Annotated in this window: 55 protein-coding genes, 1 tRNA gene and 2 pseudogenes (1 of these 58 running past the window's edge); 31 read left to right on the top strand and 27 right to left on the bottom strand. The window is 40.8% G+C overall.

The window, feature by feature from the left end; genetic code table 11:
- Positions 1-172 carry the final stretch of a Dam family site-specific DNA-(adenine-N6)-methyltransferase gene (locus BKL49_RS03475; RefSeq protein ID WP_077423237.1) on the top strand. Its footprint begins 680 nt before the window's first position, so 172 of the gene's 852 nt are visible here — the last part of the coding sequence; the start codon falls outside the window, past its left edge; it ends in the stop codon at positions 170-172.
- Here BKL49_RS03475 and BKL49_RS03470 read toward each other — a convergent pair.
- Positions 162-491, bottom strand: a complete 330-nt coding sequence (locus BKL49_RS03470) for a DciA family protein (protein ID WP_077423236.1) — start codon at positions 489-491, stop codon at positions 162-164. The two genes, BKL49_RS03475 and BKL49_RS03470, sit on opposite strands and share 11 nt — an antisense overlap.
- Positions 492-567: 76 nt before the next feature.
- Here BKL49_RS03470 and secM point away from each other — a divergent pair, with 76 nt between their 5' ends.
- The 3 genes from secM to mutT all read left to right on the top strand — a co-directional run bounded on the left by secM (position 568) and on the right by mutT (position 4366).
- On the top strand, positions 568-867 hold the full coding sequence (secM, locus tag BKL49_RS03465; protein WP_077423235.1) for a secA translation cis-regulator SecM: 300 nt from the start codon (positions 568-570) through the stop codon (positions 865-867).
- 138 nt (positions 868-1005) lie between these two features.
- Complete coding sequence (gene secA / locus BKL49_RS03460; RefSeq protein WP_077423234.1) at positions 1006-3702, top strand: preprotein translocase subunit SecA; 2697 nt, start codon at positions 1006-1008, stop codon at positions 3700-3702.
- A gap of 262 nt (positions 3703-3964) precedes the next feature.
- Positions 3965-4366, top strand: coding sequence for an 8-oxo-dGTP diphosphatase MutT (mutT, locus tag BKL49_RS03455; RefSeq protein WP_077423233.1), 402 nt, complete (start codon positions 3965-3967; stop codon positions 4364-4366).
- Position 4367: 1 nt separating this feature from the next.
- On the opposite strand, the gene holA is transcribed toward mutT, so the two are convergent.
- The 7 genes from holA to BKL49_RS03420 form a co-directional block, all read right to left on the bottom strand.
- On the bottom strand, positions 4368-5402 hold the full coding sequence (holA, locus tag BKL49_RS03450; RefSeq protein WP_077423232.1) for a DNA polymerase III subunit delta: 1035 nt from the start codon (positions 5400-5402) through the stop codon (positions 4368-4370).
- The gene (locus BKL49_RS03445; RefSeq protein ID WP_077423231.1) at positions 5402-5905 is read right to left on the bottom strand and encodes an LPS-assembly lipoprotein LptE; all 504 of its coding nucleotides are present in this window, start codon (positions 5903-5905) and stop codon (positions 5402-5404) included. Before BKL49_RS03445 ends, holA begins: the two co-directional genes overlap by 1 nt.
- Before the next feature lie 254 nt (positions 5906-6159).
- Positions 6160-8745, bottom strand: a complete 2586-nt coding sequence (leuS, locus tag BKL49_RS03440; RefSeq protein WP_077423230.1) for a leucine--tRNA ligase — start codon at positions 8743-8745, stop codon at positions 6160-6162.
- Between the two features lie 127 nt (positions 8746-8872).
- Positions 8873-9160, bottom strand: a complete 288-nt coding sequence (gene yggU, locus BKL49_RS03435) for a DUF167 family protein YggU (RefSeq protein ID WP_077423229.1) — start codon at positions 9158-9160, stop codon at positions 8873-8875.
- 64 nt (positions 9161-9224) lie between these two features.
- Complete coding sequence (locus BKL49_RS03430; protein ID WP_077423228.1) at positions 9225-9770, bottom strand: YggT family protein; 546 nt, start codon at positions 9768-9770, stop codon at positions 9225-9227.
- Entirely contained in the window at positions 9770-10717 is a 948-nt protein-coding gene (corA, locus tag BKL49_RS03425) for a magnesium/cobalt transporter CorA (protein ID WP_077423227.1), read from the bottom strand. The genes BKL49_RS03430 and corA overlap by 1 nt, the downstream gene beginning before the upstream one ends.
- Before the next feature lie 327 nt (positions 10718-11044).
- Positions 11045-11644, bottom strand: a complete 600-nt coding sequence (locus BKL49_RS03420; protein WP_077423226.1) for a YajG family lipoprotein — start codon at positions 11642-11644, stop codon at positions 11045-11047.
- A 96-nt stretch (positions 11645-11740) separates the two neighbouring features.
- Between BKL49_RS03420 and BKL49_RS03415 the strand changes: the two genes are divergently transcribed.
- The 12 genes from BKL49_RS03415 (at position 11741) to mnmA (ending at position 21608) form a co-directional block, all read left to right on the top strand.
- Complete coding sequence (locus tag BKL49_RS03415; RefSeq protein WP_077423225.1) at positions 11741-12052, top strand: BolA family protein; 312 nt, start codon at positions 11741-11743, stop codon at positions 12050-12052.
- Between the two features lie 325 nt (positions 12053-12377).
- The gene (locus BKL49_RS03410) at positions 12378-13721 is read left to right on the top strand and encodes a Na(+)-translocating NADH-quinone reductase subunit A (RefSeq protein ID WP_077423224.1); all 1344 of its coding nucleotides are present in this window, start codon (positions 12378-12380) and stop codon (positions 13719-13721) included.
- Between the two features lie 2 nt (positions 13722-13723).
- The gene (locus tag BKL49_RS03405) at positions 13724-14959 is read left to right on the top strand and encodes an NADH:ubiquinone reductase (Na(+)-transporting) subunit B (RefSeq protein WP_077423223.1); all 1236 of its coding nucleotides are present in this window, start codon (positions 13724-13726) and stop codon (positions 14957-14959) included.
- The gene (locus BKL49_RS03400; protein WP_077423222.1) at positions 14952-15686 is read left to right on the top strand and encodes a Na(+)-translocating NADH-quinone reductase subunit C; all 735 of its coding nucleotides are present in this window, start codon (positions 14952-14954) and stop codon (positions 15684-15686) included. Before BKL49_RS03405 ends, BKL49_RS03400 begins: the two co-directional genes overlap by 8 nt.
- Positions 15686-16312, top strand: coding sequence for an NADH:ubiquinone reductase (Na(+)-transporting) subunit D (locus BKL49_RS03395; RefSeq protein WP_077423221.1), 627 nt, complete (start codon positions 15686-15688; stop codon positions 16310-16312). The genes BKL49_RS03400 and BKL49_RS03395 overlap by 1 nt, the downstream gene beginning before the upstream one ends.
- Before the next feature lie 3 nt (positions 16313-16315).
- A complete protein-coding gene (gene nqrE / locus BKL49_RS03390) occupies positions 16316-16912 on the top strand; it encodes an NADH:ubiquinone reductase (Na(+)-transporting) subunit E (protein ID WP_005631374.1) in 597 nt (198 codons plus the stop codon).
- 12 nt (positions 16913-16924) lie between these two features.
- On the top strand, positions 16925-18160 hold the full coding sequence (gene nqrF / locus BKL49_RS03385; protein WP_077423220.1) for an NADH:ubiquinone reductase (Na(+)-transporting) subunit F: 1236 nt from the start codon (positions 16925-16927) through the stop codon (positions 18158-18160).
- A gap of 150 nt (positions 18161-18310) precedes the next feature.
- On the top strand, positions 18311-19345 hold the full coding sequence (locus BKL49_RS03380; protein ID WP_077423219.1) for an FAD:protein FMN transferase: 1035 nt from the start codon (positions 18311-18313) through the stop codon (positions 19343-19345).
- An 8-nt stretch (positions 19346-19353) separates the two neighbouring features.
- Positions 19354-19614: a (Na+)-NQR maturation NqrM gene (gene nqrM / locus BKL49_RS03375; protein WP_077423218.1), complete on the top strand. Its 261-nt coding sequence runs from the start codon at positions 19354-19356 to the stop codon at positions 19612-19614.
- A gap of 36 nt (positions 19615-19650) precedes the next feature.
- The gene (locus BKL49_RS03370; protein ID WP_077423217.1) at positions 19651-20067 is read left to right on the top strand and encodes a nucleotidyltransferase substrate binding protein; all 417 of its coding nucleotides are present in this window, start codon (positions 19651-19653) and stop codon (positions 20065-20067) included.
- Positions 20049-20363, top strand: a complete 315-nt coding sequence (locus tag BKL49_RS03365) for a nucleotidyltransferase domain-containing protein (RefSeq protein ID WP_077423216.1) — start codon at positions 20049-20051, stop codon at positions 20361-20363. The genes BKL49_RS03370 and BKL49_RS03365 overlap by 19 nt, the downstream gene beginning before the upstream one ends.
- Positions 20364-20453: 90 nt before the next feature.
- Positions 20454-21608 carry a tRNA 2-thiouridine(34) synthase MnmA gene (gene mnmA / locus BKL49_RS03360; protein WP_143530799.1) on the top strand — a complete coding sequence of 385 codons (1155 nt, stop codon included), beginning with the start codon at positions 20454-20456 and terminating at the stop codon, positions 21606-21608.
- A 174-nt stretch (positions 21609-21782) separates the two neighbouring features.
- On the opposite strand, the gene BKL49_RS03355 is transcribed toward mnmA, so the two are convergent.
- Positions 21783-23714, bottom strand: coding sequence for a TonB-dependent receptor plug domain-containing protein (locus BKL49_RS03355; protein ID WP_077423214.1), 1932 nt, complete (start codon positions 23712-23714; stop codon positions 21783-21785).
- 197 nt (positions 23715-23911) lie between these two features.
- Between BKL49_RS03355 and glyQ the strand changes: the two genes are divergently transcribed.
- The 8 genes and pseudogenes from glyQ (at position 23912) to BKL49_RS03315 (ending at position 34492) form a co-directional block, all read left to right on the top strand.
- The gene (glyQ, locus tag BKL49_RS03350) at positions 23912-24820 is read left to right on the top strand and encodes a glycine--tRNA ligase subunit alpha (RefSeq protein ID WP_077423213.1); all 909 of its coding nucleotides are present in this window, start codon (positions 23912-23914) and stop codon (positions 24818-24820) included.
- 50 nt (positions 24821-24870) lie between these two features.
- On the top strand, positions 24871-25518 hold the full coding sequence (locus BKL49_RS03345) for an FABP family protein (protein WP_077423212.1): 648 nt from the start codon (positions 24871-24873) through the stop codon (positions 25516-25518).
- Between the two features lie 258 nt (positions 25519-25776).
- Positions 25777-27516, top strand: a complete 1740-nt coding sequence (locus BKL49_RS03340) for an AIPR family protein (RefSeq protein ID WP_077423211.1) — start codon at positions 25777-25779, stop codon at positions 27514-27516.
- The gene (gene glyS / locus BKL49_RS03335) at positions 27513-29582 is read left to right on the top strand and encodes a glycine--tRNA ligase subunit beta (RefSeq protein ID WP_077423210.1); all 2070 of its coding nucleotides are present in this window, start codon (positions 27513-27515) and stop codon (positions 29580-29582) included. The genes BKL49_RS03340 and glyS overlap by 4 nt, the downstream gene beginning before the upstream one ends.
- A gap of 93 nt (positions 29583-29675) precedes the next feature.
- A tRNA-Ile gene (locus BKL49_RS03330) sits at positions 29676-29752 on the top strand.
- Between the two features lie 257 nt (positions 29753-30009).
- Positions 30010-31230, top strand: coding sequence for an integrase arm-type DNA-binding domain-containing protein (locus BKL49_RS03325; RefSeq protein ID WP_077423209.1), 1221 nt, complete (start codon positions 30010-30012; stop codon positions 31228-31230).
- A 149-nt stretch (positions 31231-31379) separates the two neighbouring features.
- Positions 31380-32270, top strand: a pseudogene (locus tag BKL49_RS03320) (DUF927 domain-containing protein); the annotation flags it as partial.
- 392 nt (positions 32271-32662) lie between these two features.
- Positions 32663-34492 carry a monovalent cation:proton antiporter-2 (CPA2) family protein gene (locus tag BKL49_RS03315; protein ID WP_077423208.1) on the top strand — a complete coding sequence of 610 codons (1830 nt, stop codon included), beginning with the start codon at positions 32663-32665 and terminating at the stop codon, positions 34490-34492.
- A 7-nt stretch (positions 34493-34499) separates the two neighbouring features.
- Here BKL49_RS03315 and BKL49_RS03310 read toward each other — a convergent pair whose 3' ends face one another.
- The 3 genes from BKL49_RS03310 to BKL49_RS03300 all read right to left on the bottom strand — a co-directional run bounded on the left by BKL49_RS03310 (position 34500) and on the right by BKL49_RS03300 (position 37095).
- Positions 34500-35483, bottom strand: coding sequence for a glycosyltransferase family 2 protein (locus BKL49_RS03310; protein WP_077423207.1), 984 nt, complete (start codon positions 35481-35483; stop codon positions 34500-34502).
- Between the two features lie 272 nt (positions 35484-35755).
- Positions 35756-36346: an XTP/dITP diphosphatase gene (locus BKL49_RS03305; RefSeq protein WP_077423206.1), complete on the bottom strand. Its 591-nt coding sequence runs from the start codon at positions 36344-36346 to the stop codon at positions 35756-35758.
- Between the two features lie 2 nt (positions 36347-36348).
- Positions 36349-37095, bottom strand: coding sequence for a 3-deoxy-D-manno-octulosonic acid kinase (locus BKL49_RS03300; RefSeq protein WP_077423205.1), 747 nt, complete (start codon positions 37093-37095; stop codon positions 36349-36351).
- A gap of 77 nt (positions 37096-37172) precedes the next feature.
- On the opposite strand from BKL49_RS03300, the gene BKL49_RS03295 reads away from it, so the two are divergent.
- Positions 37173-38219, top strand: a complete 1047-nt coding sequence (locus BKL49_RS03295; RefSeq protein WP_077423204.1) for a glycosyltransferase family 9 protein — start codon at positions 37173-37175, stop codon at positions 38217-38219.
- Between the two features lie 59 nt (positions 38220-38278).
- Here BKL49_RS03295 and BKL49_RS03290 read toward each other — a convergent pair whose 3' ends face one another.
- Complete coding sequence (locus tag BKL49_RS03290) at positions 38279-38623, bottom strand: carboxymuconolactone decarboxylase family protein (protein WP_077423203.1); 345 nt, start codon at positions 38621-38623, stop codon at positions 38279-38281.
- Between the two features lie 115 nt (positions 38624-38738).
- Between BKL49_RS03290 and BKL49_RS03285 the strand changes: the two genes are divergently transcribed.
- Together BKL49_RS03285 and BKL49_RS03280 are read left to right on the top strand one after the other, a co-directional pair.
- Positions 38739-39635 carry a cupin domain-containing protein gene (locus tag BKL49_RS03285; protein ID WP_077423202.1) on the top strand — a complete coding sequence of 299 codons (897 nt, stop codon included), beginning with the start codon at positions 38739-38741 and terminating at the stop codon, positions 39633-39635.
- Positions 39636-39709: 74 nt separating this feature from the next.
- Positions 39710-41554, top strand: a complete 1845-nt coding sequence (locus tag BKL49_RS03280) for an ABC transporter ATP-binding protein (RefSeq protein ID WP_077423201.1) — start codon at positions 39710-39712, stop codon at positions 41552-41554.
- 176 nt (positions 41555-41730) lie between these two features.
- On the opposite strand, the gene BKL49_RS03275 is transcribed toward BKL49_RS03280, so the two are convergent.
- The 3 genes from BKL49_RS03275 to BKL49_RS03265 all read right to left on the bottom strand — a co-directional run bounded on the left by BKL49_RS03275 (position 41731) and on the right by BKL49_RS03265 (position 44728).
- Complete coding sequence (locus BKL49_RS03275; RefSeq protein WP_077423200.1) at positions 41731-43116, bottom strand: DASS family sodium-coupled anion symporter; 1386 nt, start codon at positions 43114-43116, stop codon at positions 41731-41733.
- 153 nt (positions 43117-43269) lie between these two features.
- Positions 43270-43770, bottom strand: coding sequence for a ribonuclease E activity regulator RraA (gene rraA, locus BKL49_RS03270; RefSeq protein WP_077423199.1), 501 nt, complete (start codon positions 43768-43770; stop codon positions 43270-43272).
- Positions 43771-43816: 46 nt separating this feature from the next.
- A complete protein-coding gene (locus tag BKL49_RS03265; RefSeq protein ID WP_077423198.1) occupies positions 43817-44728 on the bottom strand; it encodes a 1,4-dihydroxy-2-naphthoate polyprenyltransferase in 912 nt (303 codons plus the stop codon).
- Positions 44729-44789: 61 nt separating this feature from the next.
- Between BKL49_RS03265 and tsaA the strand changes: the two genes are divergently transcribed.
- Positions 44790-45515, top strand: a complete 726-nt coding sequence (gene tsaA, locus BKL49_RS03260; RefSeq protein WP_077423197.1) for a tRNA (N6-threonylcarbamoyladenosine(37)-N6)-methyltransferase TrmO — start codon at positions 44790-44792, stop codon at positions 45513-45515.
- Between the two features lie 11 nt (positions 45516-45526).
- Here tsaA and BKL49_RS03255 read toward each other — a convergent pair whose 3' ends face one another.
- Positions 45527-46576 carry an AI-2E family transporter gene (locus BKL49_RS03255; protein WP_077423196.1) on the bottom strand — a complete coding sequence of 350 codons (1050 nt, stop codon included), beginning with the start codon at positions 46574-46576 and terminating at the stop codon, positions 45527-45529.
- A gap of 79 nt (positions 46577-46655) precedes the next feature.
- On the opposite strand from BKL49_RS03255, the gene arsC reads away from it, so the two are divergent.
- The 3 genes from arsC to BKL49_RS03240 all read left to right on the top strand — a co-directional run bounded on the left by arsC (position 46656) and on the right by BKL49_RS03240 (position 47644).
- A complete protein-coding gene (gene arsC, locus BKL49_RS03250; RefSeq protein ID WP_077423195.1) occupies positions 46656-47006 on the top strand; it encodes an arsenate reductase (glutaredoxin) in 351 nt (116 codons plus the stop codon).
- Between the two features lie 72 nt (positions 47007-47078).
- A complete protein-coding gene (locus BKL49_RS03245; protein ID WP_077423194.1) occupies positions 47079-47324 on the top strand; it encodes an alternative ribosome-rescue factor A in 246 nt (81 codons plus the stop codon).
- A gap of 23 nt (positions 47325-47347) precedes the next feature.
- The gene (locus BKL49_RS03240) at positions 47348-47644 is read left to right on the top strand and encodes a DUF5377 family protein (RefSeq protein ID WP_077423193.1); all 297 of its coding nucleotides are present in this window, start codon (positions 47348-47350) and stop codon (positions 47642-47644) included.
- Between the two features lie 175 nt (positions 47645-47819).
- Here the strand turns inward: BKL49_RS03240 and BKL49_RS03235 are convergent, their stop codons facing one another.
- The 10 genes and pseudogenes from BKL49_RS03235 to BKL49_RS12290 form a co-directional block, all read right to left on the bottom strand.
- Positions 47820-48680, bottom strand: a complete 861-nt coding sequence (locus tag BKL49_RS03235) for a hypothetical protein (RefSeq protein WP_077423192.1) — start codon at positions 48678-48680, stop codon at positions 47820-47822.
- An 8-nt stretch (positions 48681-48688) separates the two neighbouring features.
- A complete protein-coding gene (locus BKL49_RS03230) occupies positions 48689-48895 on the bottom strand; it encodes a hypothetical protein (RefSeq protein WP_077423191.1) in 207 nt (68 codons plus the stop codon).
- Positions 48896-48962: 67 nt separating this feature from the next.
- Complete coding sequence (locus tag BKL49_RS03225) at positions 48963-49823, bottom strand: hypothetical protein (RefSeq protein WP_077423190.1); 861 nt, start codon at positions 49821-49823, stop codon at positions 48963-48965.
- 8 nt (positions 49824-49831) lie between these two features.
- Positions 49832-50038, bottom strand: a complete 207-nt coding sequence (locus tag BKL49_RS03220; protein ID WP_077423189.1) for a hypothetical protein — start codon at positions 50036-50038, stop codon at positions 49832-49834.
- Between the two features lie 71 nt (positions 50039-50109).
- Positions 50110-50973 carry a hypothetical protein gene (locus tag BKL49_RS03215; protein WP_077423188.1) on the bottom strand — a complete coding sequence of 288 codons (864 nt, stop codon included), beginning with the start codon at positions 50971-50973 and terminating at the stop codon, positions 50110-50112.
- Positions 50974-51259: 286 nt separating this feature from the next.
- Positions 51260-52120 carry a hypothetical protein gene (locus BKL49_RS03210; protein ID WP_077423187.1) on the bottom strand — a complete coding sequence of 287 codons (861 nt, stop codon included), beginning with the start codon at positions 52118-52120 and terminating at the stop codon, positions 51260-51262.
- Positions 52121-52405: 285 nt separating this feature from the next.
- On the bottom strand, positions 52406-53266 hold the full coding sequence (locus tag BKL49_RS03205; protein WP_077423186.1) for a hypothetical protein: 861 nt from the start codon (positions 53264-53266) through the stop codon (positions 52406-52408).
- A 280-nt stretch (positions 53267-53546) separates the two neighbouring features.
- A complete protein-coding gene (locus BKL49_RS03200; protein WP_077423185.1) occupies positions 53547-54401 on the bottom strand; it encodes a hypothetical protein in 855 nt (284 codons plus the stop codon).
- Between the two features lie 10 nt (positions 54402-54411).
- Complete coding sequence (locus tag BKL49_RS03195; RefSeq protein WP_077423184.1) at positions 54412-57288, bottom strand: toxin VasX; 2877 nt, start codon at positions 57286-57288, stop codon at positions 54412-54414.
- A 6-nt stretch (positions 57289-57294) separates the two neighbouring features.
- A pseudogene (locus BKL49_RS12290) lies at positions 57295-57671 on the bottom strand (DUF4123 domain-containing protein); the annotation flags it as partial.

Here is a 57671-nt window from a genome sequence, read left to right as displayed (position 1 = left end):
GACACAAAAAGAAAGACAAATTTCAGTACTCATTTCCAACCACGATACCAAATTCACGCGGGAAATTTATAAAGGGGCAAAATTCAAACGGGTGAAAGTGCAACGTTCCATTAGTCAAAACTCGGAAAAACGTGTGAAGGTGAAAGAGTTGATTGCCATTTTTAAGGCGTGATTTTTCTAAATTCCGGATTAATTTTTACCTCTAATTTTTCGACTTGCGGATAATCTTCTTGGAGGATTTTCAATAATTCGGCTTGGCGAAATAAAATCCCCTGCCGCACAATAGCATTTGCCACTTCAATAAATAACACATTGTTATTCACCGAGCCGAGATGGAACAAGCCTTGAAATTCCGGTGGGAAAGTGCGGTTAAATTTTTGATTTAATTCGTGAATGGCAAGTCCTTTTTTCATCATTTTGGCAAAAGAAGATTGTTCCATCACTTCCGCAATATTCATCGCTTTTTCATAACGCTCCGTCTTGTTTTCCATAAAACCGCCCCAATAAATGACATCCCTTTAGATTTTCGCTACAATACACGCAATTTTTACGTAAAACAACGAGATGATGATTTCAGGCAAAAGCAAACCGAATTTTTGGTCGCGATTACTTTTCAGTATGATCGCGATTTTTGCTTTACCTAATGCACAAAGCTTAGAAAATCAATCTACCCCTAATCATTCCTCTCAGGTTGCTATTCAACAAGCGTTGGAAACGGTAAAGGTTGCACAAAAGGCGCAATCTCACAGGTTCCAATCTTCTTCCATTCTTCATTCCGCCGAAAAACGCTTTGAAATTCAACCGCACTTCGTGGCGAATGTGTTGAATCTTCAAGCACCCATTCGTGCCGGCCCTGTGCGCATTTAATTTCTATTTTTAATGTTTTCTCCGTTTTATGGAGGAACTCTACAAAATTGGAGGCGAAAAAATTCCCTCTATTCTTTCAAATCTTCCCTCAATACTGTGGGGAAAAAGAGCAAATTAACTTATTTTAAAAGAGAAATTATGAGCATTTTAACGAAAATTTTTGGTAGCCGTAACGACCGTATTCTGCGTAAACTTAAAAAACAAGTCGCCAAAATCAATAAATTAGAGCCTGAATTTGAAGCATTAACAGACGAACAACTTCGCGCCAAAACCGATGCTTTTCGTGAGCGTCTAAAAGCCGGTGAAACCTTGCAGGATATTTTACCGGAAGCCTTTGCCACCGTGCGTGAAGCCAGTAAACGGGTACTTGGTATGCGCCATTTCGATGTGCAGCTTATCGGCGGTATGGTATTAACCAATCGTTGCATTGCAGAAATGCGTACGGGGGAAGGGAAAACCTTAACTGCCACCTTGCCTTGTTATTTAATCGCCCTTGAAGGCAAAGGGGTTCACGTTGTGACGGTGAATGATTATCTTGCCCGCCGCGATGCGGAAACCAACCGTCCTTTATTTGAATTTTTAGGGATGAGTGTAGGCGTGAATGTTCCGGGCTTACCGCCTGAGGCAAAACGTGCCGCCTATGCCGCCGATATTACTTATGCCACCAATAGCGAACTGGGTTTTGACTATTTGCGGGATAACTTGGCACATTCAAAAGAAGAGCGTTTTCAACGTACTTTAGGCTATGCCTTAGTGGATGAAGTGGATTCCATTTTAATTGATGAAGCCCGAACACCGTTGATTATTTCCGGTCAGGCTGAAGATAGCTCAGGTCTTTATATTGCGGTGAATAAACTTATTCCCAATTTAATTAAGCAAGAAAAAGAAGACACCGAAGAATATCAAGGTGAGGGCGATTTCACGCTGGATCTTAAATCCAAACAAGCGCATTTAACCGAACGCGGTCAAGAAAAAGTTGAAAACTGGTTGGTTGAGCAAGGCTTAATGCCGGAAGGCGATTCTCTCTATTCGCCGGGACGTATTGTGCTATTACACCACGTAATGGCGGCATTACGTGCGCATACGTTGTTTGAACGTGATGTAGATTATATTGTGAAAGATGGCGAGATCGTGATTGTGGACGAACACACTGGCCGTACGATGGCGGGTCGCCGTTGGTCGGATGGTTTACACCAAGCTATTGAAGCCAAAGAAGGGGTAGAAATTAAGAGTGAAAACCAAACGGTTGCCTCTATTTCTTACCAAAATTACTTCCGTCTATATGACAAATTAGCCGGTATGACCGGTACGGCAGACACGGAAGCCTTTGAATTTCAACAAATCTACGGATTGGAAACGGTGGTTATCCCAACCAATCGTCCAATGATTCGTGATGATCGCACGGATTTAATGTTCGAGAATGAAGGATATAAATTCAACGCCATCATTGAAGATATTAAAGATTGCGTTGCACGCCAACAACCTGTGTTGGTGGGAACAATTTCCGTTGAAAAATCGGAAGAATTATCCAAAGCCTTAGATAAAGCGGGGATTAAACATAACGTATTGAACGCGAAATTCCACCAACAAGAAGCGGAAATTGTAGCGGAAGCCGGTTATCCGGGAGCGGTAACGATTGCTACCAATATGGCGGGGCGCGGTACAGATATTATCCTTGGCGGTAACTGGAAAGCCCAAGCGGCAAAATTGGAAAATCCAACGCAAGAACAAATTGATGCCTTAAAAGCAGAATGGGAGAAAAATCACGACATCGTGATGAAAGCAGGCGGTTTACATATTATCGGTACGGAACGTCACGAATCACGCCGTATCGATAACCAGTTGCGTGGTCGTTCCGGTCGTCAGGGTGACCCGGGTTCATCCCGTTTCTACTTGTCTTTGGAAGACGGTTTAATGCGTATTTATCTAAATGAAGGCAAATTAAACCTAATGCGCAAAGCCTTTACCGTACCGGGCGAGGCGATGGAATCCAAAATGTTGGCAAAAGTGATTGCTTCGGCACAAGCGAAAGTGGAAGCCTTCCATTTTGATGGGCGTAAGAACTTGTTGGAATATGATGATGTAGCGAACGATCAACGTCACGCAATTTACGAGCAACGTAATTATTTGTTGGATAATGATGATATTTCCGACACCATCAAAGCCATTCGACACGATGTATTCAATGGTGTGATAGATCAATATATCCCACCGCAATCTTTAGAAGAACAGTGGGATATTAAAGGGCTTGAACAACGCTTGGCACAAGAATTCGGAATGGAATTACCGATTGAACATTGGTTGGAGGAAGACAGTAACCTTCACGAAGAAAACTTGCGTGAACGCATCGTGGAAATTGCCGAGCAAGAATACTTGGAAAAAGAAGCCCTTGCCGGTGAAGAAACAATGCGTAATTTTGAAAAAGGCGTAATGTTACAAACCCTTGATGAACTTTGGAAAGAACATCTGGCGGCGATGGATTATTTGCGCCAAGGGATTCACTTGCGTGGTTATGCGCAAAAAGATCCAAAACAGGAATACAAAAAAGAGTCTTTCCGTATGTTTACGGAAATGTTGGATTCCCTAAAACATCACGTTATCACCACCTTAACCCGTGTTCGTGTACGCACACAGGAAGAAATGGAAGAAGCGGAACGTATGCGTCAGGAAATGGCAGCACGTGAAAGCCAAACTCATCAACCTGTGGGGGAAAATAATGAAGCGGCAAAAGAGGAAGATTATTCCGACCGTCACATTGGACGTAATGAGCCTTGCCCTTGTGGTTCCGGCAAGAAATACAAGCACTGCCACGGTAGTCGTGCGAAGTATCATTAATGGGCGAAAAGTGCGGTTGTTTTTGACCGCACTTTTTTCATCATCTTGGTATTATGTAGCAGCTGCGCAACGGATGTAATGTATGAACGCTGAACTTATTATTTACAGTATGGTTTGGTTTTTCGTATGAACGCTTGCGTGGAACTCTCACTAAAATCATATTACACTACATAATGCCTAATAATCTGGAGATTACAGTACGCAAACCAACTGTCCAGTTGCAATGGCGCTTTTGTGTTTACTCTCATATTTGGATTAAAAAATGGATAAAAAAACGATACAGGTCGCTGCCGGTATTATTCGTAATGAGTTCGGACAGATTTATTTAACACAGCGTTTAGAAGGGCAAGATTTTGCCCAATCTCTTGAATTTCCGGGTGGCAAAGTTGATGCCGGTGAAACGCCGGAACAAGCTCTAAAACGGGAGTTAGAAGAAGAAATTGGCATTGTGGTGCTGAAAGCCGAACTTTATGAACGCTTTTGGTTTGAATATCCCACAAAAATTATTTCTTTTTTCTTTTATCTTGTTGAGGAATGGGTTGGCGAACCTTTTGGTCGGGAAGGTCAAGAGGGCTTTTGGATTGAACAAAACGCCTTAGATGCAGGATTATTTCCACCGGCAAATGCGAAATTGATTCAGCGTTTGATTGCTGAGTCGATTTAATTTATAAACAAATTTTTACGGTTAAATCTGCCAATTTAACCCACACTTCATCACTAAATTCCTGTTTGGCGAGCCGTTCAATGTTCGCCAATTCTTGAATAATGTCATAGAGTTTTTGATAGGTTAATCGTTGCACTGCCGTTATAAAGAGCGGTCGGCGATTTTGCCAAATTTTAAGGCGATCAAATTCGCCCTTAATTTGCCAAAGGGGAAGATTATCTTTGAGTTGAACAGGCTGCTGAGGCTTTGTAAGTTCTAATAACGTCAGCAATTCACGTTGTAAGGTGCGCAGTAAAATGATGGGTTGCACATCCTCCGCCCTCAAGCCGTTTAAAATCCGTTTGGCACGATTGACTTTACCAGCAAGTAAGGCATCAATCCATTGAAATGGCGTAAAAACAGAAGACTGCTCCACCACCGCAATCACCCGATTGTAGTTCAGTTTATGATCGGGATGAAGTAAGTCTAAAAGTTGTAACGCTTGCTTGAGGGCGAGGAGATTATTTTCATAACTATAACAAAGTTGTTGAATCGCTTCTTCATTGGCAATCAAGCCCATTGCCTGTACTCTATTTTTTACCCAACGGGGAAGATTTTCCGATGTAGGGGTTTGACAGTTCACCAACAAGACATTCGGCTCATATTGATTTATCGCAAGAAACCAAGCCTGTTTTTCCATTGGTTTTGTCAATTTAGGCAGCACCAAAATGAGCAAAATATCTTCGTTTAGCACAGCGATTAATTCTTGAAGATTTTTTTGCAAAAGTGCGGTCAAATTTTCCGGTAAATTGAGAATAAGTACCTGCTTATTGAAAAATAATCCCATAGATTGGCTACTTTCAATAAGCTGTCGCCAATCTGTTTGGTGATCAATTTGCACGCTGTTTTTTTCATCAAAACCCTGTTTATTTGCCGCTTGATAAATCATCTCTTCACTTTCACTGAGCAACAGAGGATCTTGCCCCACTAAAAAATAAACGTTGGTTAAACGCTGAGAAAGGTGATGGGAGAGTTGCTCAGGGAAAATACGATTCATTATTTACCTTTTACTTGATGTTGTAATGCCACCATTTTGGTGATTAATTGGCGGGCGGCTTGTTCGCACATATCATTCCAAATCACATCACGTTCGGCAGATTTTGCCAGTGCGGCACGTGAGTTATCAAAGAATGTGCGGTTTACTTTTGCACTGATAGGGTGGGTTTCGCCATTTGCCAAGCGTACACTGGCATCAACTTCTAACATTAATACTTTTTCGGCTTCACGTCCGCGTTTGAAAATAGAGGCGACTTCATCGTTGGTGGTTTGCTTGTTAATCCGCAATACCGGAATGCCCTGTTTGGCACTCACCAGTTTTACGTCATTTGCCAAAAGCTGACGGCGCATTGCCATAGACATTTCGCTATAAGGATCACCGCTTTCAAAAGCAAGGGTGCGTAATTCTTGCGGAATTAATTCACCATTTTGAAAATGCCAGCCGCAAGCGGAAAGTACTGCGATACCGACAATGAATAAGAGTTTTTTGATTGAGTTAAGCATAAAAATCACCTTCAAAATTGACCGCACTTTTCGTTAAAACAGTATTTTGCTTACAAAGAAGCACGGTCATTTTTTTATGGATTATTCGGCATTATGTAGCAAATGCACAAAACCTTATTTCAGGGTTATTGTAGGAACGCACACCGGCGTCCAATTTAAAAATTTCAATGAATTTATTGCGGATGCTGGTGTGGCGTCCCTACTTTTCACTTTTAAATAGTATTTCGCACAACTGCGACGTAATGTCGGGATTATTAAGGTTTTACCACCACATTTAATAATTTACCCGCCACATAAATCACTTTTACGATTTGTTGACCATCGATAAATTTTTTCACGTTTTCATCGGCAAAGGCGATAGCTTTTACGCTGTCTTCATCGGCATTGGCGGCAACGGTGACTTTACCACGCACTTTACCATTTACTTGCACAACGATAAGTTTTTCCTCTTCTACCATTGCAGATTCATCGGCTTTTACCCATTCTGCGGTATCAATCGGGCTTTCGTTGCCTAAGGCGTGCCACAATTCAAAACAAATATGTGGCGTAATTGGATAAAGCATACGAACCACGGCATTCAAGGCTTCTGCCATAACAGCACGATCTTGTTCGCTTTCCATTGGGGCTTTGGTGAGCTTGTTCATCAATTCCATAATTGCCGCAATCGCCGTATTGAAGGTTTGGCGGCGACCAATATCATCACTCACTTTCGCAATGGTTTTGTGAACTTCACGGCGAAGGGCTTTTTGAGCCGCTGAAAGTGCGGTCACATCTAAAGCGGTTTTTGCCGGATGTTGTTGATATTGATAAACCAAATTCCACACACGACCTAAGAAACGTTTTGCCCCTTCCACGCCGGACTCTTGCCATTCAAGGGTCATTTCTGCCGGTGAAGCAAACATCATAAATAAACGAACCGTATCCGCCCCATATTTTTCCACCATTTCTTGCGGGTCGATACCGTTGTTTTTGGATTTTGACATTTTCGTCATACCGGTATGAACCAATTCACGCCCTTCCGGATCGGTGGCTTTAATGATGCGACCTTTTTCATCACGTTCAAGGGTTACTTGTGTTGGGCTAACCCAAATTCGCTCGTTGGTTGGGCTGGTGTAATAAAAGGCATCGGCAAGCACCATACCTTGGCAAAGCAATTTGGTTGCCGGCTCATCACTGGTTACAAAGCCTGCATCACGCAAGAGTTTGTGGAAGAAGCGGAAGTATAACAAGTGCATTGTAGCGTGTTCGATACCGCCGATATATTGATCCACCGGTAGCCAATAATTTGCTTCTTCTTTGTCCAACATTGCTTTATCAAATTGTGGCGAAGTGTAACGGGCGTAGTACCAAGAAGATTCCATAAAGGTATCGAAAGTATCGGTTTCTTTGAGTGCCGGCGCACCGTTAAAGGTGGTTTTCGCCCAATTCGGATCGGCTTTGATCGGGCTTTTCACCCCGTCCATTACCACATTTTCAGGCAAAATAATCGGTAAATCTTCTAAAGGTGCCGGCACCACATCACCGTTTTCAAGGGTGAGCATTGGGATTGGTGCGCCCCAATAGCGTTGACGGGAAACGCCCCAATCACGCAAGCGATAATTAACTTGGCGTTTACCCACGCCTAATTTTTCCAATTTATCGGCAATGCCTTTAAATGCCGCTTCAAATGCCATTCCATCAAATTCGGCAGAATGAATTAATGTGCCGTGTTCGGTAAAGGCTTGTTTGGTTAAATCAATGTCTTGACCGGCAAGCGGTGCAATCACTTGTTTTATCGGCAAACCGTATTTTTGGGCAAATTCATAGTCGCGTTGATCGTGTGCAGGCACAGCCATTACCGCACCGGTACCATAATGCATTAACACGAAGTTCGCCACCCAAATAGGCAATTTTTCACCGGTTAATGGGTGAATGGCAAACAAGCCTGTTGGCATTCCTTTTTTCTCCATTGTGGCGAGATCCGCCTCTGCCACTTTGGTATTTTTCGCTTCTTGAATAAACGCCGCCAATTCAGGATTCTGTTCAGCCGCCATTGTTGCCAATGGATGAGCCGCCGCAATACCCAAATAGCTTACACCATAGAAAGTATCCGGACGGGTGGTGTAAACCGATAATTTGTCGTTGGTGTCTGCCACATCAAAGGTGATTTCAACCCCTTCCGAGCGACCGATCCAGTTGCGTTGCATCGTTTTTACCATATCCGGCCACTGTGGAAGGTTATCCAAACCGTTTAGTAATTGTTCCGCATAATCGGTAATTTTAATGAACCATTGTGGAATTTCCCGTTGTTCCACCGGTGTATCACAACGCCAGCAACAACCCTCGTGTACTTGTTCGTTGGCGAGTACGGTTTCATCATTCGGACACCAGTTCACCGTGGAGGTTTTTTTATACACCAAGCCTTTTTTATATAGCTCGGTAAAGAACCATTGTTCCCATTTGTAATATTCGGGGCGGCAGGTGGTTACTTCGCGATCCCAATCATAGCTAAAGCCCAATACTTTGAGCTGATTTTTCATATATTCAATGTTTTCGTAAGTCCATTTTGCCGGTGCGGTATTATTTTTTACTGCCGCCCCTTCTGCCGGCAAACCAAATGCATCCCACCCCATTGGTTGTAACACGTTTTTTCCCAACATACGTTGATAGCGTGAAACCACATCACCGATAGTGTAGTTACGCACGTGTCCCATATGCAATCGTCCGGACGGATATGGCAACATTGAAAGGCAGTAATATTTCTCTTTAGATTCGTCTTTGATGGCTTTAAAAACTTTATTTTCAGCCCAGTATTGTTGAACCTTTGGTTCGATGATATCGGGACGATATTGTTCTTGCATAAAATCACCTTAAATTTTGACCGCACTTTAGCGGAATTTTTACATTAGAAAATGCGGCATAGAATACCGTAAAACGGCAAAAATTGATAGGGAAGGGAACGAAAGTGCGGTGATTTTTTTGCTTGTTTTACAACAGATTTTCAATTTCTTTCGAGATCAATTTTGGATTCGGAATCCAAATTTGTTTATGCCGATTTAACTCCCCTTTTTCAAGCACAATACTGCTTTTCGGTACTTTAAATGCTTTACTTAAAAATTTAAGTAAATGGGCATTCGCCTGCCCGTCTATTGGTGGTGCGGTGATGGTGATTTTAAGTTCGTTGTCGTGAAGGCCTGCGATATGATCTTTACTTGCCTTAGGCTGTAAAAAGACTTTAAGCCGAATCCCCTCTGATGTTTGTTCAATTGCCGTCATCATTTCTCCCTAAAATAAAAGCCACGCAGAACGTGGCGAAAATATTATCTTTTTTGACCGCACTTTAGCCTGCAATCATCCAAAGTGCCTGCAACATATCTATCATAAAGTTATTGATAAACAATAAGATAAAAACAATCACCATAGGGGAAAAATCAATCATCCCGATGGTTGGCAAAATTTTTCGTACCGGACGAAGTAAAGGTTCGGAAAGTTGATAAAGCGCGTAAATAATCGGGCTGTTGCCACGGTTAAACCAGCTTGCAATCGCACCGGCAAATAACACGTAGAAAATCGCCACGCCGATATTTTTTAGAATACTCAATACCCCCAAAACCAACATCACCTCTACACTCAAGCCAAAGTAAAGCACGGCTTTTAATGCACCTAATACAAAGATCAGTAAGAAAGCGGAAGTATCAATATTTTTGATAATCGGGGCAATTTTACGCAATGGTTTTAACACCGGTTCGGTGATCTTCACAACAAATTGTGAAAGTGGATTGTAATAATCTACCCGTGCAAATTGTAGCCACGCACGCAACACAAGCACCAATGAGTAAAGATTGATAAGTGAACCGATAAAAAGTGCGGTTTGAGATAACGCCATTATAGCCATCCTTTTCGTTTGAAATAAATGTAAGGGGTGAGTGCTGCCGCAATCATCAAGCCGATTGCCATTGGGTAGCCATATTTAAAATGCAACTCCGGCATAAATTCAAAGTTCATTCCATAAGTGGATGCCACCAAGGTTGCCGGTAGAAACATTACAGAAACCACAGAGAAAAATTTCATAATTTTATTCTGCTCAATATTGATATAACCCATTGCCGCCTGCATTAGAAAATTCACTTTTTGGAACAAGGATTCATTATGCGGTTGCAAAGATTCAATATCCCGCAAAATTTCCCGTGCTTGTTCCAACTGGTTTGCCGGCAGGCGGGTTTTACGCACAAGGAAACCTAAAGCACGTTGGGTATCCATCAAACATAGGCGAACTTTAGAACTGGTATCTTCTTGTTCCGTCAAGGTACTTAATGCTTCATTAAAGGCTTCATCCTGCGTACCGTTTAAGATTACACGACTTAATTCTTCCAAATCCGCATACACATTTTCGATCACATCGGCAAGTTGCTCAATTTTGGTTTCAAATAAGTCTAAGAGAACTTCGTAGGCATTACATTCCAACAGGCGTTGGCTGCGGGAACGCATACGATATAAACGGAAAGCAGGCAATTCCCGATCACGCAGGGTAAATAAACGGCCATCACGAATGGTAAATGCCACACTGGCGAGATCGGCAAAATTTTGTTCATCTTCGCAATAAAAGAAAGAGTGAAGGTGCAGGCCGTCTTCATCTTCAAAAAAACGGGCGGAAGCCTCAATATCTTCCAATTCCAAAAAAGAAGCGAGGCTTTGTCCTAAGCCCTCTTGTAACATTTCACGTTCTTCTCCGGTGGGTTCTAACAAATCGAGCCAAATGGCGGAGTTGAGATTTTTGTTTTCGTCATCAAGACGTGTCAGGCGTGCATCATTAATGGCAAATGCGTTTATCATTGGTCATACTCCTTTGGGGATTATGAAGATCCAACCATGAACAAAAAAAGAGCGAACGAAATCGGCACAAAAGTGCGGTCGGTTTTTTACCTGTTTTTATGGGATTCGTTCAATAAGGATGCCGAAGAAAGGTAAGGATTTACCAGCGAACTCTCGCTGATAAGTGGGCGAGAGTCTAGTGTGATATTCGGTATCGACTATGACTGTCCAAAGTGTGTGTCCTTCTCGTTAAAAATCGCGCGAATGTTACGCTTGAAAGGGCATTTCGTCAAGTTTTATCGCGACAAAAAGGGGGCAAAACTGCCCCACCGGAAAGCCGGAAAACGATTAGCGACTATATTGATTAACCGCTTGCGCCACTTCTTGATCTTGGTAAATGTTATTGACAATATCTTTAAAGGTTTCATCCATCACTTTTTGGATTTCGTCATTATCCGCACCGAATACGCCCGATTGTGAGCGGGTGGCGTTAAAGACTTTGTTATAGCTGCCGGAAGCCCCTTGCACCACAACATTCACTTGAATTTTACCGGTGAGGTTGTAGCGTAAATTGCCTTGTTCAACATTGGTGAAAAAATCTTTAATTTGAACGGTAACACCTGCATTAGAATTGTTTGTTTGCCCGATACGAAAACCTTTGCTGACCAAATTTTGTTGCATCACTTGTTGCAATAATTGGGTCACGGAAGGCGAGACATTCAGTTTGATTAATTCCCCATTTTTTACATAAGAAGAAATTTCCGGCTGTGTCCGCATATCATTTGCCGTCACATAAACGACTGCGGTTTGATTCACATTCATTGAGGCAGTGGGTGCCGGCGGGGTAAATGTTAGGGTATTGGATTGGGTTTGACAGCCTGCCAGAAAAAGGGTTGCAGCGATAATACCGGCGACTGTTGATGTTTTGATTTTGTTGATGAATTTCATAATTTCCTTCATTTTTTTATCGTGGTGAACTGTGCTATTCTTGCAAACTTAATGGCTGATGTATAGCCTTTCTACAAAATTTATTGGAGATGAAGAATGTCAAAACAACAGGAATTGCTCGATAAAATTCACGCCGAATTTCAACCACACTTTGCCGTAGTGGAAAATGAAAGCCATATGCATAGCTCGGGCAGAGGGGCGGATTCTCATTTTAAATTGGTGATTGTGAGTGATGTTTTTAATGGAATGGGCAAAGTGCAACGCCATCAAAAATTGTATCAATTATTTGCCGATGATTTAAAAAATGGAATTCACGCCTTGGCACTTCACCTTTACACAAAAGAGGAATGGCAAAAGCAGGGGGAATCTTTTCCACTTTCCCCCAATTGTTTAGGCGTTGGACAATAATATCTTCAACATACTTATCACAATTTTTGTTCATTTTGGCAAAACTTCACAAAATTTTCACAAAAAGTGTAGGGTTAACTAGAATGAAAAGCCAATTTTCGCTAGAATAAGGCACTTTGAATTTTGTATTTCTAATTTTTTGGCAGGCATCTGATACTTACCTTTTGTCTGTCGGGAGATTAAACAGATTTGAGTTTTTAAATTATGTGTCAGTTGCTAATGCTTTAACTTTTAAAGTGTTCTCTGTCACGCTCAAACACGAGATTGCATTTAAGCCTGCTTATTTGCAATCGTATTTTTAACCTTGAAAAGTAGTGCAAAGAGTATGATTACAATAAAAAAAGGCTTGGATCTTCCTATTGCAGGAAAACCGGCACAAGTAATCCACAACGCTAATGTTGTGAATCAAGTTGCGATTCTTGGTGAGGAGTATGTGGGGATGCGTCCTTCTATGAAGGTTCGCGAAGGTGATGTTGTTAAGAAAGGTCAAGTGCTTTTTGAAGACAAGAAAAACCCGGGTGTGGTTTTCACAGCCCCTGCAAACGGTACTATCACGGCGATTAATCGTGGCGAAAAACGTGTATTACAATCTGTGGTGATTAATGTAGAGGGTGAGGAACAAATCACTTTCGCAAAATATAATGCAGATGTACTTAATACACTTTCTTCCGAACAAGTAAAACAAAACCTTGTAGAATCAGGCTTATGGACTGCATTGCGTACACGTCCGTTCAGTAAGATTCCTGCAATTGAAAGCGAACCTTCTTCCATTTTTGTCAATGCAATGGATACTAATCCATTAGCGGCCGATCCTGAAGTGGTATTAAAAGAACATTGGCAGGATTTCACGCACGGTTTAACCGTATTAAGTCGTTTATTCCCGGCAAAACCTTTACATTTATGTAAAGCCGGCGATACCAATATCCCAACCGTAGATTTATCAAATCTTCAAATTCACGATTTTGGCGGTGTACATCCGGCAGGACTTGTGGGAACGCATATTCACTTTATTGATCCTGTCGGCGCACAAAAAACCGTATGGCATATCAATTATCAAGATGTGATTGCGATCGGTAAATTATTCACAACCGGTGAGCTTTATGTTGAACGTGTGATTTCACTTGCCGGCCCGCAGGTGAAAAATCCTCGTTTAGTACGTACGGTAATTGGGGCAAACCTTTCTCAATTAACCAAAGATGAATTAAGTGCAGGCGAAAATCGTGTTATTTCCGGTTCCGTACTTTGTGGTAACACAGCAAAAGATGCTCACGACTATTTAGGTCGTTATGCCTTGCAAGTGTCTGTGATTGCAGAAGGTAATGAAAAAGAATTCTTCGGATGGATTACACCGCAACCGAATAAATATTCGATTACCCGAACCGTATTAGGTCACTTCGGTAAAAAATTATTCAACTTTACGACCGCTGAAAACGGTGGCGAACGTGCGATGGTACCAATTGGCAACTATGAACGCGTTATGCCGTTGGATATTTTACCGACATTATTGTTACGTGATTTAATTTCGGGCGATACCGATGGCGCTCAAGCATTAGGATGTTTAGAGTTAGATGAAGAAGATCTCGCGCTTTGTTCATTCGTTTGCCCGGGCAAATATGAATACGGTTCAATCTTGCGTCAAGTGTTGGATAAGATTGAGAAGGAAGGTTAAAAATGGGTTTAAAAAATCTTTTTGAAAAAATGGAACCTGCGTTTTTACCGGGCGGTAAATACAGCAAGCTTTACCCGATCTTTGAATCGATTTATACCTTGCTTTATACACCGGGTACGGTAACGCACAAAAATACGCACGTTCGTGATGCGTTAGATTCAAAACGTATGATGATCACGGTTTTCCTTGCATTGTTCCCTGCTATTTTCTATGGAATGTACAATGTCGGGAATCAAGCAATCCCTGCGTTAAATCAGTTAGGTAACTTAGAACAGTTAATTGCTAACGATTGGCACTATGCACTGGCGAATGGTTTAGGCTTAGATTTAAGCGTAAATGCCGGTTGGGGTAGCAAAATGACACTCGGTGCAATTTTCTTCCTCCCAATTTACTTAGTGGTATTCACCGTTTGTACCATTTGGGAATTATTGTTCTCCGTTGTACGTGGTCACGAAGTGAATGAAGGGATGTTCGTTTCTACCATTCTTTTCGCTTTAATTGTTCCACCTACATTACCGTTATGGCAAGCCGCTTTGGGTATCAGCTTCGGTATTGTGGTAGCAAAAGAAATCTTTGGTGGTGTGGGTCGTAACTTTATGAACCCGGCACTCGCAGGTCGTGCATTCTTGTTCTTCGCTTATCCTGCTCAAATTTCCGGTGACTTGGTGTGGACGGCGGCAGACGGCTTTTCCGGCGCAACCGCTCTTTCGCAATGGTCACAAGGTGGTCAAGGTGCATTACAGCACGCAGTAAGCGGCACACCAATTACTTGGATGGATGCCTTTATTGGTAATATTCCGGGGTCAATGGGTGAAGTTTCTACCTTAGCGATTCTAATCGGCGGTGCAATCATTGTGTTCACCCGCATTGCAGCTTGGCGTATTATTGCCGGTGTAATGATTGGGATGATCGCAACTTCAACCCTATTCAATCTTATCGGTTCTGAAACAAATCAAATGTTCTCAATGCCTTGGCATTGGCATCTTGTTTTGGGTGGCTTTGCATTGGGTATGGTGTTTATGGCAACCGATCCTGTATCTGCCTCTTTCACCAATACCGGTAAATGGTGGTATGGTGCATTAATTGGTGTGATGGCGGTATTAATTCGTACCGTAAATCCTGCCTACCCTGAAGGGATGATGTTGGCTATTTTATTTGCAAACCTATTTGCACCGATTTTTGACTACATCGTCGTTCAAGCAAATATCAAACGTCGGAGAGCGAGAACAAATGGCTAAGTTTAATAAAGACAGTGTTGGCGGCACAATTCTTGTTGTGTTGCTATTGAGTTTAGTTTGTTCCGTGATTGTAGCCGGTTCTGCAGTAATGCTAAAACCTGCACAAGAAGAGCAAAAATTACTCGATAAACAAAAAAATATCTTAAATGTCGCAGGTCTTTTACAGGAAAATACCAATGTAAAAGAAACCTATGCGAAGTTTATTGAACCACGTTTTGTTGATTTAAACAGCGGTGAATATGTTGAAAAAGCAGATGATAGCCTTCAAGCCATTCCTGCCGATCAAGATAAAGCACGTATCCGCGCCCGCACCCAAACCGCCGAAGTTTATCTTGTAAAAGATGAGCAAGGTCAAACCCAACAGGTAATTTTACCGATTTACGGTACCGGTTTATGGTCTGTAATGTATGGCTTGGTTTCCGTTCAACCGGATGGTAATACCATTAACGGTATCACTTATTACCAACACGGTGAAACCCCGGGGTTAGGTGGTGAGATTGAAAATCCGAACTGGGCAGGTTTATTCAAAGGTAAAAAATTATTTGATGCACAACACAAACCGGCAATTCATATTATGAAAGGTCAGGCACCGAAAGATGATCACAGTATTGATGGTTTATCCGGCGCAACCTTAACCGGTAACGGTGTTCAAGGGACTTTTGATTACTGGTTCAGTGATAACGGCTTTAGTAAATATCTTGAAAAACTTCAAGCAGGAGCAAACTAATGTCTGGAAAAACAAATTTTAAAGATCTGTTGTTAGCCCCTGTGGTGAAAAACAACCCAATCGCATTACAAATCCTTGGTATTTGTTCTGCCTTGGCGGTAACAACAAAATTAGAAACCGCATTTGTTATGGCAATTGCCGTAACAATGGTAACGGGATTATCAAACCTTTTCGTTTCGTTAATCCGTAATTATATTCCAAACAGCATTCGTATCATTGTGCAACTTGCCATTATTGCTTCCTTAGTAATTGTGGTTGACCAAATCCTCAAAGCCTATGCTTATGGCTTATCCAAACAACTTTCGGTATTCGTTGGTTTGATTATTACTAACTGTATCGTAATGGGACGTGCGGAAGCCTTTGCAATGAAATCGCCACCGCTTGAAAGTTTGGTGGACGGTATCGGTAACGGTTTAGGTTATGGTGCAATGTTAATTATTGTTGCTTTTTTCCGTGAACTTATCGGTTCAGGCAAACTATTCGGTATCACTATTTTGGAAACCATTCAAAATGGTGGTTGGTACCAAGCAAACGGTTTATTCCTACTTGCACCAAGTGCATTCTTCATCATTGGATTTGTTATTTGGGGATTAAGAACTTGGAAACCGGAGCAACAGGAGAAATAATCAATGGAACATTATATTAGCCTATTTGTGAAGGCCGTCTTCATTGAAAATATGGCACTTTCCTTCTTCTTGGGAATGTGTACTTTCTTGGCGGTATCAAAAAAAGTTTCCACTGCATTCGGTTTAGGGATTGCCGTCACTTTCGTGTTAGGGATCGCAGTACCGGTTAACCAATTAATTTATGCAAATGTCTTAAAAGAAAATGCATTAATTGAAGGTGTGGATTTATCCTTCTTAAACTTCATCACCTTTATCGGGGTCATTGCCGGTTTAGTCCAAATCCTTGAGATGGTATTGGACAAATTTATGCCGTCACTGTACAACGCATTGGGGATTTTCTTACCTCTTATTGCGGTAAACTGTGCGATCTTTGGTGGGGTGTCGTTTATGGTTCAACGTGATTACAACTTCCCTGAATCAATCGTATATGGTTTTGGTTCGGGTCTTGGTTGGATGCTTGCCATCGTTGCCCTTGCCGGTTTAACCGAAAAAATGAAATATGCAGATATTCCGGCAGGTTTGAAAGGGTTAGGTATCACCTTCATTTCCGTTGGCCTAATGGCGTTGGGCTTTATGTCCTTCTCCGGTATTCAATTATAAGGAGTGTAATCAATGAGCGATTCAGTAATTCTTGCACTCGGTATTGCCGCATTTACGGTTATCGTATTAGTGTTAGTGGCAATCATCTTATTTGCGAAATCAAAACTGGTGGATTCCGGTGATATTACAATTGGTATCAACGATGATCCTGAAAAAGCAATTACCTTGCCCGCTGGTGGTAAATTATTAGGCGCATTAGCAAGCAAAGGTATCTTTGTTTCCTCTGCTTGTGGCGGCGGCGGTTCTTGCGGTCAGTGTGTGGTGAAAGTAAAAAGTGGTGGCGGTGAAATTCTTCCAACCGAACTTTCTCACATCAATAAACGTGAAGCCAAAGAAGGCTACCGTTTAGCTTGCCAAGTGAATGTAAAAGGCAATATGGAAGTGGAACTTCCGGAAGAAATCTTTGGTGTGAAAAAATGGGAATGTACCGTTATTTCTAACGATAACAAAGCAACCTTCATCAAAGAGCTTAAATTGGCGATTCCTGAAGGGGAAGAAGTGCCATTCCGTGCCGGTGGTTATATTCAAATTGAAGCCGAGCCACACGTGGTAAACTACAAAGACTTCGATATTCCGGCAGAATACCACGAAGATTGGGACAAATACGACTTATGGCGTTATGTGTCAAAAGTGGATGAGCATATTATCCGTGCCTATTCAATGGCGTCCTATCCGGAAGAAAAAGGCATTATTATGCTTAACGTGCGTATTGCAACCCCTCCACCACGTCAGCCTGATGCGCCTCCGGGTCAAATGTCCTCTTACATTTGGTCATTAAAACCGGGTGATAAAGTGACTATTTCCGGCCCATTCGGTGAATTCTTCGCCAAAGACACCGATGCAGAGATGGTCTTTATCGGGGGCGGTGCGGGTATGGCACCAATGCGTTCGCATATCTTTGACCAATTAAAACGTTTACATTCTAAACGTAAAATTTCATTCTGGTATGGCGCACGTTCTAAACGTGAAATGTTCTATGTGGAAGACTTTGATCAGCTCCAAGCGGAAAATCCAAACTTCACGTGGCACGTTGCCTTGTCTGATCCGTTACCGGAAGATAACTGGGATGGTTACACCGGCTTTATTCACAATGTGCTTTATGAAAACTATCTGAAAAATCACGAAGCGCCTGAAGATTGTGAATATTATATGTGTGGGCCACCGGTGATGAACGCCGCAGTCATCAAAATGTTGAAAGACTTAGGCGTTGAAGATGAAAACATCTTATTAGATGATTTCGGTGGTTGATTTTAGTTAATCAAAACATCATAAAAATTGACCGCACTTTATTGGAAGTGCGGTCAAAATTTAGCGAATTTTAAGCATTTATTTTGTAACGATTACAGGCAAGCCGATTGAAAAGTCGGTTTGCCTGTAATTTGTCTATTAGGAAAAGGTATGAAAAAAATATTAAGTGGATTCATTGCCCTACTCTTCGTCTTCACCCTTTCGGCTTGTAACAAGGAGCCGGAGGTGATAACCCTGAGTGGCAAAACAATGGGAACGACCTACCACGTAAAATATATTAATGATGGCTCGGTAAACGAAAAAACACAAAAGGTCTATGATGAAATTGAGCTTGTTTTGAAAGATGTAAACACAAAAATGTCCACTTACATCAAAGATTCCGAGCTAAGCCGTTTTAATCAAAATACCCAAATCAATACGCCTATTAAGATTTCTCAAGACTTAGCCAAAGTGCTTGCTGAAGCGATTCGCCTAAATAAAATAACGGAAGGTTCCCTTGATATAACCGTTGGCCCTGTTGTCAATTTATGGGGATTCGGGCCGGAAAAACGACCGGAACGCCAACCCACAGCAGAGCAACTGGCAGAGCGTCAAGCGTGGGTAGGGATTGATAAAATTACCCTTGATTTGAACGGAAAAGTCCCAACATTGAGCAAATCTGTTCCGCAAGTTTATATTGATCTTTCTTCCATCGCAAAAGGCTTTGGGGTTGATCAAGTTGCCGACAAACTCGAACAATTAAACATTCAGCGATATATGGTTGAGATTGGCGGGGAAATTCGGGCTAAAGGAAAAAATATTAAAGGAAAACCGTGGCAAATTGCCATTGAAAAACCCACAATGACAAATGAAAGAGCGGTCAATAATGTGATTGGTTTAAATGATATGGCAATGGCGACTTCAGGGGATTATCGTATTTATTTTGAAGAAAACGGTAAGCGTTTTGCTCACGAAATTGATCCGAAAACCGGCTACCCGATTCAACATCATTTAGCCTCAATTACTGTGTTAGCTCCTACTTCAATGACGGCAGACGGGTTATCCACAGGCTTGTTCGTACTTGGTGAAGAAAAAGCCTTAGAGGTGGCAGAAAAAAACGATTTGGCGATTTACCTCATCATTAAAACAGCAGATGGCTTTGAAACCAAAATGTCATCCGCATTCAAAAAATTAACGGAAACATAGGAATAATTATGCAAACTTTATTTTTTACCCTTATTGCGTTTATCGGCATTATTTTATTAATGTCCATTGGTTTCATTATTAAAAAACAAAGCCTAAAAGGCAGTTGTGGAGGCTTATCCACCCTTGGTATTGCAAAAGCCTGCGATTGCGATCAACCTTGTGATACGCTCCAGTCAAAACTGGATGCCGGTGATGAACAAGCGAAAGCCGAATATGAGCAAAAATTCGCGAAGAAAAATGACGATTCATCATTTTATGAAGTGAAATAAACCCATTCAGCTCATCAATATCGAAAAGGAATATCAATGCCACAAGAAGTCCGTTGGAAGCAATGTTTTCAGAACTATCAAAAATCGGTCACCTATTTATCTACGGAGATAGAACAGTATGGCGATACGGACATTAACGTGATTAAAAAGGGCATTATCCAAAGCTTTGAAATTTGTCACGAATTGGCTTGGAAACTTATGCAGGATATTCTGAGAGAAGAAGGTGAAACCGAAATATTGGGTTCTAAATCGGCAACACGCCTTGCGTTTAATCGAGGGCTTATCACGCACGGTGAAATTTGGTTAGAAATGATTAAAAGCCGTAATCTGACCGTGCATACTTACGATGAAGGGATGATCAACGAAGAATTTCAAAAAATTAAACGCCAATATTTGCCTTTATTCATTGCTTTTGAACAAAGAGTGAACACATTATGTGCCGGTTTGGCTTAAATGAAACACAACAGCAAGTGATTAAAAATATCCTTGCCCGTTATCCTGAAGTGGAACAAGCCATTATTTATGGTTCTCGAGCAAAAGGTTCATTTCGAGAAGGTTCGGATATCGATCTCACCTTAAAGGGGGAATTTATCACACAAACCATTCTTGGAAACATTTGGAACGATCTTGATGATTCCGATTCCCCCTATCTGTTTGATTTATCTATTTATCGGCATTTAACCAATCAACAGCTGATTAAAAGTATTGATCGAACGGGGAAAATTTTTTATCAACGTGAAAACAACTAATGTAACAAAATAAATTTCTTTACCGCCCACAATTGTGGGTATTTTTCAACCACCAATGTGCTTCGCCTTAACCGAAGTTACGGGAGACTTATGTTAATTTCAAACACTTACAATCAACATTTTGCCAAACTTAGTGCAGAACAACTTGCCGAAAATGCCACAAAAAAAGTTATCTGTGGTATGTCCGGTGGGGTAGATTCCTCCGTTTCCGCCTTTATTCTTCAGCAGCAAGGCTACCAAGTAGAAGGCTTGTTTATGAAAAATTGGGAAGAAGATGATGACACGGATTATTGTACTGCTGCCGCCGATTTAGCCGATGCTCAAGCGGTTTGTGACAAACTTGGCATAAAACTACATAAAATCAATTTTGCGGCAGAATATTGGGATAATGTATTTGAACATTTCTTAACAGAATATAAAGCCGGTCGCACACCAAATCCCGATATTCTTTGCAACAAAGAAATCAAATTTAAAGCCTTTTTAGAATATGCCGCCGAAGATCTTGGCGCAAATTATATTGCAACAGGGCATTATGTACGCCGTGCCGGCGAAGATAACAGTGCAAAATTATTACGTGGTTTAGATGCCAATAAGGATCAAAGCTATTTTTTATATACCCTTAGCCATAAACAGGTGGGACAAAGTTTGTTCCCTGTGGGTGAAATTGAAAAACCGATTGTGCGTGCAATTGCGGAAGAACTCGGTTTAATTACCGCAAAGAAAAAGGATTCCACCGGAATTTGCTTTATCGGCGAACGTAAATTTAAAGATTTTCTTGCCCGCTATTTACCGGCACAACCGGGGGATATTCGCACCGTAAATGGCGAAATTATTGGGCGTCACGATGGTTTGATGTATCACACATTAGGACAACGCAAAGGGTTAGGCATTGGCGGCTTAAAAAATGCCAGTGATGAGGCTTGGTATGTGGTGGATAAAGATGTTGAAAAGAATGAATTAATCGTTGCCCAAGGACACGAACACCCACGCTTATTTTCCAAAGGATTAATTGCCAAACAGCTCCATTGGGTTGATCGTAAAACGCTTCGCGAACCACTACGCTGTACAGTGAAAACACGTTATCGCCAAACAGACATTCCTTGCGTTATCGAACCGATTGATGAGGAAACGATCCGCGTTGTTTTTGATGAACCACAAGCCGCCGTCACGCCGGGGCAATCTGCGGTATTTTATTTGGACGAAGTGTGCTTAGGCGGCGGTATTATCGAAGAACGCTTTAATTAATGTGTTTTTTATAAAGAAAAGTGCGATCAAAAAAACGGATTGTTTTCAATATAACCTTAATGTTACTGAATGATTTTTAATAAAATGTAGGGACGCTAGGCTAGTGTCCCTACTGATCACGTTACACCACATTTTTATTCAAAAACTACGAATAAATTGACCGCACTTTGTTGTTTAGAACGCTCCTTTTAACCCCACATACAGATTGCGACCGTCTTGACCGTATCCAATAATATTTTCGTATTTTTTATCAAACACATTATTGAGGTTTGCATAAAGGGTTAAGTTCGGGATAAGTTCATAATTCACCCCTAAATTCACCAAGGTATAGGACGGTAGTTTTACCGCTCGGGTGGCATAAGGGAATGAATTTTCATAGTAGTTATCCATTCTTTGGCTGACATAAGCAATATTGACATTTGACCCAAGTTTGTCAGTGATTTGATAAGCCAATCCTGCATTTGCCGTATGTTTAGGACGGCGAATTAACGCCTCACCTTTGCTGTCTTTCGTTTGCGTATAAGTGTAATTGGTGTAGGCGGTTAAATCTTTTGTGAGCTTACCATTGTAGGCAATTTCAATACCTTTTATTTTGGTTTTCCCTTCAAGATTGATAGCCTGTGTAATGGTATTTGGCCAAGTGCCGGTAGAGCGTGAAGAAATAAAATTTTCCACATTGCGGGCAAAATAGGTGACATCAAGACTGTGAGCTTTATCTGCCGTTTCTATTAACAACCCAATATCACCGCCACGGCTTTTCTCGGGTTTCAAATTCGGGTTGCCGATATATTGACCGTTATAGCCATAATATTCCGTGATGGTCGGATTTTGAACGGCACTGCCAAAACTTGCGTGGGCTTTCACATTTGGCGAGAAACGATAGGCACCGGCAAGGCGTGCAGTGAAAGCATTCTCATATTCTGAGCTATTAATATAACGTCCACTGAGGGATAAACTATGATCCTGCTCGCTGAGTAAACGATATTCCGCGGCGAGACTTTTTCCCGTGAGTTTTTTCTCATTTGTGAGGAAATAACCGGAATCATAGGTTGTTTTTTGATATTCCCCTAATAAGCTCAAACCTTGCGTGATCGCACCTTCACGATCAAAATTAATATCCAACTGATAATTGGCGTTCAGTTTTTTGGCATCATAATAGCTTGTCATTCCACGGGTATCACTGTCGGTTTTAATGTGGCTGAGACTTGCTTTGTGCTTAAATAAATCTTGTGCATTCCCCCAATAACCGCCCAATTTAAACAAGATTTCACGTATGCGGGTATAATGCCCGCTTTCATCATTCAGGCTATTATCAAAATAGGCGGTTTGAGAGGAATGGGAGGTTAAAAATTCAATACCTTTTTTATTGTCATCATAGCCCAAACGCAGGGAAGCATTATCACGATGGAATCGATCCTTTTCCTTTGCATTGCCAACCGAAATAGGCGTGCCGTCTTGCGCGGTGTAAGAAAACGGTTTATGGCTTAGTGCCGAAATACCGCTTGTGCGATGACTGTCGCCGTGTAAATCATAATAGAAACCTTGGTGATAGCCGGAAACGGTTACCGAACCGTCTCTTGTGCGATGTGAACCACCGCCAAAATCAAAATCGATATTAAATGGCTTTTCTTTATATAATCCGCTTTTCGTGGTGATATAAATCACGCCACCCATTGCGTCACTGCCCCACAATGCGGATTGTTCGCCACGTAAAACTTCAATACGTTCAATATTACTTAAACTTAGCCCGCCAAAATCAAAACCATAACCACTGACAGGATTGACTTTTACACCATCAATAATCACCGCCGTGTGATTGGCATCCGCACCACGTAAATAAACATTGCTTAATGTGCCTCGCCCACCGGAAAAACTCATCGCCACGCCCGGCACGGTTTTTAATACATCACTTACATAGGTGGCATTTCGTTGCGAAAAATCTTTTTCGGTGAGAACCGTAACCGAAGAAGCCGTTTTATCTTGATTGAGTGGTGTGGCATAAGCGGAATAAACGGTGATCGGCTCAAGCTCGGTGTTGGCATTTTCGGCAAAAACAAAAGTGGGTGAACCCATCAAAAGTGCGGTCGTAATTAGATTTTTTTTCATTGTTATGTTCCTTAGGGATTGAAAGGCAGGTATTTTGGCATAACACCATATTTCTGGCTAATTGAGATTTTTCATCAGGAATATAAATTTTCTTCATAAAAAAATACCCGTAATTTTAACCGCACTTTTCGCCTTTATCCGCCCTTTGCTTTCAAGTATAATGTCGCCATTTTTCATCATTTTACAGATTCAAGATTATGAGCAATCAATTCAACGTAAAAACATTTCAAGGTATGATTCTCGCCCTGCAAGATTATTGGGCAAAACAAGGTTGCACCATTGTTCAGCCTTTTGATATGGAAGTGGGTGCAGGCACATCACATCCAATGACCGCTTTGCGTGCCTTAGGACCGGAGCCGATGGCATTTGCCTATGTTCAACCTTCACGCCGCCCCACCGATGGACGTTATGGCGAAAACCCAAACCGTTTACAACATTACTATCAATTCCAAGTGGTGATTAAACCTTCACCGGATAACATTCAAGAACTTTATTTAGGCTCCCTTGAAATGCTCGGTTTCGATCCCACCCAAAACGATATTCGCTTTGTGGAAGACAACTGGGAAAATCCAACCCTTGGCGCGTGGGGATTAGGTTGGGAAGTATGGCTAAACGGAATGGAGGTCACCCAATTCACCTATTTCCAACAAGTAGGCGGTTTAGAATGTAAACCGGTCACAGGCGAAGTGACTTACGGTTTAGAACGCTTGGCGATGTATATTCAAGGTGTGGACAGTGTGTATGATTTAGTGTGGTCTGACGGTCCACTCGGCAAAACTACCTATGGCGATGTATTCCATCAAAACGAAGTAGAACAATCTACCTATAATTTTGAATATGCCAACACGGATTTCCTATTCTATTGTTTCGACCAATATGAAAAAGAAGCACAAGAACTATTGGTATTAGAAAAACCGCTACCCCTGCCGGCTTACGAACGCATTTTAAAAGCGGCGCACAGTTTCAATCTATTAGACGCACGCAAAGCCATTTCTGTGACCGAACGCCAACGTTATATTCTACGTATTCGCGCCTTAACAAAAGGCGTAGCAGAAGCCTATTATGCCAGCCGTGAAGCCTTAGGTTTCCCAGGTTGCAAAAAATAATGCGAAAAACGACCGCACTTTTATGATTTAAATAATGTAAGGAAAGCATAATGAGCGATTTTCAATATCCAAAAGATATTTATACCGAAGCGGAAGCCGATGTGAACACCCTCTCCAATCTTGGGCCACTTACCGCTTTAGCCGGTGTTTGGGAAGGCAAGAGAGGCTTGGATATTAACCCGAAAGCAGAAGGGGCGGTAAAAGATCCTTATATTGAACACATTGAATTACAACCTATTGACGCGCAAGCCAACGGCCCTCAACTTTTTTACGGTTTACGCTACCACACCCGTATTGTGCAGCCTAACGAAGTGGAAACGTTCCACGATCAAGTGGGCTACTGGCTGTGGGAACCGGCAACGGGTAACATTCTCTTTACTTTAAGCATTCCACGCGGACAAACATTGATGGCGGTGGGAAATGCCGCACCGGATGCGAAAAAATTTACCGTGAAAGCCGTAAGAGGTTCATTAACCAACGGAATTGTATCCAATCCATTCATTGAACAATCATTCACCACGGAAAGTTACGAAATAACCGTGACGATCAATGAAGACGGCACGTGGTCTTACGATCAAACCACCTTAATGACCATTCCGGGCTATGACAAACCTTTTGAACACCGCGACCGCAACCGCTTAACAAAAATTGCAGAACCCACACCAAATCCGACCGCACTTGCGGCTATTGCCAAATAAAGCAGTATTAGAACAACAGCTACATTTAGCGGTAGAAAGAGCAGTTTTGGATAAAATAATCGTAGGGTGTGTGAAACAACGTTTCACGCACGATTAAATATCCTGTCATTGTGCGTGAATTGTGCCAATTCACACACTCTGTGCTTACTGAAACAACGGCATTTGCCGGTAGAGAAAGCTAAGAAAAGATTCGCCGCTAGGATATAGTCTATGCTATAAATTTATTATTAACAAAAGTTATTTGAAATAGGTGATTATATGAAAGATAAAATATTAGAAGGATTTCTTGATGATTTTAGTCGGAAATATTCCTTGGAGAACTTAGATGAAGATAATAGATTTGAGCAATTTGTAAATTTTAATCTAGTTTCCAAACTATATCCTAAAGATATTAATATTGATGAGTTATCTGTGGGAGGTTCTAATGATACTGCCATTGATGGAATTGCTATTATAGTTAATGGAAGTATCATCAATGATGAGAAAGATATAGATTTTTTTATTAAAAATAATGGATTCTTAGATGTATCATTTGTTTTTATTCAAAGTAAAAACTCTCCAAAATTTAAAGGAGATGCTGTAGGTAATTTTATTTTTGGTGTCAAATCTTTTTTTGAAGATCAACCTATTATACCTGAAAATGATAAAATAAAATTACTTAGAAAGATAAAAGAGAAGATATATAAACATTCTATAGATTTTGAACATAACCCTGAAATTAAGCTATATTTTGTTAGTACTGGAGTATGGACTAGTCCAGAAACTATTGTTAGCAGAGCAAATTATGAGTTTGAAGTATTTAAAGAGAAAAACTTATTCTTAAATTCTGAACCTGAAAAGTTTATTGAATTCATAGATGCTGAGCATTTGAAAAATATATATAGAGAAATTAGTAGAAGAAGTGTGAAAGAGGTTTTGTTCAATAATCATGTTGCACTTCCTGATATGACAGAAAAAGTAAATCAATCTTTTATAGGTAGTATTTTACTAAAAAATTTTATCGAATTGATTAAAGATAGCGAAGGGAATATATCAAAAGGACTATTTTTTGATAATGTAAGAGACTATCAAGGTAAAAATAAAGTTAATAAAGAGATTGAAATCACTATACGGAATTCAGATAAACAAAATTTATTACCATTATTAAATAATGGAATTACTATTATATCAAAAAAAGTTGAAAGAACTGGTCAAAAGTTAAAACTTACAGATTTTCAGATTGTTAATGGTTGTCAATCAAGTCATATACTATTTGAAAATAGAGAATATATAAATGACACATCAAATTTAATTGTTAAAATTATTGAAACTACAGATCAAGATACAATTAATGATATTATTATCGCAACAAATAAACAAACAGAAGTTAAAGATGAAGCATTTGAATCATTAAAACCATTTCATAAAGATTTATCTGAATATTATAAAGCAAGAGGAAAATCGACTAAGTTTCCTATTTTTTATGAGAGAAGATCAAAAGAATATGTTAATGATCCTAATATAAAACCATATCAAATTATAACTTTATCATCATTAATAAAATCTTATGTTTCAATGATTGTTGAGCAGCCACAGAGCACACATAGATACTATGGTGAGCTCTTGGATAGTAATAGAGATCATATTTTTAATGCAAACCAGAAGAATATGATCCCATATTATTATTTATCATCTGTAATTCTAAATAGATTAGAGATCATGTTAAAAAATCAGAGTATTTATCCGAGATATAAGATATATAAATATCATGTATTATTCATAGCTTATAAGATAATCTCTCTAGAGAAGGATAGTAATGGTAGATCTTTAAATGTTGAGAATATAATCGACAAAATAGAAGATCTAGAATATCTGAAAAGTATTTTTGTAAAAGCGTGTAAGCTAATAACTAATACAATTACAGAAATGAATTTAAAAAATGATTACTTTATTTCTAGAAATAAAGAATTTACATCAAAGGTAAGACATAACATATCAAAAGGTATTAATCAACAATGACAACCCAAAATTTCCTCGCCGAGATCGGCACAGAAGAGCTGCCACCAAAAGCTCTTAAAACATTAGCGACTGCCTTTGCGGATAATATGCAGGCGGAACTTGAACAAGCAGGACTGGCATTTGGCAGTGTCAAATGGTATGCCGCACCGCGCCGTTTGGCGGTAAAAGTGTTTGAACTTGCCACACAACAACCAAGCAAAGAAATTGAAAAACGCGGGCCGGCGGTGTCAGCCGCCTTTGATGCGGAAGGTAAGCCAACCAAAGCCGCAGAGGGCTGGGCGCGTGGTTGTGGTATTACCGTAGATCAAGCGGAACGCCTTGTCACTGATAAAGGTGAATGGTTGGTTCATCGTGCGAAAATTGAAGGTCAGCCGACTAAAAATTTACTCACCGAGATTGTCGCAAATGCCTTGGCAAAATTACCGATTCCAAAACCAATGCGTTGGGCGGATAAAACCGTGCAATTTATTCGTCCGGTTCATACCGTCACAATGTTGTTGGGTAATGAACTTATTGAGGGTGAGATTTTAGGTGTGGCAAGTGGTCGCACTATTCGTGGTCACCGTTTCTTGGGCGAAGCCGAATTTGAAATTCAACACGCCGAGCAATATCCGCAATTATTGCGAGAAAAAGGCTCAGTGGTCGCTGATTTTAATGAGCGCAAAGCGGAAATTTTGGCAAAATCACAAGAAAAAGCGACCGCACTTGGTGGCGTGGCGGATATTGAGGAAAGCTTGCTTGAAGAAGTCACCTCGTTGGTGGAATTTCCAAATGTGCTCACAGCAAAATTTGAAGAACGTTTCCTTGCCGTGCCGGCGGAAGCCTTGGTTTATACGATGAAAAGCGACCAAAAATATTTCCCAATTTACGATAAAAACGGAAAATTATTACCGCACTTTATTTTTGTATCCAATATTAATCCTGATGATCCAAGTGCAATTATTGAAGGAAATGAAAAAGTCGTTCGTCCACGTTTAACGGACGCGGAATTTTTCTTCAAAACCGATTTAAAACAAAAATTAGTGGATCGTTTACCACGTTTGGAGACCGTATTATTCCAGCAACAACTTGGTACATTGCGTGATAAAACGGATCGTATTGAGCAACTTGCAGGTGAAATTGCAAAACAAATCGGTGCAGACGAAGCCAAAGCAAAACGTGCCGGCTTGCTTTCAAAATGCGACTTAATGACCAATATGGTGTTTGAGTTTACCGATACGCAAGGTGTAATGGGAATGCACTATGCCCGTCACGATGGTGAAGATGAAGAAGTGGCAGTAGCATTGAATGAGCAATATATGCCACGTTTTGCCGGCGATGAATTACCAAAATCATTGGTAGCAAGTGCGGTCGCCTTGGCGGATAAATTTGATACCTTAACGGGCATTTTTGGTATCGGACAAGCCCCCAAAGGTAGTGCCGACCCATTCGCCCTTCGCCGTGCCGCATTGGGGGCATTACGCATTATCGTTGAGAAAAATCTTCCGCTTGATTTAGACGATTTAGTGCAAAAATCAGCCGCACTTTTCGGCGATAAACTCACGAACAAAAATGTGGTGGCTGATGTGGTGGACTTTATGCTCGGGCGTTTCCGTGCGTGGTATCAAGATGAAGGTATTGCCGTAGATGTGATCCAAGCAGTGCTTGCCCGCCGTCCAACCCGTCCGGCAGATTTTGATGCGCGAGTGCGTGCCGTATCACATTTCCGCACCTTAGATTCGGCGGAAGCCTTAGCCGCAGCAAACAAACGTGTGGCGAATATTTTGGCAAAAGCAGACAGCGTTATTGGTGAAATTAATCTAGCCGCCTGTGTTGAACCGGCAGAAAAAACATTAGCGGAAAGCGTGCTTGCATTACAAACAGAAATTCAACCTCTGATTGCAAAAGGCGAGTACACTGCGGTGTTAGATAAATTAGCTAACTTGCGTACACCGGTGGATAATTTCTTCGATAATGTTATGGTGAACGCTGAAGATCCGGCGTTACGCCAAAACCGTTTAGCGATTTTAAATACGCTACAAGGTTTATTCTTACAAGTTGCGGATATTTCTGTTCTACAATCATAAAAGCAAGTAAGGCGTGGTTATTTTTCCAACGACCACGCCTTTATTTCTAGACTTCATTTGATTATTTCTCTATAATCGACCGCACTTTTCTTTCCCCCCTTAGCTCAGTCGGTTAGAGCAGGCGACTCATAATCGCTTGGTCGCTGGTTCAAGTCCGGCAGGGGGGACCAAACGGGCATTTCTCCTCTTGTTTCTTCTTACGTTTTCATAAACTAAACCCTTATAAATACTGACCTCAACGCCATTCTGCTTTATTTTCTCATACGTTTTCTTACGCGTTTATACGTTTACATCAAGAAATTTTAGGGGTACATTTAGGGGTACGTTTTAAATTCATCAAATTTGCGTACCCTTAAAATGTTCAAGATTCAATCAGTACAAGGCTTGAAAGCATTTTTTACCGCACGATTAAACTACATAAAAGAAAATGGCAAGAATAACTAAACCTTTGACAAATACAGAAGTGGAAAGAGCCAAGCCAAAATCTAAAGACTATAAGTTAATGGACGGGCAAGGATTATTTCTATTGATTAAATCTAAAGGTAGCAAGCTATGGCGTTTTAGATATGTAAAACCATTCTCCACAAAACAAACTGATTTAAGTCTTGGCACTTATCCTGACATTTCTTTATCACAAGCACGCAAGGTTAGGGATGAGTTTTTATCCTTGCTTGCACAAAATATCGATCCGCAACAATACCGGCAACAGCAAAACACGGAGGAGCAGGAACGCTTAATCAATACATTGTTTGCGGTGGCAGAGAAATGGCGGGATAAGAAAGCACCTGAAGTTTTGCCTAAGACAATGGAAAAGAATTGGGGGCGACTAGAAAAACATTTATTCCCTAAATTAGGGCAAATGCCAATATCTTCTATCACGCCTAAGCTACTGATTGAAGCACTAAATCCCCTCAAGGAACGGGGCATAAGCGATACATTGCAAAGGATTATTCGCTTGGTGAATGAGATTTTAAATTTTGCCGTAAATGGTGGATTAATTGAATTTAATAAATGCGTGAATGTGGCATTAAGTTTTAGTACGCCCACCACCGAAAATAACCCCACTATCCGCCCTGAAGCCTTGCCTGAATTTCTTTCTGATTTGCGGGATAGCAATAGTTCTCTGCAGGTGAAAATCTTGATTAAGTGGCAGTTATTAACAATGGTACGCCCTAAAGAAGCTGTAAGTGCGGAATGGGCGGAAATTGATTTCAATCAAAAGCTATGGGCAATTCCCGCCGAAAAAATGAAAGGCGGTAAACGAGGGCATATTGTCCCTTTATCAAGCCAAGCAATAAAACTCTTGGATAAGATGAAAAACCTCACCGGTGGCGGGCAATATGTTTTTCAAAGCGAATTAAAACCAAATCAATCAATGAACCCGCAGACAGCAAATAGGGCCATTAAATTGCTTGCCGGAAGGAAATATACCGGAAAACTTACCGCTCACGGATTAAGAGCGATTGCCAGCACTTATTTAAACGAACAGCTAATCAATTATGATGTGGTGGAGGCTTGCCTATCACACACTATCGCAGACCAAACCCGCAAAGCCTATAACCGTTCCGATTACCTAGAACAGCGAATAGAGGTTATGCAACTATGGGGCGATTATGTAGAACGTTGCTCAATGGTGGTGGATATTTAGAAAAGTGCGGTTGATATTTACTAACATTTTACTACCTCAAAAAATGCCATACATTATTGAACTGTATAAAAACTGAAACAATAAGAACCCATAAAAACTAACAAACCGACTAGGTGGGGCGTAATTAACCACGCTGAAAGATAGTAACCCTTATTGCCTTGCCGTGGGCGGATATTGGCGAGCGTGCAGGGTGGCAACTGCTTAAACAAAAAGGCGTGCGGATAACCAATAGCCAACGGCTCAAACCTTATTTGGCAGATTTTCTACAAGATACCCAAAACAAACCGATTTATCAGATAGTGAACGAAACAGGCTGGCAAGCAGATTTTAACGCATATATCTTGCCAAATGGTGAAGTATTGGGAAAACCCGAGCAGCCGATTTATTTCAACAGTAAATCATCCACCACCGCAGGTTATCAATCAAAAGGCACGTTGCAGGAATGGCAGCAGGAAATCGGGCAATATCTCAAGGGCAACCACTCAATGATGTTGGGCGTGGCTTGCGCGTTGGCTGCCCCTTTGATTGGCTTGATTGGTGCGGAAAGTTTTGGCGTGCATTTATTCGGAAAATCCAGTGCGGGGAAAACGACTATCGCCAATATTGCCAGCTCAATTTATGGTGAACCGGATATTATCCGTTTATCGTGGAACGGCACCAGCCTAGGCTTGATTAACGAAGCGGCCGCACGCAATGACGGCTTTATCCCCCTTGATGAAATCGGACAAGGGGCAAGCAAAAAGCACGTAGAACAGACCGCTTACGCGTTATTTAATGGCGTGGGAAAAATACAAGGGGCAAAAGACGGCGGCAACCGAGAGCTAAACCGCTGGCGGATTTTGGCATTCTCCACCGGAGAGCAGGATTTAGAGCTTTATTTAAAACAAGACAACATCAGAACCAATGCAGGGCAATTAGTGCGCTTGTTAAACATTCCTATCACGCAGGCGAACACGTTTTATCATTTTGGCAACGGCAAAGCCCACGCCGACCATTTAAACGCAATGGCAAAGCGTTATTACGACACAATGGGGAAATCTAATTTACCCAAAAGAGGAAATTTAAGCGGCTCAATTGGGGGGAGTGCTATTGGCTCACACCCTAATTTATGATCCGAATAATTGTTTAAAGAATAGTCGTTTTAATGGATGACTTTTGATTTTAGTAGTATGTTTAGTAGTAGGAAATCAAAGTGGGTCAATTTAGTGTTAATTAAATCAATAAGTTAATTTATCAATTCAAGTCCAGCAGGAACTCAATAAATCTTTCTACTCTCACTAATTCTTTGTCAAAACACAATTATCCTGTTTTGTAACTTCTTATATTTTTTCATCATCATATATCTTCCTTCTTACTTTATTTCTATAAATAACAATCAAAATCAAGTAGAATACTGCGATTTTTTTGTTTTACTTTTTTATTAGGAGTTTCTATGGCTGCAGAAGGAGCAGGCGATTTAATTCGGGTTGTTGCATTGTTAGGTGCGGCGGTAGTGGCAGTACCAATATTTAAACGAATCGGTTTAGGTTCGGTTTTGGGGTATTTAGCCGCCGGACTTGCCATTGGGCCTTATGGTTTGCATCTTATTTCAGATCCCCACGCAATTATTCACCTTGCCGAGTTTGGCGTGGTAATGTTCCTTTTTGTAATTGGGCTTGAAATGAAGCCTTCTCATTTATGGAGTTTGCGCCGCCAAATTTTTGGTTTAGGCAGTATGCAAGTGGTGATTTCAGCCATTATATTAACCTGTGTTTCTGTGCAATTTGGCGTATCTTGGGAAGTCGCCTTTGTGTCTTCCGCAGGTTTTGTTCTGACATCCACCGCAATCGTAATGCAGGTTTTAGGCGAACGCAAAGAACTTTCCACAAAGCGCGGTCAAAAAATCGTCTCAATTTTATTATTTGAAGATCTACTGATTGTACCATTGCTTGCGATTGTTACCTTCCTTTCCCCCTTAGAAGAAACCGAAGCTACAATGCCTTGGTGGCAATCTGCCGGTATTGCGATGTTAGCATTGGCGGCGTTGGTATTTATTGGTCGCTTTATTTTAAACCCGATATTCCGAATTTTAGCCAATTCCAAGGCACGTGAAGTGATGACTGCCGCCGCACTTTTCGTTGTATTAGGGGCGGCATTGCTAATGGAAGAAGCGGGGCTTTCTATGGCGATGGGGGCATTTGTGGCAGGCGTAATGCTTTCTGAATCAGCATTTCGTCATCAGTTGGAAGCCGATATTGAACCTTTCCGTGGATTATTGTTAGGGCTATTTTTCCTTGGTGTGGGAATGGCGCTAGATCTCAAAGTGGTGGCGCAAAACTGGCAAATTATTTTGCTTGGCGTGATTGCATTAATGTTGACGAAAGGTGTTTGTATTTATCTTGTGGCACGTCTTGCCAAAAGTACGCATAAAACCGCTTTAGAACGTGCATTACTTATGGCACAAGGTGGTGAATTCGCTTTCGTATTATTTGCCGCAGCCTTATCTAAAGGGGTAATTGATGAAACGATTAATGCGAATATGACCGCAATCGTTGTGCTTTCAATGGTGCTAACCCCGATTATCCTCGTGATTTACGAAAAATACGGTGCGAAAGAACAGGCTGAGGAAATACAGGCAGATGAAATTGATGAACAACATCCTATTTTGATTATTGGAATGGGGCGTTTTGGACAAATTGTAAACGATTTACTCCGTTTAAGCGGCTATGCGACCACCGTCGTGGATCTCGATCCGGTGATGATTAAAGGCTTCAATGAATATGGGATTAAAACCTATTTTGGTGATGCTTCCCGCCCTGAATTTTTAATTGCGGCAGGGTTAGAAAAAGCAGAATTTCTTGTTGTTGCCATTGACAATAAAGAGCAGGCTTCAGCCATCGTGCATTTTGCCCGTGAAGCCAACCCGAATATTAAAATTATTGCACGTTCTTACGATCGTTTTCATACCTTTGATTTATATAAAGCGGGTGCTGATGAAATTATTCGGGAAACGTTTGATTCTGCGGTGCGCACCGGTAAGCAAACCCTTATTCATCTTGGAATGGAGCCTGAAGTGGCAAAAGAAATTGCAGAATATTACTTTAATGCCGATCGCCACGAAGTGGAGTTAATGTCACAGGTTTATGATCCGCAAATCGGATTATTTAAAAATCCGCTCTTACTGGATATTGCACGAGAATGTGATCAAAAAATGGCGGCAGATATTCAAGAAATTTTGTTACGGACAAAAGATAGGGTAGAACAAGAGCAAGAAAACGTATAAACATTTTTTAAAGCTTAATATCAATGTTGGCGGTTGCCAAAAGATTTATAATTTTACTTGTAAAAAGTGGTTTTACCCGTGCTTTTAATTCATCACTGTATTTTAAGTACTGTTTTTCATAGGCAACTTTTATATGAATCGCATAAACTCTGACAATATCAATATGAGCCTGTTTATATTTTTCAATCAATGATTGATTCGGTGATAGCGCATTTTGTTGATCTGTAATATATTTATCCAACAGTGGTGGATATTTTTCAATAATCATTTCTGCGACTTTGAACAGATCTTCACATAAAGAAGTATCATTTATTGTTGTCATAATGCTATTTTCACGGTGGCGATAACAATAGAACATACGGTTGACCTCAATAATTCGCACATCTGGCTTGCACAATAAGGTATCTAATCTAAACAACCCATCTTCAGCTTTTAACCCTTCAGGAAATTCAATGTCATATTGGCGCAAAAAAGCAGTGCGACAAAAACCAAAATGAACATTCGGTTCCCAAGAATAGTCTAGCATTCGATGTAAATGTGTTACACCATCAAGGATTTCATACATATTGGGATAGGAAAGGCGGGGCGAAAGAATTTTATCGTCAAAATATCGATTTTCAACTTCAATAAAATGACGGCGTCCACCAAAAAACATATCCGCTTGTTCCTGATCCGCTAACTTGATTAAAACTGAAAAATCCCGTTCAATTAAATAATCATCAGAATCAATAAAATAAACATAATCGCCTTTCGCGTTTTTTAAACCAATATTACGTGCTGCGGAAAGCCCTTTATTGTGTTGATGAATTAATGTGATAAATGGGTATCGGTCAAAGTACTCCTGCGCAATCTGACCACTACTGTCTGTTGAACCATCATTGATAATGATGATCTCCTTTTCCACTGATTGACAAACCAAGCTGTCCAAACATTCTCTCAAATATTTTTCTACATTATAAACAGGAACAATAAAGCTAATGCGAGGTAACATAATCTTCTCTTAAAATTGTTAAGTCAAGTGTGAGTTTTTTTGAAAGTAAACGGCAAAAAGTGCGGTCATTTTTTTAGAATTTTACAACATTATGTAGCGGTGCATAATGAATCATTCTTAATGAAAGGTAGTAGGGACGTCACGCTGGCATCCTTAATTTAACCTATATTGAAATTAGTTGTTTTTTTATAAGGACGCCAGCGTGGCGTCCCTACTGTTCAAGCCATTTTCTCTTTGTGCATTTGCTACATAATATTGATTTTTTACGTATTTTAAGCACCAAGTTTTGCTTTCAATACCTTTAACGCCCTCGCACGATGAGAGATTTTTTTCTTTTCCACGGTTTCTAATTCCGCAAAAGTACAGCCTTGTTCGGAGCTAAAAAATAAAGGGTCGTACCCAAAACCATTTTCCCCTTTTTCTTCAAAAGTGATGACACCGTGGCATTCACCTTCTGCGATTATTGGTGAGGGATCGGTCGGTGATTGCAAAAATACGATACAACTGACAAATTTTGCTTGGCGTTCCGATTGTGGCACATTGGCAAGTTCCGCCAATAATTTTTGCCGATTTAAGGCATCATTGCCCTCTTCCCCTGCATAGCGGGCGGAATATAACCCCGGTGCGCCATTGAGGGCTTTTACCACTAAACCCGAATCATCGGCAATGGCAGGAAGCCTCGATTTTTCTGAGGCATAACGGGCTTTTAATAAAGCATTTTCCACAAAGGTTAAGCCGGTTTCTTCCGGACTTTCAATGCCCAGATCCGTTTGGGCGATCACTTCAAAACCCAGCGTTGCCAACACATCCGCCATTTCTTTGACTTTGCCTTTATTGCCGGTGGCAAGGACGATTTTTTGCATTTCTATTTATCCTTTTTGTTGAAATTTTGATGATAACCGGACATTAATTCCGCCCAGTTTTGTTCGGTAAATTGAATCTTCATTCTGCTCACTTCTTTTATAGAAGAGCGGTGTAAACGGTTAAGATTTTCCGTTTTCCAAAAATCACCTAATTTTTCACCACACTTATCGAAATCTAATAACCAGCACTTTTGTCCTTGCACGGTTTGTTGTAGCAAAATATTGTGTGCATTCAAATCCGTATGGCAAATTTGTTGATCGTGTAATTGACGAATTAATCGTCCGATTTGTTGCCAAACTTCCGTTGCTAAAGTTTCCTTTTGTAAAAGTGCGGTCAAATCCTGTGCATTTTCGATTTTTTCCGTCAAAATATCCGCTTGATAGCAAATACCCAACCTACCTGTTATTACACGCGCACCAATGGGTTTCGGCACAGGCAAACCCGCTTTATATAAGCGTTGCAATAAGTGAAATTCGGCAAAACTGCGGGTGTTTTCAAGGTTGGAAAAACGATAGCGATCTTTGTTCACTTTGCCCCACAAGCCACCACGATAATAATGACGCAGAGCGCAATTTACGCCAAACCAATCGTCCGTTTTTAGAAAATAAGTCGTCCCCCGCCCCTTTGCCGAACCGAGAATACGCTGTTGGGCGTGCCAAAATTCAGGGTTAAAAAATTCATTTTGTCTCTCAAAAGTGCGGTCAAAATTGAAGATAAAAAATTGATTCTCTTGCTGATATTCAAGCATTTTGATTAGATGTCCTGATAGAAAATGTGCCCATTCTACTTTAAAATATCACCAAATTAAACGATAAAGGATTTCAAATGCCACTTTTTACCCAAGCCCCAAAATCCCTTTGTATTCTTCGCCTTTCTGCGGTGGGAGATGTATGCCACGCTCTTGCTGTAGTACAACGTATTCAAGCCTATTATCCCGAAACCAAGATCACGTGGATCGTGGGAAAAACAGAGGCCGCATTATTGGCGAATATACCGAATATTACCCTGCTCCCTTACGATAAAAAAAGCGGTTGGAAGGGGGTTTTTGCCTTGTGGCGACAGCTCAAAAATACGCATTTTGATGCACTGTTAAATATGCAAACGGCATTTCGGGCTTCCATTCTCTCATTGGGCATTAAAGCGACCTATAAAATCGGCTTTGGTCAAAAACGATCACGCGAGGGGCAGTGGCTTTTTGTTAATCGCCGAGTGGACGATCCGGACTCGCCACACGTGTTGGACGGTTTTATGGCATTTGCAGAATATATTGGTGTGCCTAAATCTGAACCAACTTGGCAGTTGGCGATTTCAGCGCAGGATCAACAATTTGCCGCACAATTTATTGATCCTTCCCGTAAAAATTTGTTGATCTCCCCTTGTTCCAGTAAAGCGGAAAAAGATTGGTTGGTAGAACGCTATGCCGAAGTGGCAAATATTGCCAATAAACATAATGTGAATGTGATATTTTGTAGCTCGCCGGCAAAACGGGAATTAGAAATGGTGGCAAAAATAACCGCACTTTGTGATTTCACACCGGTGAATGTGGCGGGCAAAACGAATTTAACACAACTTGCCGCACTCATTGGTAAAGTCGATCTTGTGCTTTCGCCGGATTCCGGCCCAGCCCATATTGCGACCACGCAAAATACGCCGGTGATTGGGCTATATGCTTATCACAATCCGCTTCGCACCGCCCCTTATCATAATTTAGCCAATGTGGTTTCCGTGTATGAAGAAAATGTGCAAAAAGAATTTGGCAAGCCTTCCGCTGAATTACCTTGGGCGACAAAATTGAAAGGAAAAAATTTGATGGCGGAAATTCAGGTGGCGGATGTAATCGCACAAATGAAAAACTTGAATTTATGGCAATAAAAAAGGCACTCATTGAGTGCCAATATGAACAAGTTCCTAAATAAAATTCAAATCGCTAATTACTCGCCTTTTTGCACGTGATAGGCTTCCAACGCACGGAGAGAGTAAGTATATGCCGCACCGGCGTTTAATGCGATAGACATTGCCAATGCTGCCGCCACTTCAGCTTCTGTTGCACCGGCTTTCACCGCTTCTTCAGCGTGAACACTGATACAACTTTCGCAACGGGTGGTAACCGCCACCGCCAAAGCAATTAATTCACGGGTTTTCGCATCAAGCACATCGCCTTCTGCCGCTGCCGCACCAAGTGCTTGGTAGGCTTGTAACATTTTCGGGTGTTGTTTACCTAATGCGCCAAAAGATTTTTTAACGTGTGCTGTATGTTCTTTCCAATCTGTAAACATTGTTTTTTCCTCTTAAAATAATTGAAGTTCGTATTTAATTTTCGTGAAGCATTATAGGCAGATTGCGGTATCATACTTGTCAAATTATCTCAACTTTTATGGTTAAAATCTCATTATGGATTATTTGGATAAGCTAACCCGTTTGGCACAAGTACGTGGTGAAATTAATATTCACTGTCTTTTTCAGGGCGAATGGCAAATTGCACACGAAGAACATAATGATAATAAAGGGATTTTTCATTTAATTGAAGAAGGTGAATGTTACCTTACATTCAATGAGAAAACCGTTCATCTGAAAGCAGGCGACATCTTTTTTCTTCCGCAAAATCGACCGCACTTTATGGGATATTCGACAGAACAGAAATCTGCAAGCCCGTTAAATAAAACGTGGCAGGGGGCTTTTCAAGTTCACCAAATTGGGCAGGGAACGCCCCATTTCAAAATGTTTTGCGGAGCATTTTATTATCAAAAAAATGCCTTATTGATGGAATCATTGCCACCCTATTTGCATTTGAATTTATGCGATACCGAAATTCAGCCCTTGATTCGATTATTTTTGCAGGAAGCCGAAAAACAAGAAAGCGGGAATCAATCGGTAATTGATGCCTTGGCGAATGTGTTGTTTATTTATATTTTACGCCATACCATTTCCCTTGGTTTGATCGAACAAGGGGTATTATATGCCCTTCAAGATAAACGCTTAAACGGCGTGTTGGCACAAATATTGCAAACACCGGAGGAAGATTGGTCTATTGAACGCCTTGCCGCAGTAGCAGCGATGTCCCGCGCCAATTTTATTCGGGTATTTCAACAACAACTAGGGATGTCCCCCGGTAAGTTTTTAACCAAAGTGCGGTTAGATTTAGCAGCATTTTTATTGAAGCAGTCGCAACAATCCATACTCGCCATTGCTTTGCAGGTGGGGTATCAATCGGAAGCACATTTCAGCAAAGCCTTTAAAAATGCTTATGGGCTTTCCCCCGGTCAATATCGAAAGTCGCCTACAAATTGAAGAAATTTTACGCTATAATGCGCCCCGTTCTAAAAAGGCAACCTTATGTTGCCTTTTGTTTTTGAGGAAATACGATGTTTAACAAAATTTTTTCGTGGTTTGAAAACCGTCTAAATCCTTATCCGGAAAGCAACCCCATCACACCGGAAAAAGGTTTGTTCCGTTTTATTTGGTCAAGTATTAATGGAATGAAAGGGTGGATTTTTCTGCTTGCTATCTTAACGGTGGGAACCGGCGTGATGGAAGCCCTCTTATTCCAATTTATGGGACTATTGGTGGATTGGTTGGGGGCTTACACACCGACAACCTTATGGCAGGAAAAAGGATATTTATTACTGGGAATGGCGGCATTGCTCGTGCTGAGCATTGTGTGGTCTTTTATTGGTGTGAATGTTCGCCTACAAACCCTACAAGGTGTGTTTCCAATGCGTTTACGTTGGAATTTTCACCGTTTAATGCTGGGGCAAAGTTTAAGTTTCTACCAAGATGAATTTGCCGGCAGAGTTTCCGCCAAAGTAATGCAAACCGCCCTTGCCGTGCGTGATACGGTGATGACCATTGCCGATATGTTGGTTTATGTAGCGGTCTATTTTATTACCTCAGGTTTAGTATTGGCGGCATTAGACGCGTGGTTTTTATTGCCGTTTGCCATTTGGATTGTGTTATTCCTCGCCATTTTGAAATTATTAATTCCCCGTTTGGCAAAAACAGCAGAACGCCAAGCGGATGCCCGCTCATTAATGACAGGGCGTATTACGGATGCCTATTCCAATATTGCCACGGTAAAACTCTTTTCCCACGGTTCACGCGAAGCGGCTTATGCCAAACGTTCAATGGAAGAATTTATGGCCACCGTTCACGCTCAAATGCGTTTGGCAAGTTCTCTAGATACGCTCACTTACGCTTCCAATATTTTTCTAACCTTAACCACTGCCATATTAGGCGTGATTTTATGGCAGCACGGGCAAGTCGGCGTGGGTGCCATCGCCACCGCCACCGCAATGGCATTGCGGGTAAACGGACTTTCACGTTGGATTATGTGGGAGTCGGCTCGCCTATTTGAAAATATCGGCACGGTGAATGACGGAATGAATACCCTCACCAAACCGCATACCATTGTGGACAAACCAAATAGTACGCCATTACAGGTGAAACAAGGGGAAATCAAATTTAACGACATTACCTTCGCCTACGATCCGTCAAGATCCTTATTAAATCACTTTAATCTCACCATCAAACCGGGCGAAAAAGTGGGCTTAATCGGGCGTTCCGGCGCAGGGAAATCCACCATTGTGAATTTATTGCTCCGTTTTTATGAAGCACAACAAGGAACGATTACCATTGACGGACAAAATGTGTTAGACGTGAAACAAGAAAGTTTGCGTAGTCAAATTGGATTAGTAACGCAAGATACTTCGTTACTTCACCGTTCAGTGCGTGAAAATATTATTTATGGTCGTCCAAATGCCACCGAAGAAGAAATGGAACAGGCTGCAGAACGCGCAGAAGCGGCAGATTTCATTCCATTCTTGCAAGATGAACAAGGACGTAAAGGCTATGATGCACACGTGGGTGAACGTGGCGTGAAACTTTCCGGCGGACAACGCCAGCGTATTGCCATTGCCCGTGTAATGCTAAAAGATGCGCCAATTTTACTGCTTGATGAAGCCACCAGTGCATTGGATTCCGAAGTGGAAGTCGCCATTCAAGAAAGTTTGGATAAGATGATGGAAAACAAAACAGTGATTGCCATCGCCCACCGTTTATCCACTATTGCGGCAATGGATCGCCTTATTGTGTTAGACAAAGGTCAAATTGTAGAACAAGGTTCACACGCCGAACTGCTGGAACAAAACGGACTTTATGCAAAACTTTGGAAACACCAAAGCGGTGGCTTTTTAAGTCAGCACGATGATTAAAAAACACAAATAAAAACGACCGCACTTCAGCAAAAAGTGCGGTCGTTTTTTTCAGCATTATGGCGCAAACGCACAAAGAGAAAATGGCTTGAACAGTAGGGACGCCAGCGTGGCGTCCCTACTTTTTCCTAAAAAACATTCATTGTGCAACAACTAATACTGTTTATTACTGGAATTTAACTAAGCCAGAAGAGATAACCAATTGTGGCGATAACAAATACACAGACAATGTTTAGAACAATACCCGCTCTGACCATTTCACTTTGTTTCACCTCACCGCTACCAAATACAATCGCATTTGGCGGCGTTGCAACCGGTAGCATAAATGCACAGGATGCACCGAGACCAATAATTAAAGCAAGCCCGATTTCTGGAATACCTAAAGATTGCGCAATGGAAATAAAGATCGGTACAAGTAATGCCGCACTTGCCGTATTGGAGGTAAATTCCGTTAAGAAAATAATAAAGGCGGCAATTAATAAACCGATCAAATAATAATGCTGACCTTGAACAAGAAATACAATACCGTCCGCAAGAATTTTGCTCGCGCCGGAATCCTTTAAGACAGCACTTAGCGTTAAGCCACCACCAAAGAGCATTAACACGCCCCAATCGGTATTTTCTTGAATTTGTTTCCAGCTTGCCACACCGGTTGAACAAATAATGATCGCTGCAAGTAAAGCAACTACACTATCAAAGCCGGCAATTTTTTTCTGTAACCCAAGTAACTCTGAAATGATCGGATTAATTTTGCTACTGAATACCCAGCAAAGTGCGATAAAGACAAAAATAGCAAGAGTAAGTAAGCGTTGAGGGTTCATTTCGATTTTTTCAAAAGATTGCTCGAAATGTACATTGAGTTTTGGTTTGAAAACAATCCAAAGTGTACCGATCATTAAAGGTAATAAAACGATCATCACCGGCAAGCCATACCACAACCAATCTGAGAAGGTGAGGTGTAAATTACTTGCCACAATCGCATTGGGCGGACTACCTACTAAAGTTCCCATACCGCCAATACTGGCACTATAAGCGATCCCTAATAACACGAAAACATAGGTATTGTGTTCTTTTTCACGATCCATTTGGCTTAAAATCCCCATCGCCAAAGGTAACATCATTGCAGCGGTTGCCGTGTTACTCATCCACATAGAAAGGAAGGCTGTGATCAAGAAAAGATAAATCACCGCAATCAGAAGATTGCCCTTGGCGAGTGCCATAATTTTATTGGCGATCATTCTGTCAAGCTTTTGGATATGCAATGCTGTCGCCAAAGCAAAACCGCCAAAAAATAAGAAAATAGTTGGATCGGCAAAGGCAACTAGCGCCTGTTTGGTGGCAACCAAATCCAACGCAATTGCCAATAATGGCACAAGCAGCGCAGTAATGGTAACGTGCAAGGCTTCGCTTAGCCAAAGTACAGCGATAAAAGCTAATAGGGCGAGCCCTGAATTTTCTTTCGGTGTAAAAGGTAAAAATTTTAATAACACAAAAAATAGTACGATATCTACAAGGAATATCACACCGTTTTTATGACTTTTGAGTGAAGATACTGTGTTCATAAAATCCCCCCACATTCTTATAAACTTAATGAACGGACTAATGTTAAAGGAATGTTACTAACTTGCAATCAACAAAATTCAAAAGTGTGATCAAGTGCAAAAAATTTTGACAAAAAAAGTGCGGTTATTTTTAAGCGCACTTTTAAGGTTGTCTTATTCTTCTTCAAATCCTTCTAAATCAAGGGGTTCTTGGGAAAGAATAATACCGGTGAGATCCGCATAAATATAATCTTCAGGGAAGAAGGTGACACCACCGAAATTAACCGGAACATCGCTTTCTCCGCTATTGTTTTCATCGGCACTCACCGGAATTGGGGCTAATGCTTGAATACCAATATTAATATTTTCCAGTTGTTGAATTTGGCGAACTGCACCATAAACAATAATGCCTGCCCAGTTATTATCGGCGGCAAGTTGAGCGAGTTCTGCATCAATCAAGCCACGGCGTACTGCACCACCGCCATCGACAACCAATACCCGTCCTTCACCCTCTTCTTCTAATACTTCGGCAATCAAGCCATTATTTTCAAAGCATTTTACGGTGGTGACTTTACCAAAAAAATTGTTTACACCGCCGAAACTGGAAAAAATCGGCTCTACCACATCCACTTGATCGGCATAAAGATCGCAAAGTTCTGAAGTATCGATAAACATAAATTTCTCCTGTAAAAATTTGAGCTGAAAGCAAGTATATTCCGATTTAGCCGAGAAGCAAGCCTAAACTAAATAACAGATTGATGAATAAGGAAATCATCGACATTTGTGCCAACATTGGGCGGAGGCTTTCGGGTTGTGTGCTACGGTAAACAAACAGGGCGTGTTTGGCGAGCAACGGAAAGGCGGGTAAGAACAAATAATTTGTCCAAGAACTTGCCGTAGCGAGGGTGAAAATGAGATAACATAAAGCGGCAAGGGTTAATAAAATGCAGTGATAAACCCGCCCTTTTTTTGCACCTAAACGCACGGCTAGGGTGTTTTTTCCCGCTTTGGCATCTTGTTCAATATCCCGTAAGTTATTGATATTTAACACAGCACTCGCCAATAGCCCTGAGCCGATAGCCGGTAACATAATGGTGGTGTCGAGAGAATGGGTTTGTAAATAGTAAGTACCGCCCACGCCTAATAAGCCAAAAAATAACAGCACAGAAATATCACCCAAGCCCATATAACCATAGGGTTTTGCCCCCACGGTGTAAGTGATTGCGGCAATAATGGCTAAAATACCAAGACCGGCAAATGCCAATAAATCTGATAGATTTTCATAGGCAATGCCAATGAGAAAAGCACCGGAAAGAAAACTTGCCAACGCCATTAATATCAAGCCCCATTTCAGCTCTTTTGCCGAAATTGCGCCTTTTTGAATACCACGCAAGGGGCCGATTCGTTCTTGGGTGTCCGAACCTTTTTGATGATCGCCATAATCATTGGCAAAGTTGGAAAGCACTTGTAATAAAATGGTGGTGAGCAAACAAAGAATCATTACCGCCATATTAAATTTTTCGGGATTCGCCCAATAGCCCAATGCCGAGCCGGTAAAAATCGAGGCTAAGGCAAGGGGCAAGGTTTTTGGACGTGCCGTTTCCCACCACATTTTCAGTTTTTCATTTGTCATTTTTTTTGACCGCACTTTTGATTACAATAAGTCGCGTATTCTACACTGAAATAGCCTGTTTATGAATGATTTAACACTAACGCCCATCGCGATTATCCACACCCCTTATAAAGAAAAATTTTCCGTGCCACGCCAACCTAATTTAGTGCAAGACGGCGTGGGAATTGTGGAATTATTACCGCCTTATAATTCCCCCGAAGCGGTGCGGGGATTGGAACAATTTAGTCATCTTTGGTTAATTTTTCAGTTCGATCAAATTCAACAAGGAAAATGGCAGCCCACGGTACGCCCGCCCCGTTTAGGCGGAAATCAGCGGGTGGGGGTGTTTGCTTCGCGTGCCACACATCGTCCTAATCCGTTGGGATTGTCTAAGGTGGCATTGCGGAAAGTGGAATGTATTCACGGCAAGGTGTTTTTACATCTTGGTGCGGTGGATTTGGTGGACGGTACGCCAATTTTTGATATTAAGCCTTATGTGGCTTATGCCGATAGTGAACCCAATGCGAAATCAGGCTTTGCGCAAGAGAAACCGCCGACAAAATTAAAGGTGGAATTTACCTCAAAGGCAGAAAGTGCGGTGAAAAAACTGGAAGAAAAACGACCGCACTTAGCGCGCTTTATTCGTGATGTGATTGAGCAAGATCCGCGTCCGGCTTACCAACAAGGGAAATTCAGCGATCGAATTTACGGTATCAGTTTGTATGACTTTAACGTGAAATGGCGTATTAAGGCAGGCACAGTGGATGTGGTTGAAGTGTTGAATATCGAAAAAAATAAGGCGGGTTAATCCCGCCATTTTTAATCTTCCGGTAATGCATTTAGCACCGCTTTCACCAAGGTTGCGAGCGGAATGGCAAAAAAGACACCCCAGAATCCCCATAATCCACCGAAGATCAGCACCGAAATAATGATGATCAATGGATGTAGATTAACCGCCTCAGAGAATAAATAAGGCACGAGTAAATTTCCGTCTAATAATTGGCTCACCGCAAAAGCGATAATGATATACCAAAATGTTGGGCTGATTCCGAATTGGAAAAGGGCAACCAACGCCACAGGAATGGTGACTAACACCGCACCAATATAAGGCACTAACACGGAAAGCCCCACCGCAAAAGCCAATAACAGCGGATAATTTAAGCCGAAAATGAGAAAAATAACGTAAGTGACGAGGGTGACAATTAAAATCTCCAACAATTTACCGTGAATATAATTGGCGATTTGTTGCTGCATTTCCAACCACACTTTAGACGCTAAGTGACGGTTGCGTGGTAAAAATCGGCTTACCCCCAGTAAAAGTTCCCCTTTGTCTTTCAACATAAAAAACATCATTAACGGCACTAAAAAGGCATAAATGCCGAGGGATACCAAGTTCATAATGGAAGCGAGCGAAAGTTTCACCGCCGATTCACCAAAGCCCAGAATTTTTTCCCGCACGGAATTAAAAATGGCATCGACCATAGAATAATCAATGAGTTCGGGGTAATGTTCCGGTAAAGCAAGCAACCACTCATTGAGTTTATTAAACATTGCCGGCAGATCGCTTAACAATGAAATACTTTGATTCCACAACATCGGCACAAGCACAAGAAAAAAAACCGTTGCCATACCAATAAATCCACCAAAAATAACGATGGTTGCCAACATACGTGGGAATTTTAGCCGATGGGTGAGAAAGTGAATGGGCATTTCCAATAGATATGCCAACACAATGGCAATCAGCAAGGGGGCGATTAAATCACCAAAAAAATAAATGGCAATGAAGCCAAAAAGTAAAATCGCCAACAGCCCCATAGCCTGTGGATCGCTCAAGCGGCGGGCGTACCAGCTTTTCAACATATCTAACATAAATGCATATCCGAATAAGAAATTTTCGCCATTATAAGTTAAAATTCCCCCTAGTTATAGCCAACCGGAGAGAAATTCTATGCCTATCGTGATTTATCACAATCCACGCTGTTCTAAAAGCCGAGAAACCCTTTCATTACTTGAAGCAAAGGGGATTCAGCCGGTGATTGAACTGTATTTACAAAAACATTATGCCATTGCCGAACTTCAACAATTAGCCGATAAATTGGGTGTGGATGATGTGCGACAAATGATGCGAACCAACGATGATTTGTATAAGTCGTTGGAATTAGATAATCCCGCATTAACCAATGAGGATTTATTAAAGGCAATGAGCGAACATTCCGCTTTGATTGAACGCCCTATTGTGGTGAACGGTGAAAAAGCAAAAATCGGGCGACCGCCGGAAGCGGTGTTGGCGATTTTGTAATTTGAGGGTTTATGCGTATAATACGCCGCCGTGAAAATCACTTCACGGCGTTTTTAAGTTTAAGGAAACATAATGGCAAAAAAACAAAAAAGTGCGGTTGAAAATCAAACCGTTTATCAACACACCCGCGGGGTGGTGAAAGACAATGCGGTAATGGCATTATTGCACGATAGATTATTTCGTCAGCGTATTGAGAAAAAGCGCAAAGGAAAAGGCAGTTACCAACGAAAAGCAAAACACGCAGGGAAATTTTTTGAAAAGCCCGATTATAAATTTTTTGATTTCAGAAATTTTATAATCGGGTTTTTCTTAAAGTAAAAATAACAATGAGAGGTAACAATATGTCAAACAAAACAGAAACATTATTCAATACAACGTGGAATGTGCGTATTAGCGATCCCGGTGAAGAAGGGGCGCATAGCCATTTTTTTGAAACCGTTTATTTAACCCTCACTGCTCATTTTGAAGAAAGCGGTATTCGCTATGAATTTGTGCGTAGAGTGGAAGATCAAATCAAAATACAACGTTCATTTACCGAACTCACCGAGCTATTCAAATTTCTTGGTGATTATTTAGATTCGGTTTCCCTCGGTATGCTTGGGGTAAGAATCGGCAATTTAGGTGTGAAAGCGGAATAGTTTTTTGAGGGGGAGTTAATAGGTTTTTATTTTTTTGTCAACTCATTGTTTTATATCAATAAATTTTTGACGATTGTTGGGTGTGGCAAATTAATAGAAAGAGATAATTGCCTTTCTAATTGTGGAAAACAATCAACCGCACTTTAGGTAAAGTGCGGTCAAAAATAGCGGTGTTTTAATAGATTTCGGGGTTGTTGGCAAGCCATTGTTGGATTTTGGCTTCGGTTTTCTTTTCGTTATAGCCGCGGGTTGGGAAAAGGCTGAAATGATAAAACCAATTAATATAATCCGACCATAAACGTTTTTCTTTTTTGAAGTAGTGGGCAAATTCCTGATCGGGGTTAGGGCTTTGCATATAGTCGGCGAGAAAATCTTTGAGAACTTGATCTTGGTAATCACAGGCGGGGCGGTAAATGCCTAAATCAACGCGCACGATATTGTTGGGATCGGTTTCGTGAGGGAGTATAAGGATTAATGCGGCATGCTCCGGATTGGTTAATCGGGATTGGTATGAGTAAGGCTTCAGGGCATTGAGCGGATTGGTTCTTTCATCATAGCGTGTGATATAAAATTTACCGAATTGCCAAAAGTAGGCAATTCGGCGGTTGGTGTCAATACGTAGTGGACGCCAGTTGGGTGAAATAAGTAATAGTAGAATCCATAGTGGTACACTTAATAATACCCAAGCATTTTTCGTATATTGTTTAACATTTTCGGATAGGTGAGACTTATATTCATTGATAGGTTGCCCATCAATCATATACTGAGGATTATCTGAATCTATTAAAAAATTAATAATATAGATTTCTTTTTCTTTTGCATTCCAAGCCCATTCCAGCTTATTGTGTAGTGGTTGGTTTGGATCAATCACATTCCATATCCAAAAAAAAGTGATAACTAAAAACCACATCCATAAAAATTGGCGTAGTTTGGCATCACTATAACGGCAAATTTCAATGACACCGTTTTTTACCCACTTAATATTTCTTGAGATTGTGTCGGGCGTGTAAGATCTATGATGATTAAAATTAAACATATTTCCTCTTAAATCTCATTTTTCCCAAATATTCGCTGAACAATAAAATGTTCTGTTGAACTGCCGAGTTTTGGATATTTCAAAGTTAGTATGCCTTGTGTTGCTAACATCGTTCTTCCCAAATTTCGCCAATCCGCTTTTGGAACGATACCTAAAGGCGGCGTTTCGCTAAAATCAAGTTCAATACAATTTGCCAATAAGCGTTTTTTCTTCACATTTGTATCTTTACTTATGCAAAATCAACCGCACTTTAGGTAAAGTGCGGTCAAAAATAGCGGCGTTTTAATAGATTTCGGGATTGTTGGTAAGCCACTGTTGGATTTTAGCTTCGGTTTTCTTTTCGTTATAGCCACGGGTTGGGAAAAGGCTGAAATGATAAAACCAATTAATATAATCCGACCATAAACGTTTTTCTTTTTTGAAGTAATGAGCAAATTCCTGATCGGGGTTAGGGCTTTGCATATAGTCGGTGAGAAAATCTTTGAGTACCTGATCTTGGTAATCACAGGCGGGGCGGTAAATGCCTAGATCAACGCGCACAATATTGTTGGGATCGGTTTCATGAGGAAGCGTAAGGACTAATGCAGCATGCTCCGGATTGGTTAATCGGGACTGGTATGAGTAAGGTTTCAGGGCATTGAGCGGATTGGTTCTTTCATCATAACGCGTGATATAAAACTTGCCGAATAGCCAAAAGTAGGCAATACGGCGGTTGGTGTCGATACGTAGTGGACGCCAGTTGGGCGAGATAAGCAAAAGTAATAGAAAAATTGGAAATAATATATAGAAAAAACCAACATAAGTGCTTCCTGTGTGACGAGATAGCATATCTTTTCTGTATTCACTATATTGTTCTAATTGTTCTATCTTATTATGAGATTTATACACTTTAGTCAACCTATTGTATTGTTTTTGTAATTGCTCGTCAGGAGCTAATGCCCATTTTATATCTTTATAAATATTATTTTCAGATGTTATGTTATAGGAAGCAATTCCAATAATAGCTATGATCCATAACCAAACAAATTGTTTAAATTTTGCATCACTATACCGACAAACTTCTATAACATCGTTTTTTACCCGTTTAATATTTCTTGAGATTGTATCGGGCGTGTAAGATCTATGATGATTAAAATTAAACATATTTCCTCCTAAATCTCATTTTTCCCAAATATTCGCTGAACGATAAAATATTCCATTGAGCTACCAAGTTTTGGATATTTCAAAGTTAGTATGCCTTGTGTTGCTAACATCGTTCTTCCCAAATTTCGCCAATCCGCTTTTGGAACGATGGCCAAAGGCGGCGTTTCGCTAAAATCAAGTTTAATACAATTTGCCAATAAGCGTTTTTTCTTCACATTTGTATCTTTAAAAACTTATGCAAAATCAACCGCACTTTAGGTAAAGTGCGGTCAAAAATAGCGGTGTTTTAATAGATTTCGGGATTGTTGGCAAGCCATTGTTGGATTTTTGCTTCGGTTTTCTTTTCGTTATAGCCGCGGGTTGGGAAAAGGCTGAAATGATAAAACCAATTAATATAATCCGACCATAAACGTTTTTCTTTTTTGAAGTAATGGGCAAATTCCTGATCGGGGTTAGGGCTTTGCATATAGTCGGTGAGAAAATCTTTGAGTACCTGATCTTGGTAATCACAGGCGGGGCGGAAAATGCCTAAATCAACGCGCACGATATTGTTGGGATCGGTTTCGTGAGGGAGTGTAAGGATTAATGCGGCATGCTCCGGATTGGTTAATCGGGATTGGTATGAGTAAGGCTTCATGGCATTGAGCGGATTGGTTCTTTCATCATAGCGTGTGATATAAAATTTACCGAATTGCCAAAAGTAGGCAATTCGGCGGTTGGTGTCAATACGTAGTGGACGCCAATCTGGTGCTATTAATAATAGAAAAAAGCAAAATGGTATACTTAAAATGCACCATGAATTAAGAATATCTTGCTTTGTATTTAAAGATAATTCATTTTTGTATTCACTTAGTAATTGACCATCTCTGGTGTAGAGTGGGTTGTCGGTGGATTTCCACAAAGAAACTATCTCATTGATTTTATTTTCAGAATTCCATGCCCATTCCATCTTATGATGTAATGGTTGTGAAGGATCAATAATGTTCCACATCCAAAAAAAAGTGATAACTAAAAACCACATCCATAAAAATTGACGTAGTTGGGCATCACTGTAACGGCGTATTTCAATCACCCCCTCTCTAACCTGCCTGATATTTCTTGAGATCGTATCGGGTGTATAGGATTTTGATTGATTATTAAAGTTAAACATAAACTCTCCTAGATCTCATTTTTTCTAAATAGGCGTTGAACAATAAAATAGTCCGTCGAAGAACCCAGTTTCGGGTATGTTAAGGTTAATACTCCTTGCGTAGCGAGAACCATTCTGCCCAAATTTCGCCAATCCGCTTTTGGAACGATACCCTAAGGCGGCGTTTCGCTAAAATTAAGTTCAATACAATTTGCCAATAAGCGTTTTTTTTCACATTTGTATCTTTAAAAAACTTATGTAAAATCAACCGCACTTTAGGTAAAGTGCGGTCAAAAATAGCGGCGTTTTAATAGATCTCGGGATTGTTGGCAAGCCATTGTTGGATTTTGGCTTCAGTTTTCTTTTCGTTGTAGCCGCGGGTTGGGAAAAGGCTGAAATGATAAAACCAATTAATATAATCCGACCATAAGCGTTTTTCTTTTTTGAAGTAGTGGGCAAATTCCTGATCGGGGTTAGGGCTTTGCATATAGTCGGCGAGAAAATCTTTGAGAACTTGATCTTGGTAATCACAGGCGGGGCGGTAAATGCCTAAATCAACGCGCACGATATTGTTGGGATCGGTTTCATGAGGGAGTGTAAGGATTAATGCGGCATGCTCCGGATTGGTTAATCGGGACTGGTATGAGTAAGGCTTCAGGGCATTGAGTGGATTGGCTCTTTCATCATAACGCGTGATATAAAACTTGCCGAATAGCCAAAAGTAGGCAATACGGCGGTTGGTATCGATACGTAGTGGACGCCAGTTTGGAGATATAAGCAAAAGTAATAGAAAAATTGGAAAAAAAATACAGAAAAAGCCTATATAAGTACTTTCTATATGATACTCTAGCATCCCTTTTTTGTATTCTTCATAGCTTCTAAATTTATGGAGTTCGTTATCTTTTTTATACAGCAGATACAGTTCATTGTATTGTATTTCTAGTTGTTTATCTGGATTTATAGCCCATTCGATCTCACTATGTATATTTGCTCTATATTCAGGTTCTAATCCTAAAACACCAAAAATAGCGACGATCCACAGCCAAATAAACTGCTTAAATTTTGCATCACTATACCGACAAACTTCTATAACATCGTTTTTTACCCGTTTAATATTTCTTGAGATTGTATCGGGCGTGTAAGATCTATGATGATTAAAATTAAACATATTTCCTCCTAAATCTCATTTTTCCCAAATATTCGCTGAACGATAAAATGTTCTGTTGAACTGCCGAGTTTTGGATATTTCAAAGTTAGTATGCCTTGCGTTGCTAACACCGTTCTTCCCAAATTTCGCCAATCCGGTTTTGGAACGATACCCTAAGGCGGCGTTTCGCTAAAATCGAGTTCAATACAATTTGCCAATAAGCGTTTTTTTTCACATTTGTATCTTTAAAAACTTATGCAAAATCAACCGCACTTTAGGTAAAGTGCGGTCAAAAATAGCGGCGTTTTAATAGATTTCGGGATTGTTGGTAAGCCACTGTTGGATTTTAGCTTCGGTTTTCTTTTCGTTATAGCCGCGGGTTGGGAAAAGGCTGAAATGATAAAACCAATTAATATAATCCGACCATAAACGTTTTTCTTTTTTGAAGTAATGAGCAAATTCCTGATCGGGGTTAGGGCTTTGCATATAGTCGGCGAGAAAATCTTTGAGAACTTGATCTTGGTAATCACAGGCGGGGCGGTAAATGCCTAGATCAACGCGCACGATATTGTTGGGATTGGTTTCGTGAGGGAGTGTAAGGATTAATGCGGCATGCTCCGGATTGGTTAATCGGGACTGGTATGAGTAAGGTTTCAGGGCATTGAGCGGATTGGCTCTTTCATCATAACGCGTGATATAAAACTTGCCGAATAGCCAAAAGTAGGCAATACGGCGGTTGGTATCGATACGTAGTGGACGCCAGTTTGGAAAGATGATTAATAATAGGAACCAAAATGGTACACTCAAAATTATCCACGCTTTTCTAGCATCTAGCTTTGCATTACTTGATAAATTATTAGTGTACTCACTAAGTAGCGTCCCTCCTCTAGTATATTCAGGTTTTTGAGGATCTCTTAATAGTTCAATTAACTCAATTTGTAGATTTTGCGAGTTCCAAGCCCATTCCATCTTATGATGGAGCGGTTGGCTCGGATCAATCATATTCCATATCCAAAAAAAAGTAATAACTAAAAACCACATCCATAAAAATTGGCGTAGTTTGGCATCGCTATAACGATAAACCTCAATAACACTGCTTTTTACCTGTTTAATATTTCTTGAGATTGTGTCGGGCGTGTAAGATCTATGATGATTAAAATTAAACATATTTCCTCCTAAATCTCATTTTTCCCAAATATTTGCTGAACGATAAAATGTTCCGTTGAGCTGCCGAGTTTTGGATATTTCAAGGTCAGTATGCCTTGTGTTGCTAACACCGTTCTTCCCAAATTTCGCCAATCCGGTTTTGGAATGATACCCAAAGGCGGCGTTTCGCTAAAATCAAGTTCAATACAATCTGCCAGTAAGCGTTTTCTTTCACATTTGTATCTTTCTTATGCAAAATCAACCGCACTTTAGGTAAAGTGCGGTCAAAAATAATGGCGTTTTAATAGATCTCGGGGTTGTTGGCAAGCCATTGTTGGATTTTAGCTTCGGTTTTCTTTTCGTTATAGCCACGGGTTGGGAAAAGGCTGAAATGATAAAACCAATTAATATAATCCGACCATAAACGTTTTTCTTTTTTGAAGTAATGAGCAAATTCCTGATCGGGATTAGGGCTTTGCATATAGTCGGCGAGAAAATCTTTGAGTATCTGATCTTGGTAATCGCAGGCGGGGCGGTAAATGCCTAAATCAATGCGCACGATATTGTTGGGATCGGTTTCATGAGGAAGCGTAAGGACTAATGCCGCATGTTCCGGATTGGTTAATCGGGATTGGTATGAGTAAGGCTTCAAGGCATTGAGTGGATTGGCTCTTTCATCATAACGCGTGATATAAAACTTGCCGAATAGCCAAAAGTAGGCAATACGGCGGTTGGTATCGATACGTAGTGGACGCCAGTTGGGTAAAATAAGTAAAAAGAATAGAAATAGTGGAAATAAGATGGCAAAAGCACCTGTATAGCGACGTGAGCCATGAATTTCTAACATTTCATTTTTGAACTCTTCATATTGAGGATACGACTCACCAATACTGATCATTCTATTTTTATAACTATAATATCGAGGAGTTATTCTAGAATCTGGAGAAATAGTCCATTCAATGTCACTATAAATACTATTTCTATATTCAGGTTGAAATGTCATTACCCCTATAATCGCAATAATCCACAACCAAACAAATTGTTTAAATTTTGCATCACTATATCGACAAACCTCAATAACACCGCTTTTTACCCGTTTAATGTTTCTTGAGATTGTGTCGGGCGTGTAAGAACTATGATGATTAAAATTAAACATTTTTTCCTACCTAAATTTCATTTTTCCCAAATATTCGCTGAACGATAAAATGTTCCGTTGAGCTGCCGAGCTTTGGATATTTCAAGGTCAGTATGCCTTGCGTTGCTAACACCGTTCTTCCCAAATTCCGCCAATCCGGTTTTGGAACGATACCCAAAGGCGGCGTTTCGCTAAAATCGAGTTCAATACAATTTGCCAATAAGCGTTTTTTCTTCACCTTTGCCGAGCCTAAATCCGTATATTGTTCGCCCCGTTCACCGGGCCCACCCCATACGGTTTGTTGTCGCCATTCAATAGTGAGTTTATTGACACTTTCTCCTGCATTAAAAAGCGGGCTATAAACCCGTAATTTTTTATCACCTTGAATATCATTTTGAATTGACATCCCTAAAATTAGGTTATAAAAACCTTCCATTTCTTTCTCATAATAGCTAACTATTTGTTGGTAACCTTTATTTGTAGGAAATGCAAAAATCTTAGATTCATTTAATAATTTATCAAATGAAACTCTTTCTTCTCCCCAATACTCATCCGAATTCCCCCAAAACCCGGAACGTACCCACGCTTCTGCGTCATTATCGGAAAAATAATAATACAACATTGAGGCACTAAAGAGCAGCCAGCCTACCGCCATAAGCACGCCAGACACCGCCATACCTACCCCTAATGAAGCTACTCTGATGGGGGCAAGCCTTCCCACCCACGCCATTTCAGAGAAAAAGAGGGCAGTTTGTGCACCACCCATTAAGATACCCGAAACGGTTGAGGCACGGTCGTGTTTGCTCCAACCTTTTGCGACATCCGCAATAGCCACCACAATGCCCATAAAGTTTGCAATATGCCCGAGGTAAGCAAATCCACGTTTGTAGGCAGTGCCCCGAATGGCTTTATCAACCTGTTGCACAATGAGGTGTTGGTCGCCAAAGAGGGAAGCCAGTAGGCTTTTGTTTGCACTCAGCACGTTTTTAATGCTGTCATGGGCGATGCCGTTTCTTTCATAATAAAACATCGCGAACAAACCGGTGAGTGCATAGGTGCTTTGCGCAACAGAATCCCACCAAGGATTGTTTTGTGAATCCTTTAAATTTTTATATGTATCCAACAAGGATAATCCGGCAAGAAAAATCCCCATTTTATGAGACATATTGACATGTTGTTGTGCCGATTGCGTATTGATTTGCCCTTCCGGCACAATAATGTCAAAGGTAAAACCCAGATTTTTCGTGCTTGATGTGCTGCCCATCGTACGGGGTGGATGAGAGGGAATGAGTGGTTGGATTTGAACTTTATCTTGTAACAAACCTTGGATTTGTTGTTCCAGACGAGCGGTTATGCTTTCCGCCGTATTGGTGAGGGTGACAGTCGTACGAGTGAGACCGAAGGCTTTTAGATAGCTTTCACGTGTAATGCTTTTATCCTTTAAGGTTTTTGATGACCAACGGTAGAATTGTGCACTCATTAATGATTCGTACATGAGTTCAAGTTCTAATCGTTTCAATGCGCGTAATCCATTTGCTTTTGAGTGATTACGGTAAGTTAATTCAACCCGTTGGGCGGTGGCGATAATTTTTCCAATATAACCGCCATAAATACTCTCGGTTGCCAACATTTCCGCTTGATATTTCATGCCTTGGTCTGAAATACCGATTCCCTGCATCGCCAGTTTGACAAGGATTGCCGCCTGCATATTTAGGTCATTTAAGGCTTTTACTTCAACCTCGTTTTGACTTATCCGTTGTATGGCTTTTACCGCACAGTATTCCAATAATTTACAAATCGAATAGTGACCAGCTTGTTCCATCATCGCTTTTTGTACTTTAGCAATGTTATCTACTGTCTGATTCATCGCTTTAAATTCATCAATGGTGTCATAAAAGTTATCTGCGGCATATTTTTTAAGCGTTTCTTCATTTTTTACGTCATAAGGATAATTTTTAAACCAGGTTTTTCTCAATCGGGATTGAAGTTTTAGTACCGCCCTTGCGGTTGAGGTCGGGTAAAGGTATTTTCGGCGGGCACGAATCATATTAATCCAAGTTAATTCATGAAGTGCAGAGACATCCGCCAAATTACCAATAGGGTCGTGTACAGCGACAATGCGTGCGCGTTGTTTTTCTTCTTCCTTTAGAATAGCGATATTGTGTCGTTCGGTAAAACCGATTGATGTCGCTCGGGTGAGGCTATCGGCTTCATCTTTTTGTATTGTTGACGGGGTAAAATCGGCGACATCTGTTGTGAGCTTAGAAAACGGCAGACTAAAAGCCGGTTCATCATTGGCGAGTGAAACTTGTTGCATAATATGCTTGCGTGCTTCTTGATTTGTTTCCAACAGTTCAAAAAATGCGGGCGCCCAACGCCGTTCGCTGTAAGCATAATGAATGCGGGTGACTTGTTTATGAACAAAGGCATAGGGATAAGTTTTGTTGTCTAGAATCCATTCCCCGTGAGGTGTGCCGTCTTTCCATCTATATTTACGGAAATGATAAGTTTGACCTGTTTTTTGAGAAGGGTCTTCAGTTGCACCAATTTTTTTGCGTGCCTCAGCCGACATTTCAGGGGCAACGGCACTATTTCCATCATTATTGCTGATGTAGTATTCAAAAATTTGCCAATGCCCTTCTTGGTGGTCATCACCGTCGGTCGAATTATTTGCCATGCCGAGTTCGGCATAGATATAGAAATAGCCTTGGCGTAAGCGTCTTAATTCATAGTCCGGCGTGCCTATTTTTGTGTCTTGAGGTGCGGCAGGCACTTTTCCGGCTTTGATATTTTCAAGGGCGTTTCGGGTGAGACTAAATCTCACCGGAATAATAGGGGTGAGTGCTTGTTGGCAAGGCATGCCGGTTATACAGTCGTTGTCATATTGTTTGGCAGAGGGCATTGGCATGTTTCATTATTCCTTTTCTTTTATTTCCTTTGTTTTTAAATAAAGTAACTTGGCAAGTTCAACATCGGACATTTTGCCATATTCGGTTGATATTGTGGAAATTAGTGTGTCGGATTTATGTGTTGAGTTGAGTAAATAGCATTCGGCTTTAACAAAGAGTTCTATTGCTCCTTCATTTGTGATACCCAGTTTCATTGCACATTCTATCCAGTGAACTATTTTGTCTTTTGATAAGATAAGGTGTGGAAATTCTTGAGGAATAATCGTTGTTAATAATTTTTCGGCAGATTGATTTTTCGCATACGCTTCCAAAAACGCATTAAATTCATCATCAAAAGCGACCGCACTTGGTTGGGTCTCTTGTGGTAATTCGGCAAGGGAGA

Origin of the sequence: Rodentibacter myodis (assembly GCF_001999305.1) — a bacterium.
Taxonomy (GTDB): Bacteria; Pseudomonadota; Gammaproteobacteria; order Enterobacterales; family Pasteurellaceae; genus Rodentibacter; species Rodentibacter myodis.
Note: the sequence above shows the minus strand (reverse complement) of the source record. Positions and strands in the feature narration are given on the sequence as shown.

What these genes read in the sequence shown, in the direction of transcription:
- BKL49_RS03280 (WP_077423201.1), top strand. Translation starts at nt 39,710, where the DNA reads ATGTTTAACAAAATTTTTTCGTGGTTTGAAAACCGTCTAAATCCTTAT.
- mnmA (WP_143530799.1), top strand. Translation starts at nt 20,454, where the DNA reads ATGTTAATTTCAAACACTTACAATCAACATTTTGCCAAACTTAGTGCA.
- BKL49_RS03255 (WP_077423196.1), bottom strand. Translation starts at nt 46,576, where the DNA reads ATGTTAGATATGTTGAAAAGCTGGTACGCCCGCCGCTTGAGCGATCCA.
- yggU (WP_077423229.1), bottom strand. Translation starts at nt 9,160, where the DNA reads ATGACGGCAATTGAACAAACATCAGAGGGGATTCGGCTTAAAGTCTTT.
- BKL49_RS03225 (WP_077423190.1), bottom strand. Translation starts at nt 49,823, where the DNA reads ATGTTTAATTTTAATCATCATAGATCTTACACGCCCGATACAATCTCA.
- arsC (WP_077423195.1), top strand. Translation starts at nt 46,656, where the DNA reads ATGCCTATCGTGATTTATCACAATCCACGCTGTTCTAAAAGCCGAGAA.
- BKL49_RS03290 (WP_077423203.1), bottom strand. Translation starts at nt 38,623, where the DNA reads ATGTTTACAGATTGGAAAGAACATACAGCACACGTTAAAAAATCTTTT.
- BKL49_RS03200 (WP_077423185.1), bottom strand. Translation starts at nt 54,401, where the DNA reads ATGTTTAATTTTAATCATCATAGTTCTTACACGCCCGACACAATCTCA.
- leuS (WP_077423230.1), bottom strand. Translation starts at nt 8,745, where the DNA reads ATGCAAGAACAATATCGTCCCGATATCATCGAACCAAAGGTTCAACAA.
- BKL49_RS03400 (WP_077423222.1), top strand. Translation starts at nt 14,952, where the DNA reads ATGGCTAAGTTTAATAAAGACAGTGTTGGCGGCACAATTCTTGTTGTG.
- BKL49_RS03445 (WP_077423231.1), bottom strand. Translation starts at nt 5,905, where the DNA reads ATGCTTAACTCAATCAAAAAACTCTTATTCATTGTCGGTATCGCAGTA.
- BKL49_RS03300 (WP_077423205.1), bottom strand. Translation starts at nt 37,095, where the DNA reads ATGCTTGAATATCAGCAAGAGAATCAATTTTTTATCTTCAATTTTGAC.
- BKL49_RS03325 (WP_077423209.1), top strand. Translation starts at nt 30,010, where the DNA reads ATGGCAAGAATAACTAAACCTTTGACAAATACAGAAGTGGAAAGAGCC.
- BKL49_RS03235 (WP_077423192.1), bottom strand. Translation starts at nt 48,680, where the DNA reads ATGTTTAATTTTAATCATCATAGATCTTACACGCCCGACACAATCTCA.
- BKL49_RS03410 (WP_077423224.1), top strand. Translation starts at nt 12,378, where the DNA reads ATGATTACAATAAAAAAAGGCTTGGATCTTCCTATTGCAGGAAAACCG.
- tsaA (WP_077423197.1), top strand. Translation starts at nt 44,790, where the DNA reads ATGAATGATTTAACACTAACGCCCATCGCGATTATCCACACCCCTTAT.
- mutT (WP_077423233.1), top strand. Translation starts at nt 3,965, where the DNA reads ATGGATAAAAAAACGATACAGGTCGCTGCCGGTATTATTCGTAATGAG.
- BKL49_RS03285 (WP_077423202.1), top strand. Translation starts at nt 38,739, where the DNA reads ATGGATTATTTGGATAAGCTAACCCGTTTGGCACAAGTACGTGGTGAA.
- BKL49_RS03275 (WP_077423200.1), bottom strand. Translation starts at nt 43,116, where the DNA reads ATGAACACAGTATCTTCACTCAAAAGTCATAAAAACGGTGTGATATTC.
- BKL49_RS03245 (WP_077423194.1), top strand. Translation starts at nt 47,079, where the DNA reads ATGGCAAAAAAACAAAAAAGTGCGGTTGAAAATCAAACCGTTTATCAA.
- rraA (WP_077423199.1), bottom strand. Translation starts at nt 43,770, where the DNA reads ATGTTTATCGATACTTCAGAACTTTGCGATCTTTATGCCGATCAAGTG.
- BKL49_RS03295 (WP_077423204.1), top strand. Translation starts at nt 37,173, where the DNA reads ATGCCACTTTTTACCCAAGCCCCAAAATCCCTTTGTATTCTTCGCCTT.
- BKL49_RS03405 (WP_077423223.1), top strand. Translation starts at nt 13,724, where the DNA reads ATGGGTTTAAAAAATCTTTTTGAAAAAATGGAACCTGCGTTTTTACCG.
- BKL49_RS03195 (WP_077423184.1), bottom strand. Translation starts at nt 57,288, where the DNA reads ATGCCAATGCCCTCTGCCAAACAATATGACAACGACTGTATAACCGGC.
- BKL49_RS03215 (WP_077423188.1), bottom strand. Translation starts at nt 50,973, where the DNA reads ATGTTTAACTTTAATAATCAATCAAAATCCTATACACCCGATACGATC.
- secA (WP_077423234.1), top strand. Translation starts at nt 1,006, where the DNA reads ATGAGCATTTTAACGAAAATTTTTGGTAGCCGTAACGACCGTATTCTG.
- BKL49_RS03315 (WP_077423208.1), top strand. Translation starts at nt 32,663, where the DNA reads ATGGCTGCAGAAGGAGCAGGCGATTTAATTCGGGTTGTTGCATTGTTA.
- BKL49_RS03380 (WP_077423219.1), top strand. Translation starts at nt 18,311, where the DNA reads ATGAAAAAAATATTAAGTGGATTCATTGCCCTACTCTTCGTCTTCACC.
- BKL49_RS03355 (WP_077423214.1), bottom strand. Translation starts at nt 23,714, where the DNA reads ATGAAAAAAAATCTAATTACGACCGCACTTTTGATGGGTTCACCCACT.
- BKL49_RS03370 (WP_077423217.1), top strand. Translation starts at nt 19,651, where the DNA reads ATGCCACAAGAAGTCCGTTGGAAGCAATGTTTTCAGAACTATCAAAAA.
- nqrE (WP_005631374.1), top strand. Translation starts at nt 16,316, where the DNA reads ATGGAACATTATATTAGCCTATTTGTGAAGGCCGTCTTCATTGAAAAT.
- BKL49_RS03240 (WP_077423193.1), top strand. Translation starts at nt 47,348, where the DNA reads ATGTCAAACAAAACAGAAACATTATTCAATACAACGTGGAATGTGCGT.
- BKL49_RS03420 (WP_077423226.1), bottom strand. Translation starts at nt 11,644, where the DNA reads ATGAAATTCATCAACAAAATCAAAACATCAACAGTCGCCGGTATTATC.
- BKL49_RS03305 (WP_077423206.1), bottom strand. Translation starts at nt 36,346, where the DNA reads ATGCAAAAAATCGTCCTTGCCACCGGCAATAAAGGCAAAGTCAAAGAA.
- BKL49_RS03415 (WP_077423225.1), top strand. Translation starts at nt 11,741, where the DNA reads ATGTCAAAACAACAGGAATTGCTCGATAAAATTCACGCCGAATTTCAA.
- nqrF (WP_077423220.1), top strand. Translation starts at nt 16,925, where the DNA reads ATGAGCGATTCAGTAATTCTTGCACTCGGTATTGCCGCATTTACGGTT.
- BKL49_RS03340 (WP_077423211.1), top strand. Translation starts at nt 25,777, where the DNA reads ATGAAAGATAAAATATTAGAAGGATTTCTTGATGATTTTAGTCGGAAA.
- BKL49_RS03430 (WP_077423228.1), bottom strand. Translation starts at nt 9,770, where the DNA reads ATGGCGTTATCTCAAACCGCACTTTTTATCGGTTCACTTATCAATCTT.
- nqrM (WP_077423218.1), top strand. Translation starts at nt 19,354, where the DNA reads ATGCAAACTTTATTTTTTACCCTTATTGCGTTTATCGGCATTATTTTA.
- holA (WP_077423232.1), bottom strand. Translation starts at nt 5,402, where the DNA reads ATGAATCGTATTTTCCCTGAGCAACTCTCCCATCACCTTTCTCAGCGT.
- BKL49_RS03470 (WP_077423236.1), bottom strand. Translation starts at nt 491, where the DNA reads ATGGAAAACAAGACGGAGCGTTATGAAAAAGCGATGAATATTGCGGAA.
- BKL49_RS03365 (WP_077423216.1), top strand. Translation starts at nt 20,049, where the DNA reads ATGTGCCGGTTTGGCTTAAATGAAACACAACAGCAAGTGATTAAAAAT.
- glyQ (WP_077423213.1), top strand. Translation starts at nt 23,912, where the DNA reads ATGAGCAATCAATTCAACGTAAAAACATTTCAAGGTATGATTCTCGCC.
- corA (WP_077423227.1), bottom strand. Translation starts at nt 10,717, where the DNA reads ATGATAAACGCATTTGCCATTAATGATGCACGCCTGACACGTCTTGAT.
- glyS (WP_077423210.1), top strand. Translation starts at nt 27,513, where the DNA reads ATGACAACCCAAAATTTCCTCGCCGAGATCGGCACAGAAGAGCTGCCA.
- BKL49_RS03265 (WP_077423198.1), bottom strand. Translation starts at nt 44,728, where the DNA reads ATGACAAATGAAAAACTGAAAATGTGGTGGGAAACGGCACGTCCAAAA.
- BKL49_RS03310 (WP_077423207.1), bottom strand. Translation starts at nt 35,483, where the DNA reads ATGTTACCTCGCATTAGCTTTATTGTTCCTGTTTATAATGTAGAAAAA.
- secM (WP_077423235.1), top strand. Translation starts at nt 568, where the DNA reads ATGATTTCAGGCAAAAGCAAACCGAATTTTTGGTCGCGATTACTTTTC.
- BKL49_RS03205 (WP_077423186.1), bottom strand. Translation starts at nt 53,266, where the DNA reads ATGTTTAATTTTAATCATCATAGATCTTACACGCCCGACACAATCTCA.
- BKL49_RS03395 (WP_077423221.1), top strand. Translation starts at nt 15,686, where the DNA reads ATGTCTGGAAAAACAAATTTTAAAGATCTGTTGTTAGCCCCTGTGGTG.
- BKL49_RS03345 (WP_077423212.1), top strand. Translation starts at nt 24,871, where the DNA reads ATGAGCGATTTTCAATATCCAAAAGATATTTATACCGAAGCGGAAGCC.
- BKL49_RS03210 (WP_077423187.1), bottom strand. Translation starts at nt 52,120, where the DNA reads ATGTTTAATTTTAATCATCATAGATCTTACACGCCCGATACAATCTCA.